At 64.8% G+C, this 56,578-nt stretch carries 51 protein-coding genes, 1 riboswitch and 1 other annotated feature (2 of these 53 running past the window's edge); of the genes, 16 read left to right on the top strand and 35 right to left on the bottom strand.

What is annotated here, in order from left to right; all coding sequences use genetic code 11:
• A protein-coding gene (locus tag MQW79_RS17045; RefSeq protein WP_476585656.1) for a hypothetical protein crosses the window boundary here: on the bottom strand, positions 1-337 show its 5' portion. 128 nt of this gene lie to the left of the window's left edge; 337 of the gene's 465 nt are visible here — the first part of the coding sequence; it begins with the start codon at positions 335-337; its stop codon lies beyond the left edge, outside the window.
• Positions 338-481: 144 nt separating this feature from the next.
• Between MQW79_RS17045 and MQW79_RS17040 the strand changes: the two genes are divergently transcribed.
• On the top strand, positions 482-826 hold the full coding sequence (locus MQW79_RS17040) for a DUF1801 domain-containing protein (protein ID WP_476585655.1): 345 nt from the start codon (positions 482-484) through the stop codon (positions 824-826).
• A gap of 162 nt (positions 827-988) precedes the next feature.
• On the opposite strand, the gene MQW79_RS17035 is transcribed toward MQW79_RS17040, so the two are convergent.
• Positions 989-1,447, bottom strand: coding sequence for a nucleoside deaminase (locus MQW79_RS17035; RefSeq protein ID WP_476585654.1), 459 nt, complete (start codon positions 1,445-1,447; stop codon positions 989-991).
• 7 nt (positions 1,448-1,454) lie between these two features.
• Positions 1,455-3,089, bottom strand: a complete 1,635-nt coding sequence (locus MQW79_RS17030; RefSeq protein WP_476585653.1) for an alpha/beta hydrolase — start codon at positions 3,087-3,089, stop codon at positions 1,455-1,457.
• A gap of 201 nt (positions 3,090-3,290) precedes the next feature.
• Positions 3,291-3,346, top strand: a sequence feature (sul1 is cis-regulatory element that is thought to sense ions involved in sulfur or methionine metabolism; They are found in Alphaproteobacteria).
• 64 nt (positions 3,347-3,410) lie between these two features.
• Between MQW79_RS17030 and MQW79_RS17025 the strand changes: the two genes are divergently transcribed.
• The 3 genes from MQW79_RS17025 to MQW79_RS17015 all read left to right on the top strand — a co-directional run bounded on the left by MQW79_RS17025 (position 3,411) and on the right by MQW79_RS17015 (position 8,541).
• Positions 3,411-4,895, top strand: a complete 1,485-nt coding sequence (locus tag MQW79_RS17025; protein ID WP_476585652.1) for a SulP family inorganic anion transporter — start codon at positions 3,411-3,413, stop codon at positions 4,893-4,895.
• Between the two features lie 111 nt (positions 4,896-5,006).
• Entirely contained in the window at positions 5,007-6,821 is a 1,815-nt protein-coding gene (mutL, locus tag MQW79_RS17020) for a DNA mismatch repair endonuclease MutL (protein WP_476585651.1), read from the top strand.
• A gap of 160 nt (positions 6,822-6,981) precedes the next feature.
• Positions 6,982-8,541, top strand: a complete 1,560-nt coding sequence (locus MQW79_RS17015) for a VOC family protein (protein WP_476585650.1) — start codon at positions 6,982-6,984, stop codon at positions 8,539-8,541.
• 397 nt (positions 8,542-8,938) lie between these two features.
• On the opposite strand, the gene MQW79_RS17010 is transcribed toward MQW79_RS17015, so the two are convergent.
• Positions 8,939-10,015 (bottom strand): citrate synthase/methylcitrate synthase, encoded by a 1,077-nt coding sequence (locus MQW79_RS17010; protein ID WP_476585649.1) that lies wholly within the window; start codon positions 10,013-10,015, stop codon positions 8,939-8,941.
• A 139-nt stretch (positions 10,016-10,154) separates the two neighbouring features.
• Between MQW79_RS17010 and MQW79_RS17005 the strand changes: the two genes are divergently transcribed.
• Complete coding sequence (locus MQW79_RS17005) at positions 10,155-11,279, top strand: citrate synthase (RefSeq protein WP_476585648.1); 1,125 nt, start codon at positions 10,155-10,157, stop codon at positions 11,277-11,279.
• A 123-nt stretch (positions 11,280-11,402) separates the two neighbouring features.
• On the opposite strand, the gene edd is transcribed toward MQW79_RS17005, so the two are convergent.
• The 4 genes from edd to MQW79_RS16985 form a co-directional block, all read right to left on the bottom strand.
• Positions 11,403-13,220, bottom strand: coding sequence for a phosphogluconate dehydratase (gene edd / locus MQW79_RS17000; RefSeq protein WP_476585647.1), 1,818 nt, complete (start codon positions 13,218-13,220; stop codon positions 11,403-11,405).
• A gap of 120 nt (positions 13,221-13,340) precedes the next feature.
• The gene (pgl, locus tag MQW79_RS16995) at positions 13,341-14,036 is read right to left on the bottom strand and encodes a 6-phosphogluconolactonase (protein ID WP_476585646.1); all 696 of its coding nucleotides are present in this window, start codon (positions 14,034-14,036) and stop codon (positions 13,341-13,343) included.
• Between the two features lie 178 nt (positions 14,037-14,214).
• A complete protein-coding gene (zwf, locus tag MQW79_RS16990; RefSeq protein ID WP_476585645.1) occupies positions 14,215-15,699 on the bottom strand; it encodes a glucose-6-phosphate dehydrogenase in 1,485 nt (494 codons plus the stop codon).
• 12 nt (positions 15,700-15,711) lie between these two features.
• The gene (locus tag MQW79_RS16985) at positions 15,712-16,653 is read right to left on the bottom strand and encodes a glucosamine kinase nucleotide-binding domain-containing protein (protein WP_476585644.1); all 942 of its coding nucleotides are present in this window, start codon (positions 16,651-16,653) and stop codon (positions 15,712-15,714) included.
• A gap of 270 nt (positions 16,654-16,923) precedes the next feature.
• Here MQW79_RS16985 and cobU point away from each other — a divergent pair, with 270 nt between their 5' ends.
• Positions 16,924-17,460, top strand: coding sequence for a bifunctional adenosylcobinamide kinase/adenosylcobinamide-phosphate guanylyltransferase (gene cobU / locus MQW79_RS16980; RefSeq protein ID WP_476585643.1), 537 nt, complete (start codon positions 16,924-16,926; stop codon positions 17,458-17,460).
• A gap of 162 nt (positions 17,461-17,622) precedes the next feature.
• Here cobU and cbiB read toward each other — a convergent pair whose 3' ends face one another.
• The 4 genes from cbiB to cobA all read right to left on the bottom strand — a co-directional run bounded on the left by cbiB (position 17,623) and on the right by cobA (position 22,662).
• The gene (gene cbiB, locus MQW79_RS16975) at positions 17,623-18,585 is read right to left on the bottom strand and encodes an adenosylcobinamide-phosphate synthase CbiB (protein WP_476585642.1); all 963 of its coding nucleotides are present in this window, start codon (positions 18,583-18,585) and stop codon (positions 17,623-17,625) included.
• A 3-nt stretch (positions 18,586-18,588) separates the two neighbouring features.
• Positions 18,589-20,046 (bottom strand): cobyric acid synthase, encoded by a 1,458-nt coding sequence (locus MQW79_RS16970; protein ID WP_476585641.1) that lies wholly within the window; start codon positions 20,044-20,046, stop codon positions 18,589-18,591.
• A gap of 372 nt (positions 20,047-20,418) precedes the next feature.
• Complete coding sequence (locus tag MQW79_RS16965) at positions 20,419-21,714, bottom strand: cobyrinate a,c-diamide synthase (RefSeq protein ID WP_476585640.1); 1,296 nt, start codon at positions 21,712-21,714, stop codon at positions 20,419-20,421.
• 135 nt (positions 21,715-21,849) lie between these two features.
• On the bottom strand, positions 21,850-22,662 hold the full coding sequence (cobA, locus tag MQW79_RS16960; protein WP_476585639.1) for a uroporphyrinogen-III C-methyltransferase: 813 nt from the start codon (positions 22,660-22,662) through the stop codon (positions 21,850-21,852).
• Positions 22,663-22,880: 218 nt separating this feature from the next.
• Here cobA and MQW79_RS16955 point away from each other — a divergent pair, with 218 nt between their 5' ends.
• The gene (locus MQW79_RS16955) at positions 22,881-23,606 is read left to right on the top strand and encodes a cobalt-precorrin-6A reductase (RefSeq protein WP_476585638.1); all 726 of its coding nucleotides are present in this window, start codon (positions 22,881-22,883) and stop codon (positions 23,604-23,606) included.
• Here MQW79_RS16955 and MQW79_RS16950 read toward each other — a convergent pair.
• Positions 23,537-24,004 (bottom strand): cobalamin biosynthesis protein, encoded by a 468-nt coding sequence (locus tag MQW79_RS16950; protein WP_476585637.1) that lies wholly within the window; start codon positions 24,002-24,004, stop codon positions 23,537-23,539. The genes MQW79_RS16955 and MQW79_RS16950 overlap by 70 nt on opposite strands.
• A gap of 293 nt (positions 24,005-24,297) precedes the next feature.
• Between MQW79_RS16950 and MQW79_RS16945 the strand changes: the two genes are divergently transcribed.
• Positions 24,298-25,194, top strand: coding sequence for a cation diffusion facilitator family transporter (locus MQW79_RS16945; RefSeq protein WP_476585636.1), 897 nt, complete (start codon positions 24,298-24,300; stop codon positions 25,192-25,194).
• Positions 25,195-25,317: 123 nt separating this feature from the next.
• The gene (locus tag MQW79_RS16940) at positions 25,318-25,794 is read left to right on the top strand and encodes a hypothetical protein (protein WP_476585635.1); all 477 of its coding nucleotides are present in this window, start codon (positions 25,318-25,320) and stop codon (positions 25,792-25,794) included.
• Here MQW79_RS16940 and MQW79_RS16935 read toward each other — a convergent pair.
• The 8 genes from MQW79_RS16935 to MQW79_RS16900 form a co-directional block, all read right to left on the bottom strand.
• Positions 25,791-25,976 carry a hypothetical protein gene (locus tag MQW79_RS16935; protein ID WP_476585634.1) on the bottom strand — a complete coding sequence of 62 codons (186 nt, stop codon included), beginning with the start codon at positions 25,974-25,976 and terminating at the stop codon, positions 25,791-25,793. The genes MQW79_RS16940 and MQW79_RS16935 overlap by 4 nt on opposite strands.
• An 84-nt stretch (positions 25,977-26,060) precedes the next feature.
• The gene (cobO, locus tag MQW79_RS16930) at positions 26,061-26,669 is read right to left on the bottom strand and encodes a cob(I)yrinic acid a,c-diamide adenosyltransferase (RefSeq protein ID WP_476588257.1); all 609 of its coding nucleotides are present in this window, start codon (positions 26,667-26,669) and stop codon (positions 26,061-26,063) included.
• 38 nt (positions 26,670-26,707) lie between these two features.
• Positions 26,708-30,766: a cobaltochelatase subunit CobN gene (locus MQW79_RS16925; protein WP_476585633.1), complete on the bottom strand. Its 4,059-nt coding sequence runs from the start codon at positions 30,764-30,766 to the stop codon at positions 26,708-26,710.
• Positions 30,766-31,206, bottom strand: coding sequence for a hypothetical protein (locus MQW79_RS16920; RefSeq protein WP_476585632.1), 441 nt, complete (start codon positions 31,204-31,206; stop codon positions 30,766-30,768). The genes MQW79_RS16925 and MQW79_RS16920 overlap by 1 nt, the downstream gene beginning before the upstream one ends.
• The gene (gene cobW / locus MQW79_RS16915; RefSeq protein WP_476585631.1) at positions 31,203-32,252 is read right to left on the bottom strand and encodes a cobalamin biosynthesis protein CobW; all 1,050 of its coding nucleotides are present in this window, start codon (positions 32,250-32,252) and stop codon (positions 31,203-31,205) included. Before cobW ends, MQW79_RS16920 begins: the two co-directional genes overlap by 4 nt.
• Entirely contained in the window at positions 32,249-32,983 is a 735-nt protein-coding gene (locus MQW79_RS16910) for a CbtA family protein (RefSeq protein ID WP_476585630.1), read from the bottom strand. Before MQW79_RS16910 ends, cobW begins: the two co-directional genes overlap by 4 nt.
• A gap of 46 nt (positions 32,984-33,029) precedes the next feature.
• Positions 33,030-33,212: a CbtB domain-containing protein gene (locus MQW79_RS16905; RefSeq protein ID WP_476585629.1), complete on the bottom strand. Its 183-nt coding sequence runs from the start codon at positions 33,210-33,212 to the stop codon at positions 33,030-33,032.
• Between the two features lie 52 nt (positions 33,213-33,264).
• A riboswitch (cobalamin riboswitch) is annotated at positions 33,265-33,480 on the bottom strand.
• A gap of 20 nt (positions 33,481-33,500) precedes the next feature.
• On the bottom strand, positions 33,501-34,124 hold the full coding sequence (locus MQW79_RS16900; protein WP_476585628.1) for a hypothetical protein: 624 nt from the start codon (positions 34,122-34,124) through the stop codon (positions 33,501-33,503).
• A gap of 107 nt (positions 34,125-34,231) precedes the next feature.
• Between MQW79_RS16900 and MQW79_RS16895 the strand changes: the two genes are divergently transcribed.
• The gene (locus MQW79_RS16895) at positions 34,232-34,486 is read left to right on the top strand and encodes a DUF2164 domain-containing protein (protein ID WP_476585627.1); all 255 of its coding nucleotides are present in this window, start codon (positions 34,232-34,234) and stop codon (positions 34,484-34,486) included.
• Between the two features lie 86 nt (positions 34,487-34,572).
• Positions 34,573-34,929, top strand: a complete 357-nt coding sequence (locus tag MQW79_RS16890) for a DMT family protein (RefSeq protein ID WP_476585626.1) — start codon at positions 34,573-34,575, stop codon at positions 34,927-34,929.
• Between the two features lie 117 nt (positions 34,930-35,046).
• On the opposite strand, the gene aztD is transcribed toward MQW79_RS16890, so the two are convergent.
• Together aztD and znuA are read right to left on the bottom strand one after the other, a co-directional pair.
• Positions 35,047-36,228 carry a zinc metallochaperone AztD gene (gene aztD / locus MQW79_RS16885; RefSeq protein WP_476585625.1) on the bottom strand — a complete coding sequence of 394 codons (1,182 nt, stop codon included), beginning with the start codon at positions 36,226-36,228 and terminating at the stop codon, positions 35,047-35,049.
• Positions 36,229-36,462: 234 nt separating this feature from the next.
• A complete protein-coding gene (gene znuA, locus MQW79_RS16880; protein ID WP_476585624.1) occupies positions 36,463-37,419 on the bottom strand; it encodes a zinc ABC transporter substrate-binding protein ZnuA in 957 nt (318 codons plus the stop codon).
• 137 nt (positions 37,420-37,556) lie between these two features.
• On the opposite strand from znuA, the gene MQW79_RS16875 reads away from it, so the two are divergent.
• The 3 genes from MQW79_RS16875 to MQW79_RS16865 all read left to right on the top strand — a co-directional run bounded on the left by MQW79_RS16875 (position 37,557) and on the right by MQW79_RS16865 (position 39,743).
• Positions 37,557-38,381, top strand: coding sequence for an ATP-binding cassette domain-containing protein (locus MQW79_RS16875; RefSeq protein ID WP_476585623.1), 825 nt, complete (start codon positions 37,557-37,559; stop codon positions 38,379-38,381).
• Between the two features lie 140 nt (positions 38,382-38,521).
• A complete protein-coding gene (locus tag MQW79_RS16870; protein ID WP_476585622.1) occupies positions 38,522-39,340 on the top strand; it encodes a metal ABC transporter permease in 819 nt (272 codons plus the stop codon).
• A complete protein-coding gene (locus tag MQW79_RS16865; RefSeq protein ID WP_476585621.1) occupies positions 39,330-39,743 on the top strand; it encodes a Fur family transcriptional regulator in 414 nt (137 codons plus the stop codon). Before MQW79_RS16870 ends, MQW79_RS16865 begins: the two co-directional genes overlap by 11 nt.
• 116 nt (positions 39,744-39,859) lie before the next feature.
• Here the strand turns inward: MQW79_RS16865 and MQW79_RS16860 are convergent, their stop codons facing one another.
• The 8 genes from MQW79_RS16860 to MQW79_RS16825 form a co-directional block, all read right to left on the bottom strand.
• Entirely contained in the window at positions 39,860-40,237 is a 378-nt protein-coding gene (locus MQW79_RS16860) for a GFA family protein (RefSeq protein WP_476585620.1), read from the bottom strand.
• Between the two features lie 118 nt (positions 40,238-40,355).
• Positions 40,356-40,910, bottom strand: coding sequence for a 16S rRNA (guanine(966)-N(2))-methyltransferase RsmD (gene rsmD, locus MQW79_RS16855; protein WP_476585619.1), 555 nt, complete (start codon positions 40,908-40,910; stop codon positions 40,356-40,358).
• Positions 40,911-41,035: 125 nt separating this feature from the next.
• Complete coding sequence (locus MQW79_RS16850) at positions 41,036-42,808, bottom strand: pseudouridine synthase (protein WP_476585618.1); 1,773 nt, start codon at positions 42,806-42,808, stop codon at positions 41,036-41,038.
• Positions 42,809-42,935: 127 nt separating this feature from the next.
• Positions 42,936-43,634 (bottom strand): hypothetical protein, encoded by a 699-nt coding sequence (locus MQW79_RS16845; protein WP_476585617.1) that lies wholly within the window; start codon positions 43,632-43,634, stop codon positions 42,936-42,938.
• Between the two features lie 85 nt (positions 43,635-43,719).
• Positions 43,720-44,286 (bottom strand): signal peptidase II, encoded by a 567-nt coding sequence (gene lspA, locus MQW79_RS16840; RefSeq protein WP_476585616.1) that lies wholly within the window; start codon positions 44,284-44,286, stop codon positions 43,720-43,722.
• Positions 44,287-44,289: 3 nt separating this feature from the next.
• Positions 44,290-47,292, bottom strand: coding sequence for an isoleucine--tRNA ligase (gene ileS, locus MQW79_RS16835; protein WP_476585615.1), 3,003 nt, complete (start codon positions 47,290-47,292; stop codon positions 44,290-44,292).
• Between the two features lie 106 nt (positions 47,293-47,398).
• Positions 47,399-48,370 (bottom strand): bifunctional riboflavin kinase/FAD synthetase, encoded by a 972-nt coding sequence (locus tag MQW79_RS16830; RefSeq protein ID WP_476585614.1) that lies wholly within the window; start codon positions 48,368-48,370, stop codon positions 47,399-47,401.
• Positions 48,371-48,512: 142 nt separating this feature from the next.
• On the bottom strand, positions 48,513-49,379 hold the full coding sequence (locus MQW79_RS16825) for a TIGR01459 family HAD-type hydrolase (RefSeq protein ID WP_476585613.1): 867 nt from the start codon (positions 49,377-49,379) through the stop codon (positions 48,513-48,515).
• Positions 49,380-49,606: 227 nt separating this feature from the next.
• On the opposite strand from MQW79_RS16825, the gene MQW79_RS16820 reads away from it, so the two are divergent.
• The gene (locus MQW79_RS16820) at positions 49,607-52,045 is read left to right on the top strand and encodes a methyl-accepting chemotaxis protein (protein WP_476585612.1); all 2,439 of its coding nucleotides are present in this window, start codon (positions 49,607-49,609) and stop codon (positions 52,043-52,045) included.
• Between the two features lie 3 nt (positions 52,046-52,048).
• Here MQW79_RS16820 and MQW79_RS16815 read toward each other — a convergent pair whose 3' ends face one another.
• From MQW79_RS16815 to MQW79_RS16805, 3 genes are all read right to left on the bottom strand, one after another.
• On the bottom strand, positions 52,049-52,852 hold the full coding sequence (locus tag MQW79_RS16815) for an EAL domain-containing protein (protein ID WP_476585611.1): 804 nt from the start codon (positions 52,850-52,852) through the stop codon (positions 52,049-52,051).
• On the bottom strand, positions 52,786-53,310 hold the full coding sequence (locus MQW79_RS16810) for a hypothetical protein (RefSeq protein ID WP_476585610.1): 525 nt from the start codon (positions 53,308-53,310) through the stop codon (positions 52,786-52,788). Before MQW79_RS16810 ends, MQW79_RS16815 begins: the two co-directional genes overlap by 67 nt.
• A gap of 150 nt (positions 53,311-53,460) precedes the next feature.
• Positions 53,461-54,657, bottom strand: coding sequence for an ROK family transcriptional regulator (locus tag MQW79_RS16805; protein ID WP_476585609.1), 1,197 nt, complete (start codon positions 54,655-54,657; stop codon positions 53,461-53,463).
• Positions 54,658-54,802: 145 nt separating this feature from the next.
• On the opposite strand from MQW79_RS16805, the gene MQW79_RS16800 reads away from it, so the two are divergent.
• A complete protein-coding gene (locus MQW79_RS16800) occupies positions 54,803-56,236 on the top strand; it encodes a sigma-54-dependent transcriptional regulator (RefSeq protein ID WP_476585608.1) in 1,434 nt (477 codons plus the stop codon).
• Here MQW79_RS16800 and MQW79_RS16795 read toward each other — a convergent pair.
• Positions 56,233-56,578 carry the 3' portion of a hypothetical protein gene (locus MQW79_RS16795; protein ID WP_476585607.1) on the bottom strand. 35 nt of this gene lie beyond the right edge of the window, so the window shows 346 of its 381 coding nt (coding positions 36-381); the start codon falls outside the window, past its right edge; its stop codon occupies positions 56,233-56,235. The two genes, MQW79_RS16800 and MQW79_RS16795, sit on opposite strands and share 4 nt — an antisense overlap.

Genomic DNA, 56,578 nt, shown 5'->3' with positions numbered 1-56,578 from the left:
CACGGGCAATGTCGGTCATGGACTTGCTCAGCAGCACCACGCCGACAACCGCCACTTCGAGGACGGCAAGGCCGACGCGGTTGGACACGGCCTCGATGCGGGTTTCGAGTTCGTCGGGCGGCGGATCAAACTCCTGCCTGCCGAGCCGGGCGGCCAACAGGGATGCCGGCAGCATGATGGCGATGGCGATGCCCATGCACCAGATAAACCGCCAGAACAGCGCGTCGCCATCGAGCCTGGCGGCGGCGAAGTCCGCCCAGACGCTTTGAAAATACCAGCCGAAAATGACCACAGAGGTCAGCGTGGAGATCCAGGCCACTTTCTCACGCATGGTCATATCGCGCACTCCATGTAGAGATTGATAGGCATCATATGGATTATTTCTAACCTGATGTCAAATATCTTATACATGATGCATGGTCGACGTTTGGCGCTCAGGCTCGTAGAAGGGGCTGGAAACGGTTGAACCCGGAGGCCAGCGATGAGCGTGGATGCGATTGCCAGACTGCTTGAAGACATCGGCGTGAGCAGGCCCAGCAATCATGCGGTGGTCGTGGCGCTGCGGGCCCTGGTGCGCGAAAATGCGCCCGAGGCCACCGAGAGCGTCAAGTATGGCGGGCTGCATTATATCCGCACCAAGCCGGTCTGCGGCATCTATAGCCACGCCAAGCATGTTTCGCTGGAGTTTGCGCGCGGGGCGGAATTCGACGATGGCCTGCTCGAGGGCGATGGGCAGTTTCGCCGGCACCTGAAATTCACCGACCCGGCAAGCGTGGATGCCGAGCGCGTGGCTGCGTATATCAGAGCGGCTTATCAGCGGTCGTGATACGGGCGGGGCAGCGGACCTTCTGAGCTGATTGCCTGCCTGCGCACGGGGCCACCCTCGGGCTTGACCCTAGGGCCATGCCCAACGGGCAGACTGTGCGTATTTCGAGTGGTCCTCGGGTCAAGCCCGAGGACGGCACCGTGGGTGTTTGATGGAAACGCGCTAGTCCCGCAGCTTCCGGAAGAACTCCACGAGCATGACCTCGGCGCGGGCGGCGGAGAGGCCGCCGATGACTTCCGGACGATGGTGGCAGGTAGGCTGGTCGAAGAGGCGGATGCCGTTTTCGACGGCTCCGGCCTTGATGTCCTCGGCAGCGAAGTAGACCCGGCGCAGGCGGGTATGGGCGATGGCCCCGGCGCACATGGCGCAGGGTTCGAGGGTTACATAGAGATCGCAGCCATCGAGACGGCCGGTGCCGCGCACCTCCAGCGCCCGGCGCATGGCCAGCAGCTCGGCATGGGCGGTGGGGTCGCGCAGGGCCTGCATGCGATTGGCCTCGGCGGCCAGCACACGGGCCCCTTCCATGATGACAGCGCCCACCGGGGCCTCGCCCATGGCTGCGGCCTCTTCGGCCAGAGCAAGGGCCAGATCCATGGGCTTGTCGGTGGTTTCAGGGATCATGGTGGCGTCACGGGGCATAGTCACTGGGGTCGATGGAGCGCTTCAGGGCCTCGATCGAAGCGGGCGTCCAGCCCGGCGGCTGGGTCACCTCGACCCAGGCATCGATATAGTCGGACGTGGCATAGACATGTCCGTATCCCACAGGCGGGGTCTGCGCCAGCGCCGCATCCACCGCCAGCTGCAGGAAGGTAATGACCGGATACCAGTAGAGCGCCGGGGACACATCGGGCCCGCGCGGCGAGCGCAGCCATTCGGGACGCCTGAGATCGGCATCGAAGGAGAAGAACACGATGGGATCGCTGGCATATTGCAGGAAGACGATGCGCATCGGCCCCCAGGCCAGACCCTCCCAGCCCTTGGCGCCCGACTGGTTCATGAAGCGGACCGCGGAGGAATTGCCGAAGCGCGGCAGCCAATAGGGCGTGCCGGGCTGACGGCCTTCGGTCATGCGGCTCCAGACCTGGCTGGAAAAGGGCGGGCCGGCCCAAAGCGCGCCATGGAAAGGGTCGGCCAGCACGTCATAGACGGTGGTGGAATTCTGCGAGGCCAGCGCGCCAAGACTGAGGCCGTAGAGATAAAGCCGCGGCCGCGCGTCATGGGGCAATTGCGTCCAGTAGGCATAGACGGTGTTGAACAGGGCCTGGGCGGTCTCGGTGCCGACATCAGGCTCGATGAAGAGCGAGAGAACGCTCGAGAGATAGGAATATTGCACGGCGACGCTGGCGACATCTCCGTGGTGCAGATATTCGAGCGTATCGACGGCCCGGCGATCGATCCAGCCGGTGCCGACAGGTGTAATCAGCACCAGAACCGAGCGCTCGAAAGCGCCGATGCGCACCAGTTCGGCCAGGGCAAGGTTGGCCCGCTTCTGGGGCGTGGTGGCTGAGCGCAGACCCACATAGGTGCGTAGCGGCTGCATGGCGGGCTTGCCGGTCTTGGCGGTGATGGCAGCGGCATCGGGCCCGCTTTCGACGTAGATGCGTGAATCCCGGCCAATCGTGTTCCAGTCGATCAGCGATTGGTCGCTGCCGGTCTGGTACCAGTGGGCAGGCGGCTCCGCTTCTGAGGAGACCAGCGCATCGAGCCGTTGATAAAAATTGTCGGCGGCGCGCAGGGCAGCGCGCAGGAACAGATTGTTGACCAGAATGCTGACGACGAGGATCACCAGCGTGGTGGCCAAAACAAAGGCGGCGCGGCGCGGCATATGCGGCGTGAGCCAGCGCCAGACGAGGCGAACCAGCACGACCAGCAGATAGCCCAGAAAGATGAGACCGGTCGCCACGAGAAAAGCCATGGCCGCAATCGTCAGCGGCTGGCTCTTGTCGACGGGCGCCATGCCCATGACCGAGCGGACGGAATTCTGCCAGGCGTTGGAATTCCAGAGGGCCACCAGAACGATGCCGAGGCAGATGAGCGCCGCCAGCATGCCCAGTGCCCTGGTGATGCGGCCGGGCGGCACGCGCAGGCCGAGATAGTTCCACAGCCAGTGGACCAGATTGCCCAGCCCATAGCCCACGGCAAAGCAGCAGCCCGAGAGCACGCCCTGCACGATTTCGGTGCGCGGCAGCAGCGATGGCGTCAGCGACAGGGCAAAGAAGATCGAGCCGACCAGGAGGCCCGGCGGGGAGAGAAAACGAGTCACCGCCTCCCATAGGGTATTGGCCCAATGGGCCCAATCCTGAGATGCGCGGGGATGCGTGACGGTCATGCTGCTTAGGAGAACCCGGATGGCGTGATGGGTCAATGCTCGACAAGGTGGGGCGCCATTTGTCGCAAACGCCAGGGAGGGCAGCCTCGCCCGGCTTGCAGGTGAAGAGACAATGTGCGATCAAAAATCAATCGCCTTGGACCCGGTGCAATTCCGGGTGGCTCTTCCGGCCGCCGATCCGCCGGACAATCCAGCAAGCTTTCCGCTTAACACGCCAAGCCCGCTTTTGAGCGGCTTCAGCCGTCTGGACCCTTCATGACCACTTTTACGAATTTCCGCCGCGACTGGCTTTCCAATATTCGTGGCGACGTGCTGTCCGGCATCGTCGTTGCGCTCGCCCTCATTCCTGAGGCCATCGGTTTTTCCATCATCGCGGGCGTCGACCCGCGCGTCGGGCTCTATGCCTCGGTGGTTATTGCCATCGTCATCTCCTTTGCCGGCGGACGCCCGGCCATGATTTCGGCCGCCACGGCGGCCACAGCGGTGCTGATGGGGAGCCTGGTTCGCGACCACGGGCTGCAATACCTGCTGGCAGCCACCATCCTGGCGGGCCTGATCCAGATTGCCGCCGGCTGGCTGCGTGTCGGCTATGTCATGCGGTTCATCTCGAAATCGGTAATGACCGGCTTCGTCAACGCGCTGGCCATCCTGATCTTCATGGCGCAACTGCCGGAGCTGACCAATGTCGGCTGGCAGACCTATGCGATGATCGCGCTGGGGCTCGCCATCATCTACGTGTTCCCGCGCGTGACCCGCGCCATTCCCTCGCCGCTGGTGTGCATCCTGGTGCTGACCGCCGTTGCGCTGACCATCCAAGCCGATGTCCGCACCGTTGCCGATCTGGGCGAATTGCCCGACGCGCTGCCCATGCTGCTTTTGCCCAATGTGCCGCTGTCACTCGAAACACTGCTGATCATTCTGCCCTATTCGCTGGGGGTGGCGGCCGTGGGCCTGCTCGAAAGCCTGCTCACCGCCTCCATCGTCGACCAGATGACCGACACCAATAGCGACAAGAACCGCGAATCCGTGGGCCAGGGCATTGCCAATATTGCCAGTGGCCTGTTCGGCGGCATGGCGGGCTGCGCCATGATTGGCCAGTCGGTGATCAATGTGAAATCAGGTGGGCGCACAAGGCTCTCGACCTTTGTCGCTGGCGCCTTCCTTCTGTTCCTGCTGATGGTACTGGGCGAATGGGTAGGGCTCATTCCCATGCCGGCGCTGGTCGCCATCATGATCATGGTGTCGATCGGCACGTTCAACTGGGGCTCGTTTGCCGATCTGCGGCATCATCCGCGCCGCTCGAGCTTGGTCATGCTGGCCACTGTCGTCACCGTGGTCGGCACGCATAACCTGGCGCTGGGCGTCGGTGTCGGCGTGCTGCTATCGGGCATCTTCTTTGCCTGGAAGGTGGCGCAGATCTTCCGTGTCACTTCGACGCTCAGCCCCGACGGGTCGGAACGGCATTACCGGATCGAGGGGCAATTGTTCTTTGCCTCAGCCGAGGATTTTCTCGCCGCCATGGATTTCAGCGCGGTGCCGGCCAAGGTCACCATCGATGTGACCGACGCCCACATCTGGGATTTGACCGGCGTCAATGCGGTGGACGTGGCGGTGCTCAAGTTCCGACGCGCCGGCGCGGCGGTGGAGCTGATCGGCATGAACGATGCCAGCGCCACGATCATGGACAAGCTGGCCGTGCATGACCAGCCGGGGGCAATCGAGAAAGTGCTCGGCCACTGACGCGATACACTTCTCACCGGACGGGGGGAAGACGCTGGCCTGGGTACATCCGCCGATGCGGGTCGGAATGGCGCGCAGGCTGGCCTATATTGGGGCCAAGGAGAATCGCCCTTGCCTATCCGCCAGCTACCCGAAGACCTGATCAATCGCATTGCCGCCGGCGAGGTGGTGGAGCGCCCGTCGAGCGTGGTCAAGGAACTGGTGGAGAATTCCATCGATGCCGGGGCGCGCCGGATCACCGTGACCACGGCCAATGGCGGCATGGACCTGATCCGCATTGCCGATGACGGGCACGGCATGGACCGGGACGACCTGATGCTGAGTGTCGAGCGGCACGCGACATCAAAACTCACGGTCGACGATCTCGACGATATCCGAACGCTGGGCTTTCGCGGCGAGGCGCTGGCATCCATTGGCTCGGTGGCGCGGCTATCGGTAGCCTCGCGCCGGGCGGAGGCGGAAAGCGGCCTCGTCATCGTCGTCGACAATGGTCGGCGCAGCGGACCCGTGCCGCAGGCGATGAACCGAGGCACGGTTATCGAGGTGCGCGATCTCTTTGCACAGGTGCCGGCGCGGCGGAAATTTCTCAAAAGTGCACGCTCGGAAGCCGCTGCCATCACCGATGTGATCAAGCGCTTGGCCATGGCCAATCCGGAAATCCACTTCGTGCTCGAGGGCAGCGACCGCACGGCTTCCAACTGGCCTGCCGTTTCGGGCGAAGGGGCGCTGGGAGCGCGACTGGGCCAGGTGATGGGCAGCGACTTCGTCGACAATGCCGTGACCCTCGCCACGGCGCGACATGGCATTGTGGTGGCCGGCATGGCGGGGCTGCCGACCTATACGCGGGCCAATTCGCTCAGCCAGTTCTACTTCGTCAATGGCCGCTCGGTGCGGGACAAGGTGCTGGTGGGCGCGGTGCGCGCCGCCTATGCCGACTATGTATTCCGCGACCGCTTTCCGGTCGTGTCGCTCTATATCGCCATCGACCCGGCCGAGGTGGACGTCAACGTGCATCCGGCCAAGGCGGAACTGCGGTTTCGCGATCAGGGCGCGGTGCGCGGGGCGGTCATCAAGGCCATTGGCCTCGCGCTGGCGGCGGCCGGGTTCAAGGCTTCGACCAGCGTGGCCGAGGATATCCTGGGGGCCTTTTCAGCGCCGGAAATGGCCGAGCCGGCTTCCCCTGCCCCGGTAGCTCCCGGTGGGGGCGGATACGCGCCGCAGCGCCTGAGCTTTGCCAGCGACCGCGCGCCGCTCAATCTCGACCGATCGCCGGGGCGGCTGATGGGCTTTACCGAGCCCAGCGGACGGGTGGAGCGGTTCGAGCCCGCGGCCGAACCGGTGGACTATCCACTGGGGACGGCGCGGGCGCAGATGTTCGACAATTACATCATCGCGCAGAATGGCGATGGCCTCTTGCTGGTGGACCAGCATGCGGCGCATGAGCGGCTGGTCTATGAGCGGTTCAAGGCGCAACTGGCGTCGGGCCCGGTGGCGAGCCAGGCGCAACTGATCCCCGTGATCGTGGAACTGCCAGAAGAAGACTGCGCGCGGCTGGAAGACGCAGCGCCGGAGCTGGAGCGCTTCGGGCTCTATCTCGACCGCTTCGGGCCGCGCGCCGTGGCGGTGCGCGAGACGCCGGCTTTGCTGGGCAATAGCGATATTTCGGGCCTCGTGCGGGACCTCGCCGATGGCCTTGCCGAATGGGACAGTGCCGCCGCGCTGACCGAGCGGATGGAAGCGATCATCGGGCGCATGGCCTGCCACGGCTCGGTGCGATCCGGGCGACGGCTGCGCGTCGACGAGATGAACGCGCTGTTGCGCGACATGGAGGCGACGCCGCATTCCGGGCAATGCATCCATGGGCGGCCCACCTATGTGGAGCTCAAGAAGGGCGATATCGAGCGGTTGTTCGGGCGGAGCCGGTGAGAGTAGGCACCGCGCCTGCGACGTTACCCCGCCCTCATTCCCTCCCCATCAAGGGGAGGGAGGCGAAAGACCGCGATGCCAGTGCTCATCGTCTCCCTCCCCCTTGTGGGAAGGGACCAAGGGTGGGGTGTCTGCATCCACAAATTGAGGAAACAGTCTCATGACGTCAGGCATTCATCACGTCACCCTGATCACGCGCGACGTGCAGGCCAATGTCGATTTCTATGTCGGCTTTCTGGGGCTGCGGCTGGTCAAGCGCACGGGCGGCTATGAGGATGCGCGGCAGCTGCACCTGTTTTACGGCGACCATGACGCGACGCCCGGATCGCTGATCACCTTTCTCGTGTGGCAGGGCGGATCTTCGGGACAGGCCGGGGCTGGGCAGGTAAGCGAAGTGGCGCTGGCCATTACGCCGGGATCCATCGGCTACTGGCTGGAACGGGCGCTGAGCCATCAGGTCAAGGTCGAGGGCACCGGGCAGGAACTGGGCGAGACCGTGCTGCGGTTGCGCGATCCCGATGGGGTGGTGATCAAGCTGGTGGGAGCGGCACTGCCTGATCTCCCCATGCCCGAGAGCGACATTCCACTCCAGCACCGGATCCGCCGCATTCGCGGGGTGACGCTGTTGAGCGAAGTGCAGGAGGAGACGGTGGACTTCCTGACCCGGCATTTCGGCTTTGCCCTCGTCATGAGCGAGGGGCCGATCAAGCGGCTGGCTTCTGACAGCGGGGACGTGCTCGATGTCAGGGATGCCGGAGGGTTCTGGCCGGGCGCACCGGGCACCGGGACTGCCGATCACGTGGCGCTGCGGGCCGTGGATGGCGATGAAGTGCGCCGGGTGGAAACCATCCTGCGGCAGCGCAATTCGAGCCTCACCAATCTGCATGACCGGAACTATTTCACCTCGCTCTATGTGCGCGAACCGGGCGGCACCCTGATCGAAATGGCCAGCGACGGACCCGGATTCACCCTGGACGAGCCGCTGGAAAGCCTCGGCACACGGCTGTTCATGCCGCCCGACACGCCGGACGCCGAAGCGCTCAAGGTGATGCTGCCGCAATTCGGGTTGCCGGGCGAAGAGCGGGTGGTCTATCGCGACCTCATCTACGCGCATCGCTTTTTCACGCCCGAGACGCCAGACGGCAGTGTATTGGCGCTGCTGCATGGGACCGGCGGCGATGAAATGGACCTGATGCCGCTGGCTCACAAGGCCGCGCCGCAGGCGACACTGCTCGGCATCAGGGGGCGCAGCACCGAAACCGGGACGCGACGCTGGTTCCGCAGTTTCGGACCGGCGATTTTCGACCAGAAGGACATCAGGTTCGAATCGGGAGCGCTGGAGGCCTTCTTCGAGGAAGTGCGTAGCGCCTATCGGATCGGGACCGGGCAACTGGTGGGCCTGGGCTATTCGAACGGGGCAAACCTATTGGCCGCGGCCATGCTGCTGCATCCTGGCATGGTGCAGCGCGCCATCTTGCTGCGACCGGCCATGGTGCTCGATGCGGCGCCCGGACTGGACCTGACAGGCAGTGCCGTGCTGGTGGTGCTGGGCGAGGCGGATGCCTTCCGCAGTGAGGGCGAAAGGCTGGCCGAGGCCTTGCGGGCGGCCGGGGCCGAGGTGACGGTGGCGATCGTGCCGGGCGCACATGAACTGGGCACTGAGGACGCCGACCAGATCGGGACGTGGCTCCGCCGTGAGGCCTCGCAAGAGGTTAAGTAAGGGTTAAACCTCCATTGACCACGCATATTTGTTGTGCTTTTGTTCTTGTGAACATAGGGGGAACATATGCGTAGGACAGTCGTCGTATTCGTTTGCCTTTTACTTTCCATCTTCCCGGCCATGTCGTCCGGTTTACTTGCGGCGCCTGATGACGCACCGGGCAATGTGTGCACCGATAGCGAAGGCCTGGCCGGACAGGCTCGGGATCGCCTGTCCGATGCAGAGACACGGGATTCTCCGGTGCCGTCCCCTCAGATAAGCACGTTCCCCGCCAGTGCCGACCTGACCCTGATCAGGGGGCGCTGTCTGCTTTAGCGCCCCTGCCCGGACCGGTATGCGGCTCCGCCTATATCCGGGCACCGAGCAGAGCTTCCAGGGTGCGCGTTCGGCACTTGCGTCATGCCGCCGCCTTCGGGCCGACATAGCGGCTCTGGGGGCGGATCAGGCGGCCGGTTTCGATCTGCTCATGGGCATGGGCGACCCAGCCGCCGACGCGCCCGGCCGCGAAGACGCCGGTAAAGGCGTCGCGGGGGAAACCGAGGGCTTCGAGCAGCAGCGCGGTGAAATATTCGACATTGGTTTCGAGCACGCGGTCGGGCTTGGCGGCGCGCAGGGCCACGAGCGCGTCGCGTTCGATGGCCTCGGCCAGGGCGAGACGCTGCGCATTCATGCCGCCTGATGCACCGAGGCGGCCGAGGGCGGATTTCAGGGCATCGGCGCGCGGATCGCGGACGCGATAGATGCGGTGGCCAAAGCCCATCAGCCGCTCGCCGCGGGCCAGTTCGGCGCCGATCCAGCGGGCGGCATTGTCGGGCACGCCGATGGCATCGAGCATGTCGAGCACCGGGCCGGGGGCGCCGCCATGCAGCGGTCCCTTGAGCGCGCCGAGGGCCGCAATCACCGATGATGCATAGCCGGCGCGGGTGGAGGCGACCACGCGGGCGGTGAAGGTCGAGGCATTGAGGCCGTGATCGGAGACGGTGACGAGATAGGTATCGAGGGCGCGAATGGCTTCGTGCGTGGGCGCGGCGTCAGAGAGCATGAACAGCATGTCTTCGGCGTGGCCGTGGGCGGGATTGGGGGCGAGGGGCTGCTGCCCGGCCCGGGCGCGGATCAGGGCCGGGACGAAGACGGCCGGCGCGGCGATCTGCAACAGCGCCGCGTCGCGATCCTCGCCATCGGGCAGGCGCGCCATGAGAGCGCGGAGCGCTTCGGTGATCGACAGATCGAGCAGACTGGCGTCGAGATGCGACAATTCGCGAGCGACGCGCTGGCGGGCGTCAGCAAGGTCAGCACGGATGGCATCGGCGTCGGATGACAGGAGGTCGGGCAGGAGCAGGGCCAGGACGCCCTCGTAGCTGACCTGATCGGCCAGGGAATCGAGGCTGTGGCCGCAGATGACCAGACGGCCGTGCTCGCCATCGACTTCGCTGAGGCGGGTTTCGGCGGCAATGACATTGTCGAGACCGGACATGGTGTTCTCCTGCTTGTTTGACTTCTTTCGTCGCGTTTCCGAACCACAAAACCGTTGCCACTTTTGCTGGAAACGCTTTAGGTTTCAGCTAATCAAGATTGACGTCAATCTTGATGCAATTGATCAATGCGAGGCAGGGATGAGCTGGCTGACATCAGAGGAAGCGCTGGCCCGGCTGGGGACCAAGCCGCAAACGCTCTACGCCAATGTCAGCCGCGGACGGATCACCGCGCGGCCGGACCCGGATGATCCGCGCAAGAGCCTCTATCGACAGGACGACGTGGAGCGCCTGGCGGGACGGCAACAGGGACGGCGGCCGGCGCGCACGGTGGCGGCGGAGAGCATCGCCTGGGGCGAGCCGGTGCTGGAGACCAGCATTGCCACGGTGGTGGACGGACGGCTGCTGTATCGCGGGCAGGATGCGGTGGCGCTGGCCGAGACGGCGACGCTCGGGGCCGTGGCGCGGCTGCTCTGGGGATCGCCAGGGGAGATCGACTTTGCAGGCCGCGCCCGCGCCCTGACGCCCGGCATGGCGGCGGCTTATCGAGCGGTGGCGGAACTGGCGGCGACGGACATGCCGGCCGCCGGCCGCAATCGCTCCATTCTGCTGGTGGATGCCGCGCGGACCGTGTCGTTTCTCGCCGGGGCCCTGGCGGCACCCGGCACGATGCCGGTGCATGAACGGCTGGCGCGGCAATGGGGGCGGCCCGAGGCGGCCGACCCGATCCGGCGGGCGCTGGTGCTGCTGGCGGAACACGAGCTCAATGCCTCGACCTTTGCGGCGCGGGTGACGGCGTCCACGGGCGCGCCGCTTTCGGCAGCGGTGCTGGCGGGGCTCGCCGCGCTCAGCGGACCGCTGCATGGGACGGCCAGCCAGAGTATCGTCGGTCTGGTGGAGGCTGCGCGGCGACAGGGCGTGGCCGCAGCCATCGGCGCGCATCTGCGGCAGGGCAGCGCCCTGCCCTGTTTCGGGCATCGGCTCTATCCGGATGGCGACATACGCGCCGGGGCGCTGATGGCGGCGTTCACCTTGCCACCGGTGTTTGCGGAGCTGGCCGAAGCGGGAGAGCGCCTCAGCGGGGAGAAGCCCAATATCGACTTCGCGCTGTCGGCGCTGACGGCGGCCTATGACCTGCCCGACGACGCGCCGCTGCAGATTTTCGCGCTGGCCCGGTCAGTGGGCTGGATCGCTCACGCGCTGGAGCAGATCGAGACCGGGGCGCTGATCAGGCCGAGGGCGCGGTATATCGGGGTGACGAGCTAGAGGCGGGAAGAAAGATGGATTGCCCGGTCAAGCCGGGCAATGACGGAGAGTTCGACAGTTTCGTGGTGAGCTGGGTGGCCCTCGGGTCAGGCCCGAGGGCGGAACTGTTTGGGAACGGGTTCTCTAGCCAAACACACTCGCGCCCTTGTCGGCGACGCCGACGAGGTGGCGGAAGCCTTCGAAGAGTTCGCGGCCCATGCCGAAATGCTGGGAACGCAGGTCTTCGGTGGCGGGGGTGCGGGAGAAGAATTCCTTCTCGTCGCCCAGGAAGGTCAGCGTGCCCTCATTGGCGTCGAGGCGGATGAGATCACCGTCGCGGATCTTGCTGATGGGACCGCCATCGACGGCTTCCGGGGTCATGTGGATGGCCGCCGGGACCTTGCCCGAAGCGCCGGACATGCGCCCGTCGGTGACCAGAGCCACCTTGAAGCCACGGTTCTGAAGGACGGTGAGCGGCGGCGTGAGGTTGTGCAGCTCGGGCATGCCGAGTGCCTTGGGGCCGGAGAAGCGGACCACGGCGATCATGTCGCCATCGAGTTCGCCGGCCTTGAAGGCGCGCTGCAGCCCTTCCTGGCCGTGGAAGACGCGGGCACGCGCCTCGACGACGCGGTGCTCTTCCTTGACGGCAGAGACCTTGATGACCGAGCGGCCGAGATTACCGGAAAGAAGCTTGAGACCACCCGTCTGCTGGAAGGGTTCCTTGATGCCCGTAAGAACCTTGGGCAGCGCGCTTTCCTCGGGCGAGGGCTCGAAGGCGAGCCCGCCCTCTTCGCCGAGCTTGGCCTCGACGGTGTAGCCAGACAGACCCGTGCCCCAGACGGTCTTGACATCCTCATGCAGGTAACCGCCAGCCAGCAGCTCCTTGATCAGGTAGCCCATGCCGCCGGCGGCGTGGAAATGGTTCACGTCGGCGACGCCATTGGGATAGACGCGGGCCAGGAGCGGGGTGGCGTCGGAAAGGTCGCTCATGTCATCCCAGGTGATCTGGATGCCGGCAGCCGCGGCCATGGCGATGAGATGCATGGTGTGGTTGGTCGAGCCACCGGTGGCATGCAGGCCTACGAGGCCGTTGACGAAGGCTTTCTCGTCAAGGATATGGCCGATCGGCGTATAATTGTTGCCAAGGCTGGTGAGCGAGAGCGCGCGACGGGTGGCCTCGCGGGTCAGCGCATCGCGCAGGGGCGTGCCGGGATTGACGAAGCTGGCGCCGGGCAGGTGCAGGCCCATGATTTCCATGAGCATCTGGTTGGAATTGGCGGTGCCATAGAAGGTGCAGGTCCCGGCCGAGTGATAGGACTTGCTTTCGGCTTCGAGCAGTTCCGCACGGCCGACCTTGCCCTCGGCATAGAGCTGGCGAACTTTGGACTTTTCGTCATTGGGGATGCCCGAGGGCATGGGCCCTGCCGGGATGAAGACCGCGGGGAGATGCCCGAAGGCGAGGGCGCCGATGACGAGGCCGGGGACGATCTTGTCGCAGATGCCGAGATAGACGGCGGCATCGAACATGTTGTGGCTGAGGGCAATGGCCGTCGACATGGCGATGACGTCACGACTGAACAGGCTCAGATCCATGCCCGGCTGGCCCTGGGTGACGCCGTCGCACATGGCCGGCACACCGCCCGCCACCTGCGCCGTGGCGCCGATCTCGCGAGCCGCTTCCTTGATGATGTCAGGATAGAACTGGTAGGGCTGATGGGCGCTCAGCATGTCATTGTAGCTGGTGACGATGCCGAGATTGAGCGCCTTGTTGCCGGCAATGGCCGCCTTCTCCGAAGGGGAACAGGCGGCAAAGCCGTGGGCCAGGTTGCCGCAGGAGAGGGCCGCACGATAGACGCCCGCCTCGCGCGCGGCATCGATGCGGTTGAGATAGTCCCGGCGCGTGTCGCGGCTGCGCGCAGCAATGCGGTCGGTCACGTCCTGTATGGCCTGGCGGACGGTCATGGCAGTCTCCAATGCTAGAGCAAGGGCGCGCCAAAGGGGGGCCGCTGGCGCGGAGACCTTGCATCGATATAGGTGCCAGTCAGCGGCCAGTTCGGTCGATTGGGGACCGAACCAGGGGCTTTATGGGCACCAGTAAACTGTGACCGGCGCGCCCGAGCGCAGCACGGCACGAATGGGCATGTCCTCGACCGGACCCTCGCCCAGCGCCGCATCGAGCACATTGGCCTTTTCGTCGCCTTCGATGTGAAGGTAAAGGCCATCGGTTTCAAGCAGGCGCGGCAGGGTGAAGGTTATGCGCGGCTCGCCCGCGCCGGGGGCGCGGATGGCGAGCGTCGGACCCGGATCGCTGAGCGCCGCGGCAAGCGTGTCGCCACCGGGGAAGAACGAGGCCGTATGCCCATCATTGCCCATGCCGAGAATAACGGCAGCGAAAGGCTGCGGCAGGTCGGCCATGAGTGCATTGGTCCTGGCGACGGCTTCGGCCGTCGGTTCGTCGCCGCCGGAATAGAGCGGAAAGAAGCGGGCCACGGCGGCCGGGCCCTGCAGCATCTTCTCATTGACCAGCAGCGCGTTGGAGCGGTCATTGGTCTCGTCCACCCAGCGTTCGTCGACGAGGGTGACCACGACTTTTTCCCAGTCGATGGACCTGGTCTTGCCCAAAGCGGCGAAGAACTTGCCCGGGGTCGACCCGCCGCTGACGGCAATGGACGCCGAACCGCGCTCGGCAATGGCGGCATTGATGCGCTCGGCAACGGCCTCGGCGAGTTCCCTGGCGAGGGTCGGCTTGTCGGCAAAGCTGCGGCGGTCGAGGGTCATGGCGTGGACTTCCAGCTATGGTACGGCGGGCAGGAACCCCCACCTAGCCTCCCCCTGAAGGAGGGGGAGGGATTGATCGAGTGGGCGGCGAACGTTGTGCACCACAGTTGCGCCCCTCCCCCTGTCAGGGGCAGGCTGGGTGGGGGTACCACCGGCGCCGTTGTGTGCATGTCGTCCATCACGTATTGCTGCCCTCGTACCAGGTGCGGCCGTCGCGTTCGATGAGGGCGACGGCGCCGGAGGGACCCCAGGTGCCGGCGGTGTAGGTCTGGGGCGGTTCGGAGGCGCGGTCCCAGGCGTCGCGGATCGGATCGACCCAGCGCCAGGCGGCCTCGAGTTCGTCGCGGCGCATGAAGAGGGTCTGGTTGCCGCGTATCACGTCGAGCAGCAGGCGTTCATAGGCTTCGGGCGTGCGCTCGGAGAAGGTTTCGGCGAAGGAGAGGTTGAGCGGCACTTCGCGCAGGCGCATGCCGCCGGGACCGGGATCCTTGATCATCATCATGAGCTTGACGCCCTCGTCGGGCTGCAGGCGGATGATGAGCTTGTTGGCCTTGGGCGCGCCTTCGGCGTGATCGAAGATCGAATGCGGAATAGGCTTGAACTGGATGCAGATTTCCGACACGCGCTCTGCCATGCGCTTGCCGGTGCGCAGGTAGAAGGGCACGCCGGCCCAGCGCCAGTTGTCGATATGGGCCTTCAAAGCCACGAAGGTCTCGGTGCGGCTGCCCTTCTTGTCCTCGGGCAGTTCATCCTGGTAGCTCGCCACCGCGGCCGTCTCGGACTTGACGCCGCGATACTGGCCGCGCACGGTTTCCTTGGCCACTTCGCCATTGGTGATGGGGCGGAGGGCGCGCAGCACCTTGAGCTTCTCGTCGCGCAGGGCATTGGCGTCGTCGCTGGCTGGCGGCTCCATGGCCACAAGGCAGAGCAGCTGCAGCATGTGGTTCTGGATCATGTCCCTGAGGGCGCCGCTCTCGTCATAATAGCCCCGGGTGCCGGCACCGACGCTTTCGGCCACGGTCAGCTGCACGTGATCGATATGGGCCGAATTCCAGATGGGCTCGAACAGCGTATTGGCAAAGCGCAGGGCCAGAAGGTTCTGCACCGTCTCTTTGCCGAGATAGTGGTCGATGCGGTAAACCTGATCTTCCTTGAATATCTTGGCGACGCCGTCATTGATCTCGATGGACGAGGCGAGGTCGTGGCCAAGCGGCTTCTCGATGACGACGCGGGCGTCGCGACGATAGAGCTTCTTGGTTTCGAGATATTCGGCGATGGGCTCGAACAGATCGGGCGCCACGGCCAGGTAGAAGGCTCGGACAACCTTGGGATCGTCGCGCAGGGCCTTGCCCAGATCGCCAGACTCATCGGGCTTGGACGCATCGACCGGCACATAGGTGCAGATCTTGACGAAGCGCGCGATGGTGGCCTCGTCCTGATATTCCTTTTCGACGAACTGGGTGATCGCCTCGCCCACCGAATTCTGGAAATCAGCCTCGGAGAGCTTGGAGCGGGAGGCACCGATGATGCGGCTCTGCTCGTCGAACTGGCCATCCTTGAAGCGGTGATAGAGCGCCGGGATCAGCTTGCGCTTGGTCAGATCACCGGTGGCGCCAAACACCACATAGTCGAAGGGCTGGACGGGAATGATACGGCTGGACACGAGCGGGGTCCCTTAGTTTGACGCGAAATTCTGACGGGCGAGGATGACCGCGCCGTGCAGGGGTTCGAATTTGGGCAGGGCGACGAAATCGCCGTAATGCTGCTGCAGGCGCGGATAGAGGCGTTGCCCCAGCCCGCCGACAATGGCCATGACCGCGGCGCCGTGCGATTTGAACCAGCGCACATAGGTGTCGATATAGCCCAGCTGGATGTCGAGGAGCTTGAGCGCCACCGGATCGTTCTGTTCGAGATAGTCGAACCAGAGCGGCATGAGCTTGCCATATTCGCCCGGGGCGCGGCCGATCAGGGCGTCGTCGCAGCCCTCGCTGCCGTCGTCGCTGAGAAGTTTCAGGTCCATTTCCGTGGCGAAGGACCAGGTCATGATGCCCTGGTTGTCGCCGCCCAGCGCCTTGGCCACGGCCCTGGTGAGGGGCGAGCCTTCGACAAGCCCGTCTTCGGCCTCGACCGTGTAGCGGGCCAGCTCGCGGCCGAGGATGGCGCCACTCATCTGGTCGCCGATATGGAAGCCCCAGCCACCGGCCTGGTAGCGCGTGCCGCCGACAATGGACATGGCGGCCGAGCCGGTGCCGATGATGACCACGCCACCTTCACCGCCGCCCAGGGCGCCGGCATGGGCAATGTCGATATCGTCATAGACTTTCACGCCGGCAAACGGCCAGTCGCGCGCTGCGAACTCGGCGCGGGCCGAATCCATGCGTCCACCGGCCATGCCGAAGCAGGCATAGGTATTGCCAGCCTCGGCAAAATCCACGCCGGCGGCCCTGAACACGTCGCGCGCGCCATCGGTGATCGCCTTGTAGGCGGGGTCGCCGCCGTCGATCTGCAGATTGGAGCGGCCGTTCTTGACCTCTGCCAGCGTTTCGAGATTCTCGTTGGCCAGGCGCACGCGGCAATTGGTGCCACCACCATCAACGCCAAGGTAATATCGCGGCACGAAAGGCAACTCCGTCGATGGAAGGGATGGAAACGGCAGGGGACCCTGCGGCGCATCCCAGACTAGGGGGTCATTTCGGCGCGGACCATAATGCGAAAGGCGCTAAGACGAAAGTAGTAGGCCCAAGAAAATGCAGGGCCAAGCGCAGCTTTTGCATCGCTTGCATGCATCGGGGGCAAAGAGGTGGAACGGCTTGCCCCACGGCCCCGTTTGAGACCAAGCTGGGGGCATGAGGGCGGGCAGCGGCGCGACCGATAAAGGAAATGCACCATGACACGACATTGTCTGGTTCTGGGCGGCGCACGCTCAGGCAAGACGGGCTTTGCCGAGAGGCTGACCTTGCGGAGCGGCGCGCGCCCGGCCTATCTCGCCACGGCCAATATGCTCGACGAGGAAATGCGTGACCGGGTGCGCAGCCATCAGGCCAGCCGCGGCGGTCGCTTCACCACGATTGAGGAACCAACGGACCTGCCCCAGGCCATTATCAAGGCGGGTGCCGATCATGACGCCATCCTGGTCGATTGCCTGACCCTGTGGATCACCAATCTGCTGATCGCCAATGAGGATGTTGCGACCGCGGTGAGCGAGTTGTGCGCCACCCTGGTCGAATTCAAGGCCGCCAAGGTGATTCTGGTCAGCAACGAGGTGGGGCTGGGCATCGTGCCCGACAATGCCATGGCCCGCACGTTTCGCGACCTTGCCGGCTCCGCGCATCAGCGGCTGGCCGAGATTTGCGACGATGTCTATTTCGTCGCTGCCGGGCTGCCGCTGACCATGAAGGGCGAGCAGCCGGGCATGGTGAGTTGAGGCTCGGGATCGGTCTGGCGTGACATCGAAACACACTCTGTGCCGCCCTCGGACTTGATCCGAGGGCCTTTTACGGCCTGCGCTGTCGTGGCGAGTGGCCCTCGGGTCAAGCCCGAGGGCGGTGCGGTGGGGATTGGCAGCGCCGTGCCCGAATTGGCTTATCTAGCTCACCAGCATCACCAAAGCGATGAAGACGCTGAGGGCCAGGAGGACGTTGAGCGTGCGGCGATAGAGCAGCACGGACAGCATGATGTCACTGGGGCCAAGGCCGGGCTTGCCGTCCCCGAAGGATGGCAGATCGACCAATTCTCCATCGTAGGAGCGCGGGCCGCCGAGGCGGAAATTGAGCGCGCCGGCAAAGGACGCTTCGGGCCAGCCGGCATTGGGCGAATCATGCTTGGGCGCATCGCGGCGGGCTGTGGCCCAAGCCTTGCCGGGGCTGGCACCGGGCACGAAGAAGCAGGCGGCAGTTATGAGCACGGCGCTGAGGCGTGCCGGGATCCAGTTGAGCACATCATCGAGTTTTGCCGCCGACCAGCCATAGTCGCGATAGCGGTGATCCCTATGACCGATCATGCTGTCGGCGGTGTTGACGGCCTTGTAGAGCGCGATTCCGGGGAGGCCGAAGAGAAGCAGGAAGAACCACGGCGCAACGACACCGTCGGACGTGCTTTCCGCCAGGGTTTCGATGGCGGCGCGGGCGACGCCGGCTTGATCGAGCGTCTGCGGGTCACGTCCGACCACGTGGCTCACCGCTTCGCGGCCAGCAGCGAGAGATTCCCGCAGCGCATCAGCCACCGCAGTGACAGCGCGGCTCAGTTCCTTCTGCGCGAGAAAGGCGGTGGCCAGCAGCATTTCCACGAGCCAGCCCAGCGGCACCCATGACAGGACGGTACGAATGCCCACCGTCACGACCAGCACGGCGAGCAGCAGCAGGCCGAGGGCGACCATGCCTGCCAGACGCCGCTGGTCGGCGCTGCGATCGGGCGTGTTGAGGCGGGTTTCGCAGAAGCTGATCAGCTTGCCGAACCACATGACCGGATGGCCGATGGTATCCACGAGCCTTTGCGGGTACCCGACCTGTCGTTCGACGGCGAGGGCCAGGGGAGAAATCAGCGGGTCCACGGGTCAGGTCTCCAGCGTATGAGCGAGGCCGAGCAGGCGGTCGATATCGATATGGGCTTCGAGATGGTTCGCCAAGCCATCCAATGCAAGTTCGATCCCGGCCTCGAAGGCGAGATCGGGGCTGGCGGCACTGCCGAGAAAGGCGCGACGGAAGCCATCGGCGGAGAAAAGGCCGTGGAGATAGGTGCCGATGACGCGGCCATTGGCACTGATGGCGCCTTCCGGGGCGTCGCCGACCTTGGCGAAGGGGCGGGCCGTGTCGGGGCCAGAGGTGACGCCCATATGCATGTGATAGCCGCTGAGCGCTTCGCCCGAGGCGAGGTGGGTAGCGGTTTCGAGGCGCAGTTGCTTTGTGGGGGCGAGGACAGTGTCGACATCGATCAGGCCGAGACCGAGGCTGGTTCCGGAAGCGCCCTCGACGCCGTCGGGATCGGAGATGGTTTTGCCCAGCATCTGGTAGCCGCCGCAGATGCCGAGGACGCGGCCACCGGCGCGGTGATGGGCCGATATATCGATATCCCAGCCATTGGCGCGCAGGGCCGCAAGGTCGGCGCGGGTGGCCTTGGAGCCGGGGAGCAGGACGAGATCGGCATTGCGGGGAATGGCTTCGCCCGGTTGCACCAGCGTCAGCCGAACACCGGGTTCGGCACGCAGGGGATCGAGATCGTCGAAATTGGCGATGCGCGGCAGGCGCGGCACGGCAATGTGGAAGGCGCCCTGCCCCGCCGCAAAATCCTCCAGCGCCAGGGCGTCCTCGGCCGGGAGTTTTGCGGCATCGGCGAAGTGCGGCACGGGGCCCATGCAGGGCATGCCCATGCGGGTTTCGAGGAAGGTTTTTCCGGAGGCGAAGAGCGCCGGATCACCGAAGAAGCGGTTGACGAGACTGGCGCGAACCAGTGCGGCGTCGGCGGGATCGATTACTGCCATGGTGCCGACCAGGGAGGCGATGACGCCGCCGCGGTGTATGTCACCAATGAGCACGACCGGGACATTGGCGGCGCGGGCAAAGCCGAAATTGGCGATGTCGCCCTTGCGCAGATTGACCTCGGAAGCGCTGCCGGCGCCCTCGACGAGGATGACATCGGCGGTGGCCGCCAATTCATGGAAGGCAGCGAGCACTTCGGGCAGCAGTTGGGCGCGGTCGGCCCAATACTGGCGGGCCGAAAGGCTGGCGCGGCGCTGGCCGCGGACCACGACCTGCGAACCGGTTTCGCCCTCGGGTTTCAGCAGCACCGGGTTCATCGCAGTGATCGGATCGCGGCGGGCGGCGCGGGCCTGCAGCGCCTGGGCGCGGCCGATCTCGCCGCCATCAGCGGCGACGGCGGCATTGTTGCTCATGTTCTGCGGCTTGAAGGGGGCGACGGACAGGCCGCGATTGCTCAGCGCCCGGCAGAGGCCGGCGACGATGAGGGACTTTCCGACATCGGAGCCGGTGCCCATGAACATGATGGCTTTGGTCATGGAGCACCCCGCCATTCGCGCATAGCGCTCATGGCCTTCTTGCCTCCAATCGCGCCACCGGCGCGACTGGCCCTGCGGGACGGCGCGAAGCCCATGAACATGATGGCTTTGGTCATGGAGCACCCCGCCATTCGCGCATAGCGCTCATGGCCTTCTTGCCTCCAATCGCGCCACCGGCGCGATTGGCCCTGCGGGACGGCGCGAAGCTCATGAACATGATGGCTTTGGTCATGTGACGCAGATGTCCCCACTCATCGTCATTGCCGGGCTTGTCCGGGCAATCCAGTTTGTCATGGCATCGCATGGACCACCGGGACAAGCCCGGTGGTGACGATGGGGGTGGTCATTGCAAGGTCAAATGGGCACCAAGGCCTAGGCCCCCGCAATGACATGGGCGTAAGAGCCCATGACGCGGCCGAGTTGGGCGCCCATGGGCAATTGGCGGATGCCTTCGGCGTCGAGGGCTTCGAAGAGCGGTGGCAAGCCGGTCTGCCTGGCCGAGGAATAGTGGAATTCGTGGCCGTTGAGGCCGGCGGGCCAGGGCAGAGCGCTTTCATGCAGAAGACGGCGATAGCCGAGGACGCGCTTGGGGCGGTCGATGCGCGTAGTCACAGGCAGGAGGCCGGGCATGGCGTGGCTAGCGCCGGATTTGTCGACCAGCGCCTCGCCCAGGACCATGAAGCCCCCGCACTCGCCATAGATCAGCGCATCGCGATCGCGGGCGGCGCGGAGGCCGGCATGGAACTGGGTGGCCGCTGCAAGGGCTGGGCCGTGGAGTTCTGGATAGCCGCCGGGCAGGAAGACGGCATCGGCATCAAGCGACGGCGCCTCGTTGGCCAGCGGCGAGAAGAAGGACAATTCCGCCCCGGCAGCGCGCCAGCCATCGAGCAGATGCGGGTAGAGGAAGGCAAAGGCGGCGTCGCGGGCGATGGACATGCGCTGCCCGAGGGGCGGCAGGGCCTTGGGGAGGGTGTCGGCGGAGGTGACTGGCGCGGCGAGCGTCATCAGTGCGCCGAGATCGATGAAATCGGCGACGGCTTCGGCTGCGGTGTCGAGGAAGGTTTCGAAGCTCGTCATCTCGCCGGGCAGGACGAGACCCAGATGACGTTCGGGCACGATGAGTTCGTCGCGACGCGGAATGGCGCCGAGCAGGGGAATACCGGTGGGTTTGAGGGCCGCGACCAGCATGCGCTCATGCCGGGCGCTGGCGACGCGATTGAGGATGAGGCCGGCGATGCGCACGCCGGGGCGCCAATGGGCAAAGCCGTGCACCAGCGCGGCGACAGACTGGCTCTGGCGGTCGGCATCGACGACAAAAATCACCGGCAGGCCAAGGGTTTCGGCGAGGTCGGCGGTGGAGCCCTGCCCGTCGGCGGCGGCATCGAACAGCCCCATGACGCCTTCGACGATGAGGTGATCGGCGCCGGTGGCGTGCTGGGCGGCAAGAGCCCTCACCTGTCCCGCATCCATGGCCCACGGATCGAGATTGATGGCTTCGCGCCCGGCGGCGCGGCCGAGAAAGGCCGGGTCGATATAGTCGGGCCCGGTCTTGGCGGGAGCGACGACCAGGCCCCGGCGACGCAGGGCCGCAAGGAGACCGAGGGTAACAGTGGTTTTGCCCGAGCCGGAGCGTGGGGCGGCGATGAGGAAGCCGGTGGGGGGAATCATGGCGTTCCTCCAGAGTACCCCCACCCGGCCTCCACCTGATAGGGGGAGGGGTGGACCGGTGTTGCGCAAAAATTGTTGCCCGCACGATGGGATCCTCCCCCTATCAGGGGGAGGTTGGGTGGGGGCGGCACAAGACTAGCCAAAGACATGCCTCCTGGCCTCCCCGACATACCAGTCGAGCTGGTCGCGGAAACGGGCGACGGGGCCGAGGACGACGATTGCGGGGGTGGGCACGTCGAGGGGAGCGGTGGCGGCGCCGAGGGTGGTTTCCAGCACGGACTGGCTCGGATGGGCGACATTGGACACGACGGTCAGCGCCTCGTCGTGGCCCCGGCCGGCTGCCAGCAATCGGGCGGCGATGGTGGGCAGGTGCTTGACGGCCATGAACATCACAAGGACCTGCGCCGCGCCGGCAACGGCGGGCCAATCGATGGCGCTGGGCACGGCACCGGTTTCATCGTGGCCGGTGAGGAAGAGCACCGTCTGATTGGTGTCGCGATGGGTGACCGGGAGGCCCGCATAGGCGAGGCCGCCAAGCCCCGAGGAAATGCCCGGCACGATGCGGAACGGAATGCCCGACCGGAACAGCTCGCCTGCTTCCTCGCCACCACGGCCGAACATGAAGGGTTCGCCGCCCTTGAGGCGCAGCACCTTCTTGCCCTGCCGCGCCAGCTCGATCAGGCGGATGGTGATGTCGGCCTGCCTGGGTGACGGCTTGCCGCCGCGCTTGCCGGCATGGATGCGCTCGACATGATCTGGCGCGAGTTTCAGGATTTCGGGCGAGACGAGCGCGTCGTGGACGATGACATCGGCCTCCCCCAAGGCATGGAAAGCGAGCAGGGTGAGAAGGCCCGGCCCACCAGGGCCGGCGCCGACCAGCCAGACGGAGCCGGGCAGGAAGGGCGGGAAGTCGGCGGTGGTGAGCTGGGAGAGGTGGTCGTTCGTCAAGATCGCATGCCCCCACCCTCATTCCCTCTCCACAGGGGGGAGGGAGGCGATGAACTCCGGCCTCCGCGCAACCGGCCAGAGGCCCTCGGGTCGAGCCCGAGGGCAGCCCGGTATACGCGGCGGGCGCGCTCCAAAGCCCTGTCACTGACACCTTTGTCATGGACTTGTGATGGGGCTTTGGCACAGGCAATGTGCGACACAAAAATGGGCCTCAACGCATGAAAATCCTGATCCTTGGGGGGACTGCAGACGCGCGGCAGCTGGCCAACCGGCTGGTGGCAGAGGGGCATGATGTCATCACCTCTCTGGCTGGACGGACCCAGGACCCGATCCTGCCCGAGGGCGGGTTGCGCATGGGGCCTTTCGGCGGCATCCCCGGCCTTTGCGCCTATCTGCGCGCAGCAAAAATCGAACGGCTGGTCGACGCGACACACCCCTATGCCGGGCTGATCTCGGTCAATGCCGTGGCCGCGTCCAAGGCGACAGGCGTGCCACTGGTGCGCTATATGCGCCCGCAATGGGAGCCGCAGCCGAACTGGGTGCATGTGAATTCGGTGCAGGAGGCAGCCGACGCGCTGCCGCCGGGCGCCGATGTGCTGCTCACCACCGGACATACGGGCCTGCCCATATTTCTCGAGCGCGCCGACTGCCATGTGCATGTGCGCGTGATCGAGGCGCCGGAAGCGCCATTGCCCGACCATGCCGACCTGATTGTCAGCCGCCCGCCCTATGGGATCGAGGATGAACTGGCATTGATGCGGCGTCACGGCATTACCCACCTGGTCAGCAAGAATTCGGGCGGTGGGCAGACCGCAGCCAAGCTGGAAGCGGCGCGGCAACTGGGTGTCGTGGTGATCATGATCGCGCGGCCTTTCTATGGTCCCGCGCTGGACGTGGCCAGTGTCGAGGAGGCACTGGCGGCCCTGGACCTCGACGGGGTGTAGCGCGCAAGGGCGCAGGTGCAGTTGGCGCTGCGCTGCTTTTCGAGGACGAGCGGACCAAAGGCAAGGGCCGCCGCCTCCGCCACCGAGGCGACGTCGGCAAGAACGGCCACTACCGGCGAGGGATTGGGTACGTCGCGCGTCAGGTCAGCCGGCGGCAGGGCGAGGACGGGCAGGCCGAGTGCTTCGGCGGCAGAGCGCAGCGCCGGATGGTCGCCTCTTGCATCCAAGGTCACCAGCGCGACAAGGTCGGTGCGGTCGGCGTGTATATGGGTGAGGCTGGTATCGAGCAGGGACAACACATCGGACGCGCTGGCGCGGGTGCGCAGGCCAATGCCGGCGACAAGGCCGGGGCGGTCCAAAGCTGGATGAGCGGACGGTCCGCCACGTGGATCAATCATCTTTCGCCTCGATCAATACGAGGCAGGTTCGCTCAAAAACCGGAACAGCCCCGGATTTGGTCCCGCAACTGGGTCGACCGCACCGAGCTCTCTTCAGTTCCATCAGGGGAACGCTGCGCTGAGATTGGTTCTAGGACCGGCAAAGGGCGTGGTCAATCAAAGGCTTGGCCGGGACGTGGCGGGCTGGGCCGTCAGATCGGAATGCTTCTGAAAATCGTTTGCAAATACAAGCACTTGCGGGAGCGCCGAGGCTCCGCTATGGCAGGCTCTTAACCAGGCATGGGGCGCCCGACATGGCCATCACCAACAAGACCGTCGCAATCGCGGCGTCGAGTCTCGTCGTCGGCCTCATCGTGCTCGGCCTCAAGTTCCTGGCCTGGTGGCTCACCGGTTCGGTGGCGCTCTATTCCGACGCGCTCGAGTCCATCGTCAATGTGGTGACGGCCATTGTCGCGCTCGTGGCTGTGCGGCTGGCCCAGCGCCCGGCCGATGCAGCCCTGCCCTATGGCTATCACAAAGCCGAGTATTTTTCGGCAGTCATCGTCGGTGTGATGATCATTGTCGCCGCCATCCTGATCCTGCGCGAGGCGTTCTTCGGGTTCCTCAACCCCGAAATGCCCTCGGCGCCAATCGAGGGCCTGGCGATCAGCGTCGTCGCGACGATCATCAATGTGGTGTGGGCGCAGGTGCTGATCCGACATGGCCGCAAGGCGCGCTCGCCGGCCATCGAGGCCGATGGCAAGCATCTGATGACCGATGTGGTCTCGACCATCGGCGTGCTGATCGGCCTGGCGCTGGTCTTTGCCACCGGATTTGCGCAGCTCGACGCCGTGCTGGCGGCCCTCGTGGCGCTCAATATCCTGTGGTCGGGCTGGGGCGTGATCCGCGAGAGTGTGGGAGGCCTGATGGACGTGGCCGTGCCATCAGAGACGCAGAAGACCATTCGCGAGGTCATCGCCTGCAATGCCGACGGGGCACTGGAGGCCCACGACATCCGCACGCGGCAGGCGGGCAAGATGACCTTTATCGATTTCCATCTGGTGGTGCCCGGCTCGATGAGCGTCGATGCGGCCCACGCCATTTGCGATGGGATCGAAGCCAAGCTCCGCGAGGCAGTCGAAGATGTGCAGATCACCATCCATGTGGAGCCCGAGGAAAAGGCCAAGCATTCCGGAATTGTTGTTCTGTAGGGTGGTGAGCCCCTACCCCAACCCTCCCCGCGAGGGGGAGGGAGCGACAGCGGCGCTTCAAAAACGATAGTGCAATACCCCAGCCCGCTTGCGACGCAGGGGCGTTGTGGGCACAGTTCCGGCATGTGCATTCGGCTCTATGCAATCCTCGCCCTCGTGCTTTCAGCCTCCCCTGCCCTGGCGCAGTATTGGGAGCACTATGCCAATGCGCGCTTTGGCTATGAGACCGATGTGCCGCCCGGCTTTTCGGGCCAGGGCGAAAGCGACAATGGCGACGGGCAGATCTTCTACCGGCTCGATGCAGAGCAAATGCTCACCGTCTGGGGCGGGCACTTGCTTGAGAGCTTTGAAGCGGAAGTGAGCCAGCGGCAGGAGTGGGCAGGCGTCGATGGCTGGTCGATCAGCTATCAGGCCTCAACGCCGCAATGGAGCGTGTTCTCGGGCCAGCGGGACCACCGCATCCTCTATCAGCGGATGATCGTGCTTTGCGATGGCGCCAGCTATGCCGCCTATGCTCTGGAGTACAATATCCGTGACCTGGCGCCCACCGATGCCGTGATCGACGGGCTGAACCGCTCCCTGATGGCCAGCGACTGCTAGGACGAGGCGCGCCGCGCCAGCCAGACGCCAACGAAGCCGACGATCATCAGCGCCAGGCCCATCAGGATCATCGACTGCGCCTGGCCGGGGAACACGAAACCAAAGGCTCCCAGACCAGAGAGCAGCACCCCTGCCCCGCAGATCAGCGATACCCCGCTGAGAATGGTTATGAAGATGGTCATGTGAACCTCCCTCGGGCATGAGGAAGGGTCGCGCAAATCCTGTCCCGGGACAAGTGCATGGCGTCCCACGGGCAATGAATCGTCCTAGAACTCGATGCCCTTCTGCGCCTTCACGCCGGCCCGGAAGTGATGCTTGATCTCGGTCATTTCGGTGACCAGATCGGCAATCTCGATCAACTCGTCCTTGGCATTGCGGCCCGTGACGATCACATGCTTGTCCGCCGGCTTGTGCTTGAGCGCTTCGACCACTTCCTCGATGGGCAGGTAGTCGTAGCGCAGGCAGATATTGAGTTCGTCGAGCAGCACCATGTCATAGCCAGGGTCAGCGATCAGCGCCCTGGCCTGGTCCCAGGCCTTGCGCGCGGCGGCCAGATCGCGCTGGCGGTCGGCCACGTCCCAGGTGAAGCCCTCGCCCATGGCATTGATGGTCACCTGGTCAGGGAATTTGTCGAGCACATCGCGCTCGCCGGTATTCCAGACGCCCTTGACGAACTGCACGACGCCGACGCGCATGCCATTGCCGATGGCTCGGAAGACCATGCCGAAGGCCGCCGTCGACTTGCCCTTGCCCTTGCCGGTATGGACGATGAGCAGGCCCTTTTCCTCGGTCTTGGTGGAGAGGATCTTGTCGCGCGCCGCCTTCTTCTTCTTCATCTTTTCGGCATGATAGGCATCGCGCTCGGCCTCGGTCATGAGATCGGTCTTCTTGAAGGGCTTTTCGGGCGTGTCGGTCATGGCGTGTCCTCCAGATAGACAAAGACGGAATTGGAGCGGGGCGACCAGAGGCCGCGCTGTCGGGCTTCATTGAACTTGGCAATCAGCTCGTCATAGCCGAAGCGGTTGGACGCCTTGAGGAAATCACGCACCGTATCGTCCTCGACAAAGGCCTCGAAGGCCAGATCGAAGTGGTGGGTTTTCACCGCGCCCGACGTCGCGGCGAAGGCGAACATGAAATCAACCGTGGCGATGATTTCAAAGGCGCCGCGATAGCCGTGGCGCATCATGCCGGCGAGCCATTTCGGATTGACCACGCGCGAGCGCATGACGTGGCTGATTTCCTCCTCCAGCGTACGAATCTTCGGCCTTTCCGGGCGGGAATGGTCGTTGTGATAGGCGGCAGGCTTCACGCCGGATAGCGTTTCGGCGGCGACGGAAAGCCCACCTTCGAACTGGTAGTAATTGTCTGAGTCGAGCAGGTCGTGCTCGCGATTGTCCTGATTGTGGATGACGGCGTCGATGGTGCCGAGGCGGGCGCGGCAACGATCCTGCATGGGCAGGCCCGCCATGGTGGCGCCATAGGCATATTGGCCCCAGCTCAGCGCGGCTGCGGCAAGGTCGGCCTTGCCTGACCATTTGCCGGTGTCTATGAGCTGGCCGAGCCCTACGCCATAGGTGCCGGGTCTTGAGCCGAAAATTCGGGCGCCGGCTTCCAGGGACGCTTCGCGTTCCGACTGGCCCGACGCCATCAGGCCCAGCGCTTCGGCGCGCATTCTGGCAGCGATGGGATTGTCGTCCTCGGGTTCGTCCAGCGCACCGATGGCTCTCACCGCGCGGTCGAACAGGGCGATCTGGGCAGGGAAAGCGTCGCGGAAGAAGCCGGAAATCCTCAGCGTGACGTCGACGCGCGGGCGGCCGAGTTTGGCCAGCGGGACGATCTCATAGCCCGATACGCGGAGCGAGCCGGGATCCCAGGTGGGCCTGGCGCCGATCAGCGCCATGGCCTGGGCAATGTCGTCGCCCCCGGTGCGCATGTTGGCCGTGCCCCAGACCGAGAGGGCAACGGCGCGCAGATGATGTCCATGATCCTGCAGGTGGCGCAGGACCAGGCTTTCGGCGGATTTGCGGCCCAGCTCCCACGCACTGGGCGTGGGCACGGCGCGGGCATCGACGGAGTAGAAATTGCGGCCCGTGGGCAGCACGTCGAGCCGCCCGCGCGAGGGCGCGCCGGAGGGGCCGGGGGCGATGAATTTTCCGTCGAGTGCATCGAGGAAGGCTGACATTTCGGCCGGGCCGGAGGCGGCGAGGCGCGGCTTGATGAGGGTTTCGACGGTGTCGAGAACGGCGCGCGTGGCGGGCCAGTATTCGGGGCACGCCATGGCGCCGGAGACGAGGTAGGCGGCGAGGTGTTCGAGGTGTTCGACGACTTGGCCAACGGTGCGTGGCCCACCCCCACCCTTGATCCCTCCCCACAAGGGGGAGGGAGACGAAGGAGCGGATGCCTCCACGCTCACGGTTCCGCCCTCGGACTTGATCCGAGGGCCTGCCGCAGCATCCACAGGGCTGTGAGCGGCTCTCGGGTCGAGCCCGAGGGCGGTGCAGTGGGTGGTAGAGATATCGAGATGAGGCCCGGTCCAGGGCTCGCCGAGCTTGGCCGTCAGCGGGTCAAAGCCGAGTTTCAGGTCATCTGCCAAGGCGCGGATCAGCGAGTTGTCCCCGGGGGATTCACCGCGTGGCACTCTGGCCAATGCGACGGCAAGGTCTCGCGCCATCCCTCCCTCTGGCGAAGACCCGAAGACATGCAATCCGTCGCGAATCTGCGCTTCCTTCAAGTCACAGAGGAAGTTGTCGATCTTGATCAGGGCCTCGGTCTCGCCTTCGGGCAGACCGATGTCCTGATCGAGGCGGCTGTCGGCAACGAAATCGAGAATGCGTCGCCGGAGATCGGCGAGCCGCCGCCGGTCCATGCCTGAGGCGGCATAGTATTCGTCGAGGAGCGCTTCGAGGTCCTTGAGCGGTCCATAGGTTTCGGCGCGGGTCAGCGGCGGCACCAGATGATCGATGATGACGGCGCCGGTGCGACGCTTGGCCTGCGTGCCCTCGCCCGGATCGTTGACGATGAACGGATAGAGATGGGGCAGCTGACCCCAGAGCGCATCGGGATAGCAATCGGCATCGAGCGCCGCCGACTTGCCGGGAAGCCATTCGAGCGTGCCATGCTTGCCATTGTGAATGAGCGCATGGGCGCCGAAGTCGTGGCGCAGCCAGAGATAGGCGGCAATGTAGGCGTGCGGCGGGACCAGATGGGGATCGTGGTAGTTCGCGGTCTCGTCGAGCTGCCAGCCGCGCGCGGGCTGGAGCAGGATGGTGACATTGCCGAAGCGATGGGCCGGGAGGTGGAAGGCGGCTTCACGGATGAAGGGGTCGGTTGCGGGATCGCCCCAGCGGGCGGTGACGGCGGCGCGGATTTCCTCGGGGAGAGCGGCGAAGAGTTCGGCATAGCGGGCGAGCGGGAGCACGGCGCCGGAAGAGCCGCGCTGCGGATTGGCGTTGGTGGGGCCGGATTGAAGAAGGGCGATGAGGTCGGTGGAGGAAGTCGGATAACCGCCGTCGGCAGTCGCTTCGGCATCCCCCTCACCGACCCGGCTTTGCCGGGCCACCTCTCCCCGAGGGGGAGAGGAATAAGAGGAGCCGAGTTCATATCCCGCCCGCTCCAGTTCCATCAGCATGCGCACGGTCGACTCCGGTGCGTCGTAGCCGACGCCGTTGGCGAGGCGGCCGTCGCGGATGGGATAGTTGGCAAGGACAATGGCGATGCGGCGGTCGGCTCGTGGCGTGGCGCGGAGGCGGGCCCAATTGAGGGCAAGGTCGACGGCGCGGCTGATGCCGCCGTGGTCAGGCGCATAGGCCGAGAGCGGAACCTGGCAGCGCTCGTGCCAGACGGCGTCGGCCTTGTGGCCCACCAGCAGCCCGCCGATGCGGCCATCAACTTCGGGCATGACCAGATACATGGCCATGTCTTTCGACGAGAGGCCCTGCGGGTCGGCTTGCCACTGCGCCTCGGAGCGACCGGACTGGATGAGCTGGATGATGGGGGCGTCGGTGCCCGAGAAGGGATTGGCCTTGTCGTCGAGATCGGCCACGCCCAGCGCGAAGGCGGTAAGATTGAAGATGGCCGCGGGTGGGAAGGCGGCGAGCGCGTTCTGCACGAAGCGGACGCAGGGCGCTTCCTTGAGCGAGGAGACCAGCAGCGGCACGGGGGCGAGGCCGCGGCCCTCGAGTTCGGCGATCAGGGCTTCGAGCGTGGCGGTGCCGGCGCCTTCGAGGGCGGCTCGGTAGAAGAGGATGGGGATGTGGGGAGCATTGGCGGCGTGCAGGGCGCGAAGACCCGTCTCATCGGTCATGCCGGATTTGGGGTGCCAGAGGCCGAAGCGGGGGAAGGGCTTTGGTAGTGTGCCTGATAGGAAGGCCCCCTCACCCGCCCTTCGGGCACCCTCTGCCACGAGGGGAGAGGGAGGCATCGCAGAAGCGGCACTCTCCCGGCTTTCCTTCTCCCCTTGTGGGAGAAGGTGGCGCGCAGCGCCGGATGAGGGGTTGGCCAACGCCGACAACGCAGACAGGATCGCGTCGGCATTGTCGGGGCCGCCTGATATGAAGAGGCGGTGGAGGGTGGTCCAGTCATCGGGGTGGATGGTCGACCGCGACTGCAGGATCGGGTCCGGATTGGCGTCGCCAGGGAGCAGGACCAGCGGAATGCGCTTCGTGGCGCAGAGGGCGGTCAGTTCGTCGACCCCATACTGGAAATAGGCGGCGCCGCCGATGAGGCGCAGGACGACCAGCCTGGCATGGGCGACGGTTCTCTCCAGCCACATGTCGACGGAAAGATTGTTGGAAAGCCTGAGCGTATTGGCGAGGCGGAGTTCGGCCTCCCCTGCCCGGTCGGCGGCGCCGGCCAGCATGGCCAGTTCGCTATCGGCAGAGGACGCAAAAATGTAGGCGCCGGGGGACTGGGCGAGGTCGATGGCCTCGCCTTCCTGCTGGATGGCGCCAGCCTGAGCGGAAAGGAGATGCATCAGGCCGGCCTCGACCGGAAGGGCATGGCGGTGACAGCCAGAGCCACGGCCCCCACGAAGGCACCCATCGCTACGATCGGGACGGCGAGGATGAACTGACGCTCCAGCGCGGAGGTGGTCAGGGTGACGCCGATAGCGCCGCACAAGGCACCGATAGCCAGACATGCCAGGAGAAAAAGCGGCCAGGGCAAAGAGCACAGCCGTGGATAGGTCAACCAGAAGACGATGGCAGCAAGCAAGGCGGGAACAAGGCCGAGCAGATAGCTGAACACGACGAAAAAGACAGTCATGTCCGCATATTCAGAGGGATAGACCGCGGGTTGGTCGAGCAGCAGCTGCGGGGCCAAAAGGGCGAAGGCGCCCGCCAGCGGACCGAGCAGGACGATGGCGGCCAGACGGCCGCGTCCGGGTCTCTCGATGCTGGCGGGAAGCTTGGTCATGCAACGGCGTGCCGGAGGCTTTGGGAGATGGCAGCGCGATCAAGCGGGCTTTCGCCGATGACGACCAGCGAGGTCACCCTGGCTTCATCGGGCTTCCACGGCCGGTCGAAATAGGCGGTAACGCGCGGCCCGACGGCCTGGATGGCAAGACGGGCCGCGGCGCCCGGCACGGCGGCAAAGCCCTTCAACCTTAGCACATCATGGGCCCTGATCGTGTCCTCGATCGTGGCGAGGAGGTGATCCTTGCCCTGGATGGCGTCGAGCGTGAGCGAAAAGCTGTCGAAATCGTCGTGCTCGTGAGTTTCCCCGCCGTGCTCCAGCTCGTGATGGCTGGGGCGGTTGGCGATGTCGTCCTCGGAGGACATGCCGAGCCCGAGCAGCGCGGTGATGTCGACATGGCCATTGGCGGCTCTGATGACGCCGACGCCGGGCCGGAGTTCGGCGCGAATGTTCTTTTCGACCGTGTCGAGCATGGCGGCGTCGACAAGGTCGGTCTTGTTGATGATGACCATGTCGGCGGCGGAAAGCTGGTCCTCGAAAAGTTCGCCCAGAGGCGTCTCGTGGTCGAGCATTTCGTCCTTACGGCGCTGGGCATCGACCGCGGCTTCGTCGCTGGCGAACCGCCCTTCGGACAGCGCCGCCGCGTCGGCGACGGTGACGACACCGTCGATGGTCACCTGGGCCTTGATCTCGGGCCAGTTGAAAGCGCGGATCAAGGGCTGCGGCAGGGCCAGACCCGAGGTTTCGATGACGATATGATCGAACTTTTCGTCGCGGGCGAGCAGCGCCTGCATGGTTGGGATGAATTCATCGGCCACAGTGCAGCAGATGCAGCCGTTGGAGAGCTCGACCATGTCCTCTTCGCGGCAGGTCTCGTCGCCGCAACCGGCCAGGATGTCCTTGTCGACGCCAAGATCGCCGAACTCGTTGATGATCAGCGCGATGCGCTTGCCCTTGGGGGCATGCGCCAGCATATGGCGCACGAGCGTGGTCTTGCCCGCGCCGAGAAAGCCGGTGATGACGGTGGTAGGGATCTTGGCAGTCATGCGCGCGCTCCAGTTGGAATAGCGGCCGGACGGGCGGCCAGATAGTCGGCCATGCGGCCAAAGGCGAGGCCGAGCACGACCCAGAAGATGGCGCCATTGTAGAGCACGGCCGACACAAATTCGGCGGTGAGGCGCGGCGGCACGCCGGTGGGGTCGCTGGGGGCAACCGGAGCGGAGATGAGCTGGGGCAGCAGCACCAGGGCGACAGCAAGGGCCAGGGCCCAGGGCGCACGGAACTTCGCCACGACGATGAAGGCCGCGCCGGTGGAAAGGGCAGCGGTGAACCACCAGACCTGGCGGGCCAGCGTATCGGCCACCGGCATGCCGGGCATGCCCGGGGGCAGGCCGAGCGCGGGCGCGAGGGTGAAGGCGGCAAAACCCGCGACGCCCCAATAGAGGCCATTGGCGAAGGTGATCGGCAGGTTGAAGACCACCGAGACGGCGCCGATGATGAGCGCATAGCCCGCGGCCATCAGGATGTTGGAAACGACCGTATACGTTGTGCGCTCCAAACCATCCTGGGGCGCCCATTCGTCTTCGGCATGCTCATGGGCGGCGGCGGGCGCGGCTTCATCCGTGCCCTCGGCGTGGACATGAACTTCCGCGCCGGTGCCTTCATAGCTCTCGGCAGCGAAGATCAGCGGGGTGACGCGCCAGGCCTGGAAAGCCGATGTGGCCAAGCCAGCACAAAGGGCTGCGACCAGCGCAGCCAGAAACAGATTGCGGAACATTTTTCCCTCATTTTCCCAGAGGCGCCGGCGGCGCCGCAGCCCGGCCTCAGTGGCAGGGGAAGCCCATGGCGTGACGGGTGTCATGCGCGCCGTTGTGCAGGCGGAAGTCGCCGGCAAAACCGGTGCCGACGAGCAGGGTCATGCCCAGCATGAATGCCAGGACACCGGCGATGAGACGCTGGGACAGGGAAAGGGAATTGAGACCGGTCGAAACCGCAGGCGTATTCATATGGCACCCTCCGTGCGCGGAATAGGATGGACCGCAAAGGGTCCGATTATCCTGATTGCTCAGGGCAAGGGCAGGTCTCCTGGCTCACGGTGAATACAGCGCCCTCGCCTTCCCGGAATTCGACGAATCCAGTGGCAAATGAGAGCGCCCACCGCTTACAGTTGCGGGGGCAGCCACGGATTTGGTCCCTTATGGGTACGCCGCACCGTGTTCCCTTTTGATCCCCTTGCACAGTTACGCGCGGGGAACCTTTGCACTGTCAGGATTACGCCCTGGAGGCGGGCGGGGTCAATCGCGGAAATCGGGATGGGGATAGCCCAGGGACACCGCATAGACATAGGCGCCGACCGTTTCGAGCAGGGGCTCGGTGGACTGGAGCTCAACATCGCCATAGATCGCATCGGTATTGACCTTGACCGGCTCGTCGCCCGGCGTGAAGCGCACCGACAGGTAGCAGCCGCCCGGCAGCTCTGACAGGGCGCCGCTGGGGAAGCTGGCAAAACCGCCATAGTCCCAGCCAAAGCCATTGAGCCGGAAGGGTTCGCCATTGATGTCGGCCACTTCCACGACGGTCATGCCCTGGCGGATGCCACCGGGCGCGGCCAGGGTCGGTGGCAGGTCGACATTGCCCAGTCCCTCGCGCTTCTCCTCGTCCCACCAGGAAAATTCGAGCATGCGATCAGGGTCATCGGGATAGACCCTTGTGCCCAGCATTTCGGTTCCTTCCGGTCCGGGCACGGTGCCGGTCCAGACATTGTCGGCGCCATAGATTTCGATCAGCCTTGCCTCGGAACTATCCATGGCAAAGGCGCCCTCGCAGACTACCTGATCGCGCGGCGGTTTGTCCTTGGCGGCAGCGGGGGCAATGACAAGCGGCAGGGCGAGCGCGGCAAGCAGAAGGCGGGCGGGCATCTGACGGGATCTCCTCGGGCAGCGCCAGATTGGCGCAGGTTATGACGCCCGACAAGAAGCGACTCGCGATATGAACGGGCGCTGAACCCTTCATCGAGGCCCATTGCATGAAACCCATTACCTTCAGCCGCGAGGAAACCAAGGCCATTGTCGGGGAGATCCAGGACTATTTCCGCCACGAGCTCGACCAGACGATCGGCGCCATTCCGGCGGAAATGCTGATGCAGTTCTTCGCCGAAAAGATGGGCGCCTATTTCTACAATCGCGGGATCTACGACGCGCAGCTTCTGGTGCGCAAACAGCTCGACAATGTCAGCGACGAAATCTTCGCGCTTGAGCAGCCGACCAGGCACCTGCGTTAAGGGTTCTTGCCAAGATCGCGGCGGCGACGGAAGAGAAGCGAAAGCGGCCGTGACGCGGGCCGATTCGCTGCAATTCTGGTGATAAATTGGGCTTCAACTTTGCCACGCTCGCCCCAATCGGGCTGCTGATCGCCTCCAACATCTTCATGACCTTTGCCTGGTACTGGCACTTGAAATTCCACAGTTTCGCGCTGTGGGCCGTGGTGCTGATCAGCTGGGGCATAGCCTTTTTCGAGTATTGGCTGGCCATTCCGGCCAACCGGATCGGCCACGAGGTCTATTCGGCGGCCGAGCTCAAGACCATTCAGGAAGTCATTTCGCTCTCGGTCTTTGCGCTGTTCGCCGTGCTTTATCTGGGCGAGAAGCTCACCTGGAACCATGCCATCGGGTTCGGCTTCATCGGCCTGGGCGCCTTTTTCATCTTCAAGGGGCCGCTGAAGTAGGGCCAGCGACCCGCGTTAACCGTCATTGCCGGGCCTGCCCCGGCAATCCACCTTGCGAAAGCGTGGACCACCGGGACAAGCCCGGTGGTGACGATGGATGGCTAGAGCGTGCCTTATTCAGTGAACCGTGCCCGAGCCACCGACGGCGACGATGGTGTAGGGCAGACCGTCCACGGCAATGGCGCGCTCGATCTCGAAGCTTTCGGCGTCTACGACATGCACCTTGCCTTCATTGGGGTCGGTCACGGCGATGACGTCGCCGGCAACGGCCAGGCGCGGACGCGGCAGGCTCCATTCGCCATCCATGGAATAGGGCCCGGTGACGGTAACTGAGCGGACCAGTTCGCCCGTGGTGACGTCCAGTTGGCGCAACTGGCCGTCCTCGGTGAAGATATAGGCAAACTTGGGCCGCACCGGATCGGTGACGAAATGCACGCGGCGCGTGGGCAGGTCGACAAGGCGATAGGGTTCGGCTTCGGCAGGATCGACGATGACCACCTTGTCGGCCCCGTAATTGCCGAGGAAGTACTGCAGCCCCTGCCCGCCGATCAGTGTAGTCGACTTGCCTTCCGGCAGGCCGGCATAGTCGATTTTTTCGACCCTCGGCTCGCCCGAGCCGGAGATGACCAGCAGCCCATCGCCGCAACCCACAACAGTGATATTGCCAGAAGTGGCCTCGCCATGCAGGTCCGGGCACGGATGGGTGTCACCCACCACATTGCCCTCGGCATCGAGCACATTGAGACCAAGGCGCGGCTTCTTCTCGTCATCGGCATCGGCGACCGAAACCAGGGTAAAATCCCCCCAGGGAATGGCCACGCCATGATGGGCCGTGCCGCTATCGAGCACCGTGGTGGCCAGCGCGCCGTCATGCGCCCAGGCATAGGGATCGAACAGGTTCACGAGACCCGAGCCGTCGAAGAACATGGCGACCTTGCCGTCGTGTTCGACGAAATGGGCCGGTTTGTCGCCTGTGAGCGTGGCGTCCACCAGCCTGGGTTCGGTCACTTCGATGTCGCCATGGTCACCATGATCATCGATGGCGATGCCGGAATCGATGGCCGAAACCAGGTTTCCGGCCCCCTGCACGGCAAACACGGCGCCATCAGCGGCGTAGAGACTGGCAGGGCTAGCCAGCGCGAAGGTGGCGACAGCGTTCCCGGTTTCGAGATCGAGGGCCGTCACCTCCGGCGCGGTGTGATCGCCGATGAAGAGACGCCAGGCATGGGTTTTGTCGGCCAAAGCAGGAGCACTGAGCGCCGTGGCGGCAAGCAGGGCGAGAGAGAGAATTTTGTGCATTTTACCTCCGGTATGTTAGCACATTACGTCGCAAGGGACGCGAATGGGGGATGTTGGTTCTGAACAGGATGGGAGATGGACGTCGAGGGTGTCCCGGCGCGTGCCGACCCCTACCCTCAATCCCTCCCATCAAGGGGAGGAGGAGACAATGAACACCAGGGCGGCAGACTTTCGCCTCCCTCCCTTGATGGGGAAGGTCTTAGGGTGGTGTGATGGCGCGGTGCTGTGTTGAGCCTAGCCCAGGCAGTCCACCAGCCCGCTGGCGAGATCGCGCAGCAGCTGGTGATAGAGGTCCGGTCCTTCCGAGAGAGCCGAGCCTTCAGGGTCGAGCGTGCCGGCCCGGGCTTCGGTGCCCTCGACAATGGTGCTGACAATGGCGGGCTCGAAATTGGGTTCGGCAAAGACGCAGGTGGCGCCCAGATTGCTCACCTTGGCGCGCAGCTCGTCAATGCGGGCGGCTCCCGGCATGACGTCGGGCGAGACAGTCACGGTGCCGGCGACGGTGAGGCCGAAGCGGCTTTCGAAATATTGGTAGGCATCGTGGAAAACCACAAAGGGCTTGTCCGACAGGGGCGCCAGGGTCGCTGTCAGCTCGCTGGTGAGAGCGTCGAGGCGCGCCTGCTCTGCTTCGGCATTGGCCGCATAGGTGGCGGCATTGTCGGGATCGGCAGCCGACAGGCTGGCAGCGATCTGAGCAACCATCAGCTTGGCGTTTTCCGGATCGAGCCAGAAATGCATGTCACCTTCGCCATGCTCATGGGCGTGGTCATGCCCCTCATCGCCATGGTCATGGTCATGGTCGTGGTCTTCATCGGCATGCGAATGAGCCTCGAAGGCGCCACCTTCACGCAACGGCAGGAGGTCGATGCCGGGAGCTTCGGCCAGTTCAACCACAGTGGCCTGAGTGGAGAGGGTTTCGAGCGCTTCGCCCAAAAACAGTTCCATGCCGTGGCCGGTCCAGAAAACCAGATCGGCACTTTCGAGCGCGGCCGCATCGGAGGGACGCAGGGAGTAGGTATGGGGCGAGGCGGCGCCCTTGACGATAAGCGCGGGGGTACCGACCTCGCCCATGACCGATGAAACCAGCGAATGAACGGGCTTGGTGGAGGCGACGACTGCGGGCGCCGCCAAGGCGGTGCCGGCCATCAGCAGGGTGGCCATGGTTGCAAGGGAAAGGGTGAACTTTTGCATCGTCTGGCCTCTTGGCAAGGGAAGGTTCGGAAGCGATATGTTATGTTATTACGCTTGCAGCCGTGTTATGCTATAACGTATTGAGAGGCGTCAAGCGGGCTTGTGGAAAATTCGCGCCGCCCACCGCAGGTAGAATTATGAATGCAATTGCCCCCAAGGAAACCCTGATCACCCTGTCGCAGGCCGGCGTCCGCAGCGGCGGGCGCGTGATGGTGGAAGGCGTCGACCTGACCATTGCCCGGGGCGAAATCGTCACGCTGATCGGGCCCAATGGCTCGGGCAAGTCGACCACGGCCAAGATGGTGACCGGTGTGCTGAAGCCGAGCATGGGCACCGTCACCCGCAAGGCCGGACTAACCGTGGGCTATGTGCCGCAAAAACTCTCCATCGACTGGACCCTGCCACTGACGGTCGAGCGCCTGATGACGCTGACCGGCCGACATTCGCCCCAGGCGATCATGTCGGCCCTCGAGGCCGTCGGCGCAGCGCGACTGCTCAAGGCGGCGGTGCAGGAGCTCTCGGGCGGTGAATTCCAGCGCGTGCTGTTCGCCCGGGCGATGATCCGCAAACCGGATCTCCTGGTGCTGGACGAACCGGTGCAGGGCGTCGATTTTTCCGGCGAGGTGGCGCTCTACCAGCTGATCCGTCAGATCCGCGACACGACCCAGGCCGGCATCCTGATGATCTCGCATGACCTGCATGTGGTCATGGCTGAGACCGATACGGTCATCTGCCTCAATGGCCATGTCTGCTGCCGGGGTACGCCCAATGCGGTCAAGACCAGCCCCGAATATCTGAGGCTTTTCGGCGACCGCGCCGGTTCGGCCCTGGCGCTTTATGAGCATCATCACGACCATGAGCACCATGACGATGGCTGTGTGGTCGGAGCACATGGCGAGCATGAGCATCCGCATGGCGACAATCACCATCACGAGCATGGGGAGCACAAGCATGCGCATTGAGTTTGCCGGGTCACCCCACCCTCATTCCCTCCCCATCGAGGGGAGGGAGGCGCAGGGCGTTAGCGGCAGTGTTCATCGTCTCCCTCCTCCTTGTGGGGAGGGATCAAGGTTGGAGGGTCTTGGAGAGCTGGGGGCAAACCATGTTCGGTGATTTCTTCTCCCGTGCGCTCGTGGCCGGCATCGGCCTTGCGGTCGTTACCGGGCCGCTGGGCTGTTTCGTGGTTTGGCGGCGAATGGCCTATTTTGGGGATACGATGGCGCATTCGGCGCTACTGGGTGTCGCCCTCTCCATCCTGCTATCGGTCAATGTGACGCTGGGCGTGTTCGCTGTGGCGGCGCTGGTGGCTGGAGCATTGCTGTTGCTGCAGAAGCAGAACACGCTTTCCACCGATGCACTGCTGGGCATCTTGAGCCATTCGAGCCTCGCCGTCGGCCTCGTCATTGTCGGCTTCCTGACACAGGTGCGCATCGACCTCATGGGGTTCCTGTTCGGCGACATTCTCGCCGTGTCGGTGGAAGATATTGCCATCATTTATGGCGGCGGTGTCGCCATCATCACCATACTGGTGCTGAACTGGCGGCCGTTGCTGGCCGCGACCGTGAGCCCGGAACTGGCGGAGGCCGAGGGCCTGCGGCCGGAGGTCAGCCGTATCATTCTAATGTTGCTGATGGCATCCGTCATCGCTATTGCCATGAAGCTGGTGGGCGTGCTGCTGATCACCTCGCTGCTCATCATTCCGGCGGCGACAGCGCGGAGGCTCAGCGCCACGCCGGAAATGATGGCCGTGGTGGCGGCGGTGCTCGGCGCGCTTTCGGTGGTGGGCGGCTTGTTCGGGTCGCGCACCTGGGATACCGCTTCAGGACCGAGCATCGTGGTGATGGCGCTGGCGATCTTCCTTGTGTCGCTGACGGTGCCGACATCGCGGCTGTTTGGCAGGGGAGAAAACAATGGCGCATGATCATGCAATGCCTGCGGACCTGACCCGCAACCAGGAACTGGTTCTGGGCACGCTGAACCACGCCCCTGCCCCGCTCTCGGCCTATGATATTCTCGACCTGCTGCGCAGCGAAGGCCTGCGCGCGCCATTGCAGGTCTATCGCGCGCTGGACAAACTGGTGGAACGGGGCCTCGCCCATCGCCTGGAATCGCTCAATGCCTTCGTGGCCTGCGCCGACGAACATTGCCACCGCAAGGGGCTCATCGCCTTTGCCATCTGCGAAGGCTGCGGCAAAGTCGACGAATTCGCCGATGAAGTGATCGAGGAGCGCCTGGGCGGCTGGGCCAAAGCCACTGGCTTCAAGGTGGAACGCACGACCATGGAAATCCGCGGGCGCTGCGCGGAATGCCTCAAGGCGGCATGACCGCCTGGGCCACCTGTCCGGCGTCTCTGCCCGGCTCGGCGGGGCAATCCATCCTGAATGCGGAGATGGACCACCCCACCAAGGCGGAGGTGACGACGCTCGACAGACCGAGACCGTCAAGGATCTTCGGGGAACATCGGCACGCCTGGAATGGTGGGAAGCCAGGGCTCGCGGCGCTTGGCCCAGCCTTCCACAAGCGGCTTGATCCCATTAGGGGCGTCATCGAGCGTGCCGAGATGAATTTCGACCCCATCGTCACCGAGATTGAAGCAATGCGAGCCGCAACTCGGGCAGAACGAACGCCCCTCATAGGTTTCGAATGGACCGGTCTGGTTGAACTGATGCGGTCGCCAGTCGGCATAGTGCAGGAAAGCTGAGCCGGTGATTTTCCGGCAATCGGCGCAATGACATAGGCCGCCCTTGAACGGTTCGCCCCGCACTTCGTAACGCAGGTTGCCGCAGAGGCAGCCGCCGGTTCTTATCGTGTCCGCCATGGTGTTCTCCTTGTATGGAGAACACAGCGCGGAGAGGAAAGTTCACCTGCTGCCTCACCTCATCCGTCTCGCGCTATGCGCGATCTACCTTCTTCCAAGGGGAGCAGGGTGGGCCGGTTCAGCCCCAGCTGAGGAAACGCACTGCAGCGGCGCCGTATTCCCTCGTATCCTCGAGCTCAAAACCTGAGGGTATGGTCACCTCGGCCTCGACCGCTTCTTCCCATACGATCGTCGCGCCCGGCGCAATCCAGCCGTTCGCGGCGAGTTCGGCCAGCGCCTTTTCACCCAGCCCCTGATTGTAGGGCGGATCCAGAAAGATCAGGTCGAACTGCCCAAAGGTGCCGGGCGTGCCGAGCGCGGTCGCGTCGCGACGCAGTAGCTTGGTGATGCCGGCAGCGCCAAAGGCCTGGATATTATCGCGGATAAGGCCACGCGCCTCGGCGCCGGTGTCGACAAAGGTGACATGCTCGGCGCCCCGCGACAGCGCTTCGAGCCCCAGCGCGCCGGTGCCTGCGAACAGGTCGAGCACCCGCTTACCCACGAGCACCGGACCCAGCCGTGAGCCCAGGATATTGAACATCGACTCGCGGGCGCGGTCGGATGTCGGGCGGATGCTGTCGTCCGAGGGGGATGACAGCTGCTTGCCACGAAACTTTCCGGCGACGATGCGCATGGCGTGCTCCAGCTTGAAGAGATCGGGTTCCGGCGGGGCCGACGCCCCACCCTGCCTGCGCTACGGCTCCAAGGGCGTAGTTGCGGTACCCTCCCCACTCCGGGGGAGGGTGGCAGAACACTCGTTTAGCGGTCGTTGCGCGGCTTGCGCGGACCGGAAGGGCGATCACCGGAGGGACGACCGCCAGACGGGCGCCCGCCGGGCTTGCCTGCAAACGGCTTGCCGCCGGCGGGACGACCAGAGCGGTCACCCTGTGAGCGGTCGCCGTAGGGCTTGCCGGCGGGACGACCGGGACGGTCGCCCTGGGACTTGCCGGCATAGGGCTTGCGATCACCGAAGGGCTTGCCACCCGGTGCGCCGTCGCGGCGCTGCGGACGATCCTCGGAACGACTGTCGGAGCGCGGGCCCCGCGCCGGCCTGTCGCCGTAGGGACGGGCAGGCTTGTCGCCATAGGGACGAACGGGACGAGCGGAACGGTCGCCCTGGGGCCGATCACCGAAATCGCGCTTGGGACGATCGCCAAAGTCCTTTTTCGGGCGATCCGAGAAACCGCTACGCGCCGGCTTGTCGCCGTAGGGGCGCGCTGGCTTGTCACCGAAATCGCGCTTGGGGCGGTCACTGAAACCGCCACGGGCTGGCTTGTCGCCAAAGCTGCGCTTCGGACGATCCTCAAAACGGCCCTCAGGACGCGGGCCACGAGCGGTGCGATCGCTAAAGGGACGAGCGGGCTTGTCGCCATAGTCGCGCTTCGGTCGGTCGGAGAAATCGCGCTTGGGCCGATCACCGAAACCACCACGCGCCGGCTTGTCGCCAAAGTCACGCTTGGGCCGGTCGCCGAAGGACTTGCCGCCTTCACGCTCGGGGCGGGCAGCGGGCTTGCCGAAGGTGCGGGCGGGCTGATCGTCGCGATCAACGCGCGCGCGGCCAGGACCCTTGGGCTCATAGGCCTCGGGGGCGCGACCATCATCCTCGAAATGCACGCGGCGGGTGCGGACTGGACGGTCTTCGTCCCCAAAGCCGCGGCCGCCATCGCGGCCTGCAGGACGCGGACGCAGCGGCGAGCGGTCGCGCGGGGACCGCACGGGGCGGTCGTCACGCGGGGCCGGCTGAACCATGTCGGGTGCTTCGCTCTCGAAATCGACACCGGCGGATTCGGCCAACTTCTTGCCCAGCTGGTCACGCAGCATGCGCGACTTGACCATTTCCACCGCACCCTCGGCGAGATCGCCGAGCTGGAACGGACCATAGGAAATGCGGATCAGGCGGTTCACTTCGAGGCCCAGCGAACCGAGCACATTCTTGACTTCACGGTTCTTGCCTTCGCGCAGACCCAGAACCATCCACACATTGCTGCCCTGCTCGCGCTCGAGCGTGGCAGTGATGGGGCCATACTGGATGCCATCGACGGTGATGCCGTGCTTGAGGCTGTCGAGCTGGGCCTGGGTGACCGCGCCGAAGGCGCGCACGCGATAGCGGCGCAGCCAGCCGGTGGCGGGCAGTTCGAGGACGCGCTTCAGGCCACCGTCATTGGTGAGCAGCAGCAGGCCCTCGGTATTGATGTCGAGGCGGCCGACAGTGAGCACGCGGGGCAGGCCCTTGCGGTCAAGCTCCTCGAAAATGGTCGGACGCCCTTCGGGGTCCTTCTCGGTAACGACTAGGCCCGCGGGCTTGTTGTAGAGCCAGACGCGGGTGCCCTGGCGGGCGGCCAGCGGCAGGCCGTCGACCTCGATCTTGTCCTTGCTGGTCACGTTGAAGGCCGGGGTGATGACCTTCTTGCCGTTGACCGAAACGCGGCCATCGGCAATCCAGCCTTCGGCATCACGGCGCGAGCAGAGGCCGGCGCGGGCGATGACCTTGGCAAGGCGGTCGGCTTCGGGCTGTTTTGGGGTGTCGCTCATTGGAGCACTTTCTGACATGCGGGACCCATATGCCGGATGCGGGAGTGCAGCGGCGGGCGGCGCGGTAAAACAAGCAAAGCGGCCGGATGCTTCCGGCCGCCTCAAAATTGCAGGGGAGGGTCCCCGATCAGTTCAGCGTCGTCTCGCTGGTCGTGAGGCGCGCATCCTGCGTGGTGGCACTCGAGCCGGTCGGGCCGGACGTGCGCAGGGCCTTGCGGACCTCATCCGGGCAGCGGGCGTCCTGGAGCGGTACGAGCTCGCCCGAGGCAGCGCGGCAGACCAGCTGCGCATCGCCAACGCGGGTAAAGTATTCGGCCGGCGGCAGGTAGAGCGGACGCTGACCGCTGGCGGTAACCGTCATGTTGGCCTGCTGCATGCGAGCCGTCAGCTGCTTTGCCTCTTCCGCAGTCAGCGGACGGCCGCCCAGGGTGCGCATGTCGACGACCCGCGCATCGCGCAGCAGGCGCAGATCGGCCTCGCTCAGATTGGTCGTATCAATGCGCACCGTGTCGCTATTGGCCGGCAGCTGGGCCGAGGCAATATGGGTCGTGGGCGACGGCAGGCTTGCGTCGGCCTTGGGCAGAACCAGCGGCGCGCGCGCCACGGTCAGATCTTCCTTGGGGGCTTCGCCGGGAATCAACCCCACGCCGCGCGCCGTCGAACTCATGACCTCGCGCTCGAAAGTGCCAAGATCGGTCAGGGCATTGGTGCCTTCGACCGTGGTACAGGCAGCAAGCGCCAGCGTGGCCATCAGGCCAAGGGCGGCCAGGCCTGCCCTGGCAGCGGTCCGGATGGCAGCGCTCTGCCCCTTCGATGCAATACGCATGCAAGTTCCCTTACGATATCGGCGGCGCTTATAGCGCATTCCCTTCGCTAAGACCAGATTCTGGCAGCAAGGTGATTGAATGCGTTCAGGCTGGCTTCTTCGGCTTCCTGCGGGTCAGCCCGAAAAGGTCGACGAAGAGCAGAATGACGCCCAGCGTGATGGCCACATCGGCCAGGTTGAAAATGTAGAAGGACCACGTTCCCCAGTGGAAGTGGAAGAAGTCGGCCACGGCGCCGTATATCAGCCGGTCGATGGCATTGGAGAGCGCGCCGCCAAGGCACAGAGCGAGACCAAGCCGCACCAGGAAGTCCCTGGAGCGCCACCACCAGATGGTCAGCGCCACCATGGCCACAAACATGACCAGGCCGAGTGCCCAGACCGGCAGGCTATCGAGCAGCCCATAGGAAATGCCGGTATTCCAGACCAGGACATAATCGAAGAAAGGCGTGACCGAGATCATCTCCCCGCCTGACCAGCCGGTCATCGAGATAGGCTCGAAGAAATAGGGAAAGCTCACGCATACGGATTTGCCGATCTCGGCGCATTCGGCCGCGATGTGGAAACCCTTCTGCGCCCGGTCGAGGCCAAAGGCGATGACCGCCGCCATCAGGGAGGCGATCATCGTGGTGTCGATGCGTCGTATGCCGGCCAAGGGTCAGAGACCTGCCGCAGCGCGTTCGCGCAGGGCCTGGGCGTCACGCGGGGAGACGTCCGGATAGTCCGGGTCGGACCCCACTTCGGGCAGCACCTTCCAGGAGCGGGCGCAGCGCTTGCCCTCTGCCAGGGCCGAAACCACCGAGACGCCGGGCACCTCGTCGAGGCGGAAGGCCTCGGACGGGCCTTCGTCCTGCTTGAGGACAACCGCGGAGGTGATGGCGATTTCGGCCAGGTCCTGGCCTTCCAGCGCCACGATATAGCGTGGATCGGCCACGAAGACGCGTGGGGCGGCTTCCAGCGACGAGCCGATGCGCTTTTCGCGACGCTCGACTTCAAGTGCACCCGTCACCACGCGGCGCACGGCACGGATGAGCTGCCACTTGGCGGCGAGATCATCGTTGATCCAGTCGGCCGGGATTTCCGGGAAGAGACGCAGGTGGACAGACGAGCCCTCTTCAGGGTGACGCTCCAGCCAGCACTCTTCCATGGTGAAGACCAGGATGGGCGCGAGCCAGGCGGTCAGCGCATTGAACAGGTGATCGAGCACGGTCAAGGCTGAGCGGCGCTTGATCGAGGAGATCGGGTCGCAATAGAGCGTGTCCTTGCGGATGTCGAAATAGAATGCCGACAGCTCGATATTCATGAAATTCGACAACAGGGTCACGACCTTGCGGTAGTCGTATTCCTTGTAGGCGGCGCGCACGCCCTGATCGAGCTGAGCGAGGCGATGCAGCATCAGGCGCTCAAGCTCGGGCATATCCGTGGGGTCGACGACGTCGTCGGCCTTGAAGTGGGCGAGATTGCCAAGCAGCCAGCGCAGGGTGTTGCGCAACTTGCGATAGGCGTCGACGGTGGTCTGGATGATTTCCTTGCCGAGGCGCAGGTCTTCCGAATAGTCGGACGAGGCGACCCAGAGGCGTAGGATATCGGCGCCGTATTGCTTGATGATGTCCTGCGGGGCAACGGTATTGCCCAGGGACTTGCTCATCTTCTTGCCTTCGCCATCCATGGTGAAACCATGGGTGAGGACGCTGTTGTAGGGCGCATGGCCGTTGGTCGCGCAGCTTTCGAGCAGGGACGAGTGGAACCAGCCGCGATGCTGGTCCGAGCCTTCGAGATACATCGAAGCCGGGAACTTCAGGTGCGGCCACTTCTGCTTGTTGCGCAGCACGAAGGCATGGGTCGAGCCGCTGTCGAACCAGACGTCGAGCACGTCCCTGACCATCTCGTAGTCTTCGGACTTGTAGTCGGACCCGAGATAGCGCTCGGCGGCGCCGGGCTTGTACCAGGCGTCGGCACCCTCCTCCTCGAAGGACTGGGCGATTCGATGGTTGACCGCCTCGTCGCGGAGGATTTCGGCCGTTTCCTTGTGGACGAAAACGGTGATCGGCACGCCCCAGGCGCGCTGACGGCTGAGCACCCAGTCGGGACGGTCGGCGATCATGGCGCGCAGGCGGTTCTGGCCTGCCGCGGGGTAGAATTTCGTGGCATCGATGGCCCTGAGGGCACGGGCCCGCAGCGTATCGCCCGCCTCGCCTTCAATGTCCTTGTCCATGTAGACAAACCATTGCGGCGTATTGCGGAAGATGACCGGCTTCTTGGAGCGCCAGGAATGGGGATACTGATGCTTCACACGGCCGCGGGCGATGATGTTGCCATGCTCGGCAAGCGCGGTGATGACGCGCTGGTTGGCGTCGCCCTTCTTGCCATTGTCATCGATGACGCGCGCCGCGCCGTTTTCGGCGTCGGGCCCGAAGCCTGGGGCGTCCTTGGTGTAGAAGCCATCGTCGCCCACGACATAGGGGATGGACGGATCGATGCCGCGCTCCTGCAGGAGGCGAGTGGATTCCATCCAGATGCCGAAGTCGTCGAGGCCATGGCCCGGCGCGGTGTGCACAAAACCGGTACCGGCATCGTCGGTGACGTGTTCGCCATCGAGCAGCGGCACGTCGAAATTGTACCCGCCGGCCAGACCGCGCAGGGGGTGGGCGGTGATAAAAGTCTCGAGGTCGGTGCCTTCAAAGTCAATCTGAAGATCTTTGAGTGTGACCTTGGCCTTGGCGGCAACTTCCGGCGCTAGTTTCTTGGCGATGATATAGATATCGCCGTTCTTGGCCCAATTTCCTTCCGGGGCATTCTCGACTTCGAAAACGCCGTAGGGGAATTTGGAGGAGAAACTGATCGCTCGGTTCGCCGGGATAGTCCACGGCGTGGTGGTCCAAATTATCACCGACGCTCTTTTGAAGAGCGCGATGCGTTGATCCGCCAGTGCATCCCCAAGAACACCCCGGCGGACGGAACTCACGTCAGCGTCAATCACCGGGAACTTCACCCAGATGGTATCGCTCTCATAGTCGGCATATTCGATTTCCGCTTCGGCCAGCGCCGTGCGCTCGACCACCGACCACATCACGGGCTTACTGCCGCGATAGAGCTGGCCGGTCATCGAGACCTTCATCAGCTCGCGCGCGATCTGGGCTTCGGCGTCAAAGCTCATGGTGAGGTAGGGATTGTCCCATTCACCCAAAACGCCGAGGCGCTTGAATTCTTCGCGCTGAATGTCGACCCATTGCTCGGCAAAGGCGCGGCATTCCTGGCGGAATTCGACGACCGGGACTTCATTCTTGTCCTTGCCCCTGGCGCGGTACTGCTCCTCGATCTTCCATTCGATGGGCAGGCCGTGACAATCCCAGCCCGGCACATAGGCCGAGTTGTAGCCCAGCATCTGCATGGAGCGGGCGACGAGGTCCTTCAGCGTCTTGTTGAGCGCGTGGCCGATATGGATATTGCCATTGGCATAGGGCGGGCCGTCATGCAGGGTGAAGAGCGGCCGGTCCTTGGCCTGCTCGCGCTGCATTGCGTAAATATCCATGTCTTCCCAGCGCTTGAGCCAGCCCGGCTCGCGGTCGGGCAGACCAGCGCGCATGGGAAAATTGGTTTCCGGCAGGAAAAGCGTGGCCGAATAGTCGGTTTCGGTCGCGCCGGGAGCGGTGTCGTTCATGGATCGGCGTTTCGTTTGGAAGAATTTGCGCGCCTTTTAGCAAGGCAGGGCGACGGGGGCAAAGGCTGATTTCTTTTCGCCTCTCCCGCGGGGAGGTGAAGGAAGCCTAGGCGAAAAAGCCCAGACGCGCGTCGAGGGCGCTGAGGGGCTTCGCCGCCGCGATCATCTCGCGTGCCTTGTTGCGGTCGCTGTCCATTGCAGCAATCAGTTCGTCGAGACCGGAAAACACTTCCTGTCCCCTGATATGCCCGACCAGGGCCACAGCCAGCGTCTGGCCATAGATGTCTTCGTCGAAGTCAAACAGATGCGTCTCAAAGGGTGGCAGCTGGTTGTCGAACATCGGCTTGCCATAGGCGGCGACCCCATCGAATAACCGGTCGCCCAACCTTGCGCGCACGGCATAGACGCCCTGGGCCAGCTGGAAGCCGGTTGGCGTGTGCGTATTGGCCGTGGGAAAGCCCAGCTCGCGGCCGCGCTGGTCACCCTTGACCACGCAGCCGTCGAAAAACCAGTGATAACCCAGGAGCCGATTTGCGGCGGTGACGGCGCCTTCCGACAGGGCGGCGCGAATGCGCGAGGACGAAATGACTTCGTCGCCTTCATCCATCAGGTCAAGCGTTTCGACCTCGAAGCCGAGACGTTCACCGGCGGCCCGCAGGAAGGCCGGAGTGCCGCGGCGCTGGCGGCCGAAATGGAAATCGGAGCCGACGATGACGCCGCGCACACCAAGCTGCTCGACCAGCATGGTCTCGACAAAGACTTCCGCCTCGTTCTGCGAGAAATCCTTGTCGAAAGGCAGGATGATGATGCCATCGAGCCCCATGGCCTCGGCGAGGCGTGCCTTGGCGTCGCCCTGGGTCAGGCGGAACATGAAGGGGGTCGGCGCAAAGACATCGCGCGGATGCGGCTCGAAAGTGAGCATCAGGGCGGGCGTGCCAGCGGCAGAGGCGCGTTCCCGCAGGGCCGCCACCACCGACTGGTGCCCGCGATGCATGCCGTCGAAATTGCCGATGGCGACATAGGCGTCGCGCAGGCTCCGGGGGACGTCGGCAAGGCTGGAGAGGCGGGTGAAAGTCAATTTGGGCTTCTCTCAGGCGAGATGGAGTGGCAGGCAAGGCTCGCCGCTCCTTCGTCACCACCCGGCCTGACCGGGTGGTCCATGGATTGCCCGGTCAAGCCGGGCAATGACGATAGAATGGAGGCACCGTGGAACATCAACACTACCAGCTTAGGCGCGGCAGGTAGCCGGCCACATGGGCGCGGCTGGGGGCGATGAGATCGGCAATCGCCTGCGGGTCCGGCTTGCCGAAGGCATCGAGTTCGGCCGCGTGAATGGAACCGGTAATGAACAGGATGTCGATACCGAACTGGGCAGCACCGGTGGCATCGGTGCGCACGCTGTCGCCGATGGCCAGAACGCGGGATTTTTCGAGGCTCCTGCCGGCGGATTTTTCGGCCATGTCGAAAGCCATCTCATAGATGGGCGGATAGGGCTTGCCGGCCATCAGCACCATGCCGCCCATGGCCGAGTAGAGATCGCCCAGCGCGCCCCCACAATAAATGATCTTGTCGCCATGCTCCACCACGCGGTCAGGATTGGCGCAGATCATCGGCAGTTTGCGGCTCAGCCAGAGTTTTGCGCGCTCGCGATACATCTCGGGCGTGTCGTCGTCGGTATCGAGATCGGTCACGACGACCACGTCGGCCTCTTCGGCACTGGTGCGGGTGACGTCGAGGCCTTCGTAGAGGGCATCATCCTCGGTCGCGGGGCCGACATGATGGATCGGCCTGCCACGATATTTCTCGATCATGGCGCGGGTGGCGTCGCCCGAGGAAACAATCGCGTCATAGGCATCGCGCGGCACGCCCAAGCGGTCGAGCATGTCGATGATGGGCCCCGAAGGACGCGGCGCATTGGTGATCAGCACCGCCCTGCCCCCGGCCTTGCGGAAGGCCCGCAGCGCCTCGACGGCCTCGGGGAAAGCCGCCACGCCATTGTGGATCACGCCCCAGACATCGCTCAACACGGCATCGTAGCGGCCGGACAGATCGGACAATCCGGCAATGGTGGGCAAGGGAGCAGTCATGTCGGGCCTTGGCGTGGAGTGGGCTCAGCGACCCTATGTGGCAATTTGCGGCCAGGGATCAAGTGAAAAGGCGGCTGTGACGCCCCAATGACGAACTCAGAGTCGCTTCATTAACCAATCGCTTCCTATGGTTCGGCCAAAGGCGAGCGCGGAGGGAGGGCCGCGTCTCGACACTTGTATTCGACGCTATGCCAGTGACAGGGTGCACTCCTTCCATGCTCAGCCAAATGAAACTTTCGCTCCGCCTCCCGCTCATGGTGGTCGGCATTGCCCTGGCCACCGGTGCGAGCCTTGGGCTTGCCGCCTATTTCAGCAGCGACCGCGTCGTCACCGAGCAAGCGCAGCAGCGTCTCAGCGCCGCCGCCGACAATGCCACGGCGGCACTCGACGCCTACCTCACCGAGGTGCGTCAGGACCTGACACTTTTTGCCAATCGCAGCGATGTCGCGGCCGCCCTCTATTCCTTCTCCGGCGCCTTCCACTCGCTCAAGGGCCAGGGTGATCCGGCCGCGCTGCTTCAGGACGCCTTCGTGGCGCAGAACCCCCATCCTGCCGGGGAACGCCTGCTGCTCGACACATCCGAAAAGCTCTCGGTCTATGACCAGATCCATCGCCAGCAGCATGACGAGTTCCGGAGCCTCCTGCAGACGCGCGGCTACTACGACGTGTTCCTCTTCGACCTACAGGGCAACAATGTCTATTCGGTGCAGAAGGAAGCCGATTTCGGCACCAGCTTTGCGGAGGGCGGTGGCGAATGGGCCGACAGCGACCTGGGCAGGGTGGTTCGTTCGGCCATGGCCGGCCAGCCTGGCGAGGTGTTCCTGACCGATTTTGCACCCTATGGACCCAGCAACAATGCTCCGGCCAGTTTCATCGCCGCCCCGGTCTACGACCAGGGCCTGCAGGCAGGCGTGCTCGCCTATCAGATGCCGCTGGGACGGATCAGCGAAGTGCTCGGGCGCACAAAGGGTCTGGGCGCCAGTGGCGACGTGTTTCTGGTCGGTCAGGATGGTCTGGCGCGCAATGACTCGGCCAAGACCGAGGCCGACGATGCCCTCACCGCCACCTTCACCGGCGACGCCATTGCCAGCGCCCTGGCGGGCACGGCCAGCATGGGTCTGATCGAGCATGCCGGACGACAGGAAGCAGCCATGGCCATGCCGCTCTCCTTTGGCGGATCGGACTGGGCCGTGGTGGCGCTCGAAAGCGTGGACGAAATCCTCGCGCCCTCGCACATGCTGCGCAACACCATGCTCGCCATCGGCGCGGTGCTGATGGCGCTGTCGGTGCTGGGGAGCATTCTCATCGCCCGCACCATTACGCGGCCGGTAGGCCGCCTGACCTCGGCGATGACCGAGATCGCCGGCAACCAGCTCGATGCCGAAGTACCGGGCCTGGACCGGGTCGACGAACTGGGCGCCATGGCCGAGGCCGTGGAAGTGTTCCGGCAGAACGGCCTGCGCATTGCGGAACTGCGCGCAACAGAAGACAGCATGAATGCCGAGCGGGCGGCGCAGGTGCGGCAGGTCGAGGCCCTGCAGGAGGATATTGATCGCGTCGTTGGCGCAGCCATCGATGGCGACTTCTCGCTGCGTGCCGGGACCGAGCTCGACAATCCCGAACTCAGGCGCCTGGCCGAAAACGTCAATGAACTTCTGGCGACGGTGGAGCGTGGCATTGGCGAAACGGGCCAGGTGCTGGCCGCCCTCGCCAAAGCAGACCTCTCCCAGCGCGTCCAGGGCGATTACAAGGGCGCCTTTGCCCGGCTCAAGGGCGACACCAATGACGTGGCTGAACAACTGGGCCAGGTCATCGTGCGGCTTCGCCACACGTCCGGCTCGCTCAAGACCGCGACCGGGGAGATTTTGGCCGGCGCCAACGACCTTTCCGAGCGGACCACGCGCCAGGCAGCGACCATCGAAGAGACCTCGGCGGCCATGGAACAGTTGCGCAACACCGTGACCGAGAATGCCGCGCACGCCGAGACCGCCAGCGGCAAGGCCCGCTCGATGTCGTCGGAGGCCGAGGCCAGCGGCGCCGTGATGAGCAAGGCCACCGAGGCCATGGATCGCATCACCCAATCCTCGGCCAAGATTTCCAACATTATCGGGCTGATCGACGATATCGCCTTCCAGACCAACCTGCTGGCGCTCAATGCGTCGGTGGAAGCAGCGCGTGCCGGTGAAGCGGGCAAGGGCTTCGCTGTGGTTGCCGTGGAAGTGCGGCGCCTCGCCCAGTCGGCGGCGCAGGCCTCGGCAGACGTCAAGGCACTGGTCGAACAGAGCGCCAGCGAAGTCAATGGCGGCACAAAGCTGGTGGCGGAAGCGGCCGAACGACTCCTCGCCGTGCAGGCCGGCATCAGCGCCAATGCCGCGCTGCTGACCGACATGGCCAAGGCCAGCCGCGAGCAGGCGGCCTCGATCGAGGAAGTGAATGTGGCGGTGCGCACGCTGGATGAAATGACCCAGCACAATGCCGCACTGGTCGAGGAGATGAACGCGGCCATCGAGCAGAACGAGGCGCAGGCCGGTGAACTCGACCGGGTGATCGGCACGTTCACGCTGGTCGCCAGCGGGCCGGTCGAAGTGGAAGAACCAGCCGAAACCGGCGCGCGCGGCCTGTTCAACGGCTTGAAGCGTGCCGTGGGCGGGATGGGCCGGCGCTAGCGGCTATTCCGCCCGGCGCAGCTGGCTCGTGACGGTGCGTGCCGAATCCAGCGTCAGGTCGGAGCGGACCGGGCCGGCGGGGGAAATATAATCGCCCTGGACCAGCACGATCTCGCTGTCGAGCAATTCGACAATCTGTCGTTCGCTGGCAATCCCTGTTGCCAGCAGCGACACCTCGAAGCGGGCCAGGTAGCTGGCGATGTCGGTGACGTGGAAGTCGGTGAAGGCCTCCGGCGTCTGGATGAAACGGCCAGCATCGACGCGCAGCGAGCGCACGCCCAATGCCGCCATGTCGGCAACGTCGACGCGCAGTGACGTCATGCCGGTAATGGAGAAGCCAGCGCCCTTGCGCACCATCTGTTCGGCGACCGCCCGTTCCTGGGTGGTGAGCGACAGCCAATCGGCTTCAGGCACGAGGAAGGTCAGCGCGCCGGCAATGGCGCGATTGGCGTCGAGGGTCACCAGGACTTGCTCGGCTGCATCTTCATCGCCCAGCGAGGCGCGGGTCAGAGGGATATGCAGCATGGCCGGCTGGCCGCCGGTGCGCGAACGGCGCGCAATGGCGATGGCTTCGACAAGGCCGGTGCCCTCGATCAGGCGCAGCGCATCCTTGCCACCACGGCGCGGCAGAAAATCGGGACCGTCGGCCAGCTCGCCATCTTCCAGCATCAGACGCGGCAGCAGATCATAACCCACTGCCCGGCGTTGGGGCAGTTTGACGATCGGCTGCACATGATGGATCAGGCGATGCTCGTCGAGCGCCTGACGCAGCATTTCAAGCGGAATGACCGGCTCGGTCTCGGGCACGATGACCTGGGCGGGCGGGCGCGGGCGGCGGCGGCAATCATGCGTGCATCGGCGCGCTCGCTCGATGCACGGGACGACGTGCTCTTGGCCACCTTGTCCTCAACCTCGGCAACGGCCTCGGCAACCTGTCGGATAACGGTCCCGAGGACCGAAATGTCGGCCTCGACGGTCTCAAGGCGCAGCGCGGCATTCACATCGGCCAGCGCGTTGATGCGCTGCCCGAGCACAGCACCAGCCTGTGCATCGGTGGCGAGCAGGCGCGACAAATCTTCAATGGCGCGCTCGAGCCGGTTTTCGGCGCGCTGGCGCAACACGCGCTCCATCAGCACGACACAGGCGCAGGCAAAGACGACAGCCACCAGAATCGCATTGGCCGGCGTGAAGGTCAGGCCAAAATAGGCCAGCGCCCCGAGGCCGGCTGCGGAAAGTGCGATCAGTGAATAGACAATAGCCTGCACTGCGGACCTGAAACCCCTGTTGGATGGCGCATGATCCGGCCGATGGACTGGCACATACTCACCCCGATCATGCCTGGTGCCGGGATTCGACAAATTTTACTTACCACCCCCCAAGACGCTGAAAAAGCGTTGCTGGGGCTCTGTCCCGCCCTATTTGGCCGGTTCAGGCTCGAACAGGTCCCAGTCGCGCGAGAAATGGCGGCGGAACAGCAACAGCTGGGCCGCGCCGAACACGGCAGCAGAGGGTCCGGCCAGGCCCGGCGCGATGCGTGGGCGCTTGGAGAGCAGCACCGGCATGGCCGCCAGATGGTGCCTGGTGCTGTCCAGCAACCTGGCCGAAATCGATTCGGGGAGGTCGCCATTGATGGTAACGAGGTCGATTTCGACCATGGCGGTCGTCGTCAGCACGGCCTGGGCCAGGGCATGACCGGCCTCGTCCAGCCAATGCGCGACCTGGGCCTCGATGGACCCCCAATCCCACTTGCGCGGCGCGCCGAGCAGGGCCGGGCCATTGGCCTCGCGCACACGCTGCACCAGGGCGTGCAGCGAGGCAACCAGATGCAGGAACGTCGCCTGGTCGGGCCGCTGATGCACGACGATCGATCCAAGATCGGCGGCATTGCCATAGGGCCCCTCGAACAGTGTTCCGGTGGAGACCACGCCGCCGCTGACAAAGGTGCCCACGAAAAAAACCGCCACGCCCTTGGGTCGGGGAATCGGCTGCACCGTGATTTCGCGCCACGCCCCGGCGCTGCCGTCATTGGCCCACATGGCCGGCAGGCCCGTTTCCCGCGTCATCCGTGCGGCAATGTCGATGCATGCCCAGGCTTCTTGCGTGCCGGCGGGTGCGCCAAGACGGTCGAGCAGCGGCCCGAACTTGCCCGGCGTAGTGACGCCGATGCCGGCCAGGCGCTCCCGTTGCGCGGGCGTCAGCCCCGCCAGCAATGTCTGCACATCGGCGGCAATGGCGCCGAAAACAGTGTGCGGATCGGGATAGGCATAGCTACGGCGGGTAATGGCCACCGGCTCGCCGGCAATATTCTGCAGCAGGACTTCGAAATGCTGCCAGCCGATCTCGACGCCGATCGAATAGCCGCCCTGCGGATTGAGCCGGTAGGGCGTGGCCGGCTGGCCGCGTCGTCCGCGCAACACCTCGCCCCGGATGACCAGCTCCTTCGCCTCGAGTTCGGAGAGGATGCGCGCAGTCGTCTGGGGCCCAAGGCCCGAGCGCCGGGCGATGTCGGCATTGGAGACGCCGGGCACGCCGGCAATCAGGCTGAGCACCGCGCGCTCGTTGGTGAGCCGCACACCCGTCTGGGTAATGCCGCGCACGATGGGTTCGAACACGTCTTCGTCTGACTCATTTCGCATGGGGTGAGAGATAAACGTGCTTTTGGTGGGCCACGCAAGAACGGAATATTTACCCTAATCCGCAACAGTCGGGACAACGACAAGAACGGTCCGGTTGCGGACGAACCAGGGTAAGTTTCGCATGACGATGACGAGCGGTAGCGACAATGCGCTGTGCGGTCGGCTTTTGCTGATCGATGCCGATGTTGCCTGCGCCCGCCAAACCGGCAAGACCCTCAGCGAAACCCTGCTTGTCCCGCCCGAAATTGACCATGCCGCCACCGGCCGGGCGGCGACCGACCTGCTGCGCAAGACGCGCTACGACGTCATCATCGCCGATCTCGACAGCCTGTCAGACCTCGCCGCCACCATTGAGGATGGCATGCACCGGCTGGTGCGGCTGGCCGAAGGCGCGCTGATCCTGGCCGTCGCCGGCAGTGGCTCGGTCAGTGCGGCGCTTGGCGCCATGCGCGCCGGAGCCCATGACTATATCGCCAAGCCAGTCAGCGGCGCGGCCCTGGCCGGCCGCCTCGGCGAACTGGCGCAGCGCCATGGCCGTCCGCGTTCGCTGGGGGTCGAGGCCGAGATCGAACCGGTCGTGGCCGATTTTGCCGGCTTTGTCGGCGCTTCCAGCGCCATGCAGTTCCTCTACGAGCAGATCGGGCGCGTCGCCGCCTCTTCGGCACCGGTTTTCATCACCGGCGAAAGCGGGACGGGCAAGGATGTCTGCGCCGAAGCGCTGCATGCCAAGGGTCCGCGCGCCGGCAACCGTTTCGTTGCCATCAATTGCGCTGCCATTCCGCGCGACCTGATGGAAAGCGAATTGTTCGGCGTGGTGCGGGGAGCCTTTACCGGCGCGCATGAGGATCGCAAGGGCGCGGCCGAACTGGCCGATGGCGGCACGCTGTTTCTCGATGAAGTGGGAGAACTCGACCTGTCGCTGCAGTCAAAGCTGCTGCGCTTCCTGCAGACGGGCACGCTGAGCCGCGTCGGCGAGACGGCCGCGCGCAAGGTCGACGCTCGGGTAATCTGCGCCACCAATCGCAATCCCATGCAGATGATTGCCGACCGGCAGTTCCGTGAGGACCTGTTCTATCGCCTGCATGTACTGCCCATTCACCTGCCGCCGCTGCGTCAGCGCCCCAGCGATATCATGGTGCTGACCCGGCATTTCCTCGCCCGCTATGCCCGCGAGGAACACAAGAGCTTTGCCGGAATCACCCAGGATGCCGCCGCGCAGCTGACCGCCGCAGACTGGCCGGGCAATGTGCGCCAGCTGCAGAACCTGGTGCGGCGTCTGGCGGTGATGTTCGATGGCGGGGAAATCACCGCGGCGATGATCAGCGCGGCCGACATAGAGTCCAGCGTCTCCGCCCCTGCCCCCGCTGCGGTGGAGGCCCCGCGCGCCGACCGCCGCAACATCCTGCCCATGTGGCAGCAGGAGCAACGCATCATCGAGGACGCCATTGCCACATTCGGCGGCAATATCTCGATGGCCGCGGCAGCCCTCGAAATCAGTCCCTCCACCATCTATCGCAAGCGCCAGAGCTGGTCGGAAATGGCCGTGGCCGGTTAGGTCAGCGCTACCGTGATCGCCAGCACGAAGAGCAAAGTCACCAGCGGCGTCATGGTCAGCCGCTCGGCACGGCTGCGCGAAATGGCGTTGACCACGATTCCGAGCCCCATATAGCCGGCCACGACCCAGGTTCCCGGCGCGACCCAGCTGGCTTCGGGCCAGGCCGGGATGAGCCCCGCTCCCATCAGGATGACCGCCGAGAACAGCGCATAAAGGACAATGGCCACGGCGCTGCCGATGCGCAGGCCCAAAGGCAATATGCGATTCTGCCCACCCCAGGCGAAGTGGCCGAGGGGCGCGCCCAGTGCCAGTGCGAGCTGGAAGATCGCCAGACCCGCCATG

This window comes from Devosia sp. Micro-HW1, from assembly GCF_056341075.1.
This window is presented reverse-complemented; position numbering and strand designations above follow the sequence as displayed.

What these genes read in the sequence shown, in the direction of transcription:
- rsmD (WP_476585619.1), bottom strand. Translation starts at nt 40,910, where the DNA reads ATGCGCATCGTCGCCGGAAAGTTTCGTGGCAAGCAGCTGTCATCCCCC.
- MQW79_RS16825 (WP_476585613.1), bottom strand. Translation starts at nt 49,379, where the DNA reads ATGACTGCTCCCTTGCCCACCATTGCCGGATTGTCCGATCTGTCCGGC.
- MQW79_RS16850 (WP_476585618.1), bottom strand. Translation starts at nt 42,808, where the DNA reads ATGAGCGACACCCCAAAACAGCCCGAAGCCGACCGCCTTGCCAAGGTC.
- MQW79_RS16900 (WP_476585628.1), bottom strand. Translation starts at nt 34,124, where the DNA reads ATGCCCGCCCGCCTTCTGCTTGCCGCGCTCGCCCTGCCGCTTGTCATT.
- MQW79_RS16955 (WP_476585638.1), top strand. Translation starts at nt 22,881, where the DNA reads ATGAAAATCCTGATCCTTGGGGGGACTGCAGACGCGCGGCAGCTGGCC.
- MQW79_RS17010 (WP_476585649.1), bottom strand. Translation starts at nt 10,015, where the DNA reads ATGTCCGGTCTCGACAATGTCATTGCCGCCGAAACCCGCCTCAGCGAA.
- MQW79_RS16860 (WP_476585620.1), bottom strand. Translation starts at nt 40,237, where the DNA reads ATGGCGGACACGATAAGAACCGGCGGCTGCCTCTGCGGCAACCTGCGT.
- MQW79_RS16865 (WP_476585621.1), top strand. Translation starts at nt 39,330, where the DNA reads ATGGCGCATGATCATGCAATGCCTGCGGACCTGACCCGCAACCAGGAA.
- MQW79_RS16845 (WP_476585617.1), bottom strand. Translation starts at nt 43,634, where the DNA reads ATGCGTATTGCATCGAAGGGGCAGAGCGCTGCCATCCGGACCGCTGCC.
- MQW79_RS16895 (WP_476585627.1), top strand. Translation starts at nt 34,232, where the DNA reads ATGAAACCCATTACCTTCAGCCGCGAGGAAACCAAGGCCATTGTCGGG.
- MQW79_RS16940 (WP_476585635.1), top strand. Translation starts at nt 25,318, where the DNA reads ATGTGCATTCGGCTCTATGCAATCCTCGCCCTCGTGCTTTCAGCCTCC.
- MQW79_RS16925 (WP_476585633.1), bottom strand. Translation starts at nt 30,766, where the DNA reads ATGCATCTCCTTTCCGCTCAGGCTGGCGCCATCCAGCAGGAAGGCGAG.
- MQW79_RS16870 (WP_476585622.1), top strand. Translation starts at nt 38,522, where the DNA reads ATGTTCGGTGATTTCTTCTCCCGTGCGCTCGTGGCCGGCATCGGCCTT.
- aztD (WP_476585625.1), bottom strand. Translation starts at nt 36,228, where the DNA reads ATGCACAAAATTCTCTCTCTCGCCCTGCTTGCCGCCACGGCGCTCAGT.
- pgl (WP_476585646.1), bottom strand. Translation starts at nt 14,036, where the DNA reads ATGACCCTCGACCGCCGCAGCTTTGCCGACAAGCCGACCCTCGCCAGG.
- edd (WP_476585647.1), bottom strand. Translation starts at nt 13,220, where the DNA reads ATGACCGTCCGCCAGGCCATACAGGACGTGACCGACCGCATTGCTGCG.
- MQW79_RS17025 (WP_476585652.1), top strand. Translation starts at nt 3,411, where the DNA reads ATGACCACTTTTACGAATTTCCGCCGCGACTGGCTTTCCAATATTCGT.
- MQW79_RS17015 (WP_476585650.1), top strand. Translation starts at nt 6,982, where the DNA reads ATGACGTCAGGCATTCATCACGTCACCCTGATCACGCGCGACGTGCAG.
- MQW79_RS17040 (WP_476585655.1), top strand. Translation starts at nt 482, where the DNA reads ATGAGCGTGGATGCGATTGCCAGACTGCTTGAAGACATCGGCGTGAGC.
- MQW79_RS16945 (WP_476585636.1), top strand. Translation starts at nt 24,298, where the DNA reads ATGGCCATCACCAACAAGACCGTCGCAATCGCGGCGTCGAGTCTCGTC.
- MQW79_RS16935 (WP_476585634.1), bottom strand. Translation starts at nt 25,976, where the DNA reads ATGACCATCTTCATAACCATTCTCAGCGGGGTATCGCTGATCTGCGGG.
- MQW79_RS16970 (WP_476585641.1), bottom strand. Translation starts at nt 20,046, where the DNA reads ATGACCAAAGCCATCATGTTCATGGGCACCGGCTCCGATGTCGGAAAG.
- MQW79_RS16875 (WP_476585623.1), top strand. Translation starts at nt 37,557, where the DNA reads ATGAATGCAATTGCCCCCAAGGAAACCCTGATCACCCTGTCGCAGGCC.
- ileS (WP_476585615.1), bottom strand. Translation starts at nt 47,292, where the DNA reads ATGAACGACACCGCTCCCGGCGCGACCGAAACCGACTATTCGGCCACG.
- cobO (WP_476588257.1), bottom strand. Translation starts at nt 26,669, where the DNA reads ATGACCGAGGCCGAGCGCGATGCCTATCATGCCGAAAAGATGAAGAAG.
- MQW79_RS17035 (WP_476585654.1), bottom strand. Translation starts at nt 1,447, where the DNA reads ATGATCCCTGAAACCACCGACAAGCCCATGGATCTGGCCCTTGCTCTG.
- MQW79_RS16965 (WP_476585640.1), bottom strand. Translation starts at nt 21,714, where the DNA reads ATGATTCCCCCCACCGGCTTCCTCATCGCCGCCCCACGCTCCGGCTCG.
- cobU (WP_476585643.1), top strand. Translation starts at nt 16,924, where the DNA reads ATGACACGACATTGTCTGGTTCTGGGCGGCGCACGCTCAGGCAAGACG.
- MQW79_RS16800 (WP_476585608.1), top strand. Translation starts at nt 54,803, where the DNA reads ATGACGATGACGAGCGGTAGCGACAATGCGCTGTGCGGTCGGCTTTTG.
- MQW79_RS16905 (WP_476585629.1), bottom strand. Translation starts at nt 33,212, where the DNA reads ATGAATACGCCTGCGGTTTCGACCGGTCTCAATTCCCTTTCCCTGTCC.
- MQW79_RS16950 (WP_476585637.1), bottom strand. Translation starts at nt 24,004, where the DNA reads ATGATTGATCCACGTGGCGGACCGTCCGCTCATCCAGCTTTGGACCGC.
- cobW (WP_476585631.1), bottom strand. Translation starts at nt 32,252, where the DNA reads ATGACTGCCAAGATCCCTACCACCGTCATCACCGGCTTTCTCGGCGCG.
- znuA (WP_476585624.1), bottom strand. Translation starts at nt 37,419, where the DNA reads ATGCAAAAGTTCACCCTTTCCCTTGCAACCATGGCCACCCTGCTGATG.
- MQW79_RS16920 (WP_476585632.1), bottom strand. Translation starts at nt 31,206, where the DNA reads ATGACCAAGCTTCCCGCCAGCATCGAGAGACCCGGACGCGGCCGTCTG.
- MQW79_RS17005 (WP_476585648.1), top strand. Translation starts at nt 10,155, where the DNA reads ATGAGCTGGCTGACATCAGAGGAAGCGCTGGCCCGGCTGGGGACCAAG.
- MQW79_RS16820 (WP_476585612.1), top strand. Translation starts at nt 49,607, where the DNA reads ATGAAACTTTCGCTCCGCCTCCCGCTCATGGTGGTCGGCATTGCCCTG.
- MQW79_RS16910 (WP_476585630.1), bottom strand. Translation starts at nt 32,983, where the DNA reads ATGTTCCGCAATCTGTTTCTGGCTGCGCTGGTCGCAGCCCTTTGTGCT.